The 53,825-nt window shown below is 68.1% G+C and carries 65 protein-coding genes (1 of these 65 only partly in view); 20 read left to right on the top strand and 45 right to left on the bottom strand.

What is annotated here, in order from left to right; all coding sequences use genetic code 11:
* Positions 1-81: 81 nt before the first annotated feature.
* From ACFYNP_RS19730 to ACFYNP_RS19575, 32 genes are all read right to left on the bottom strand, one after another.
* A complete protein-coding gene (locus ACFYNP_RS19730) occupies positions 82-1,104 on the bottom strand; it encodes a DNA-directed RNA polymerase subunit alpha (protein WP_010473911.1) in 1,023 nt (340 codons plus the stop codon).
* Positions 1,105-1,272: 168 nt separating this feature from the next.
* Complete coding sequence (gene rpsK, locus ACFYNP_RS19725) at positions 1,273-1,677, bottom strand: 30S ribosomal protein S11 (RefSeq protein ID WP_003956432.1); 405 nt, start codon at positions 1,675-1,677, stop codon at positions 1,273-1,275.
* 69 nt (positions 1,678-1,746) lie between these two features.
* Positions 1,747-2,127 carry a 30S ribosomal protein S13 gene (rpsM, locus tag ACFYNP_RS19720; protein ID WP_100578132.1) on the bottom strand — a complete coding sequence of 127 codons (381 nt, stop codon included), beginning with the start codon at positions 2,125-2,127 and terminating at the stop codon, positions 1,747-1,749.
* 189 nt (positions 2,128-2,316) lie between these two features.
* Complete coding sequence (gene rpmJ / locus ACFYNP_RS19715) at positions 2,317-2,430, bottom strand: 50S ribosomal protein L36 (RefSeq protein WP_003956441.1); 114 nt, start codon at positions 2,428-2,430, stop codon at positions 2,317-2,319.
* Between the two features lie 60 nt (positions 2,431-2,490).
* Positions 2,491-2,712: a translation initiation factor IF-1 gene (gene infA / locus ACFYNP_RS19710; protein WP_003956442.1), complete on the bottom strand. Its 222-nt coding sequence runs from the start codon at positions 2,710-2,712 to the stop codon at positions 2,491-2,493.
* Between the two features lie 227 nt (positions 2,713-2,939).
* The gene (gene map, locus ACFYNP_RS19705) at positions 2,940-3,785 is read right to left on the bottom strand and encodes a type I methionyl aminopeptidase (RefSeq protein ID WP_388405622.1); all 846 of its coding nucleotides are present in this window, start codon (positions 3,783-3,785) and stop codon (positions 2,940-2,942) included.
* Positions 3,786-4,331: 546 nt separating this feature from the next.
* On the bottom strand, positions 4,332-4,988 hold the full coding sequence (locus ACFYNP_RS19700) for an adenylate kinase (RefSeq protein ID WP_388405619.1): 657 nt from the start codon (positions 4,986-4,988) through the stop codon (positions 4,332-4,334).
* Positions 4,988-6,301: a preprotein translocase subunit SecY gene (gene secY, locus ACFYNP_RS19695; RefSeq protein ID WP_382588731.1), complete on the bottom strand. Its 1,314-nt coding sequence runs from the start codon at positions 6,299-6,301 to the stop codon at positions 4,988-4,990. Before secY ends, ACFYNP_RS19700 begins: the two co-directional genes overlap by 1 nt.
* Before the next feature lie 235 nt (positions 6,302-6,536).
* Positions 6,537-6,992, bottom strand: coding sequence for a 50S ribosomal protein L15 (rplO, locus tag ACFYNP_RS19690; RefSeq protein WP_388405615.1), 456 nt, complete (start codon positions 6,990-6,992; stop codon positions 6,537-6,539).
* Between the two features lies 1 nt (position 6,993).
* On the bottom strand, positions 6,994-7,176 hold the full coding sequence (gene rpmD, locus ACFYNP_RS19685) for a 50S ribosomal protein L30 (RefSeq protein ID WP_077971845.1): 183 nt from the start codon (positions 7,174-7,176) through the stop codon (positions 6,994-6,996).
* Positions 7,176-7,778: a 30S ribosomal protein S5 gene (gene rpsE, locus ACFYNP_RS19680; RefSeq protein ID WP_100578127.1), complete on the bottom strand. Its 603-nt coding sequence runs from the start codon at positions 7,776-7,778 to the stop codon at positions 7,176-7,178. The genes rpmD and rpsE overlap by 1 nt, the downstream gene beginning before the upstream one ends.
* 46 nt (positions 7,779-7,824) lie before the next feature.
* The gene (gene rplR, locus ACFYNP_RS19675; RefSeq protein WP_100578126.1) at positions 7,825-8,208 is read right to left on the bottom strand and encodes a 50S ribosomal protein L18; all 384 of its coding nucleotides are present in this window, start codon (positions 8,206-8,208) and stop codon (positions 7,825-7,827) included.
* 3 nt (positions 8,209-8,211) lie between these two features.
* Positions 8,212-8,751 carry a 50S ribosomal protein L6 gene (gene rplF, locus ACFYNP_RS19670; RefSeq protein ID WP_100578125.1) on the bottom strand — a complete coding sequence of 180 codons (540 nt, stop codon included), beginning with the start codon at positions 8,749-8,751 and terminating at the stop codon, positions 8,212-8,214.
* A gap of 21 nt (positions 8,752-8,772) precedes the next feature.
* Positions 8,773-9,171 carry a 30S ribosomal protein S8 gene (rpsH, locus tag ACFYNP_RS19665; protein ID WP_003966947.1) on the bottom strand — a complete coding sequence of 133 codons (399 nt, stop codon included), beginning with the start codon at positions 9,169-9,171 and terminating at the stop codon, positions 8,773-8,775.
* A gap of 223 nt (positions 9,172-9,394) precedes the next feature.
* A complete protein-coding gene (locus ACFYNP_RS19660; protein ID WP_003948630.1) occupies positions 9,395-9,580 on the bottom strand; it encodes a type Z 30S ribosomal protein S14 in 186 nt (61 codons plus the stop codon).
* A gap of 5 nt (positions 9,581-9,585) precedes the next feature.
* Complete coding sequence (rplE, locus tag ACFYNP_RS19655; protein WP_053727613.1) at positions 9,586-10,143, bottom strand: 50S ribosomal protein L5; 558 nt, start codon at positions 10,141-10,143, stop codon at positions 9,586-9,588.
* On the bottom strand, positions 10,143-10,466 hold the full coding sequence (gene rplX, locus ACFYNP_RS19650) for a 50S ribosomal protein L24 (RefSeq protein WP_053727612.1): 324 nt from the start codon (positions 10,464-10,466) through the stop codon (positions 10,143-10,145). Before rplX ends, rplE begins: the two co-directional genes overlap by 1 nt.
* A gap of 2 nt (positions 10,467-10,468) precedes the next feature.
* The gene (gene rplN, locus ACFYNP_RS19645; RefSeq protein ID WP_053727611.1) at positions 10,469-10,837 is read right to left on the bottom strand and encodes a 50S ribosomal protein L14; all 369 of its coding nucleotides are present in this window, start codon (positions 10,835-10,837) and stop codon (positions 10,469-10,471) included.
* Positions 10,838-10,966: 129 nt separating this feature from the next.
* Positions 10,967-11,251 carry a 30S ribosomal protein S17 gene (gene rpsQ / locus ACFYNP_RS19640; RefSeq protein WP_100578124.1) on the bottom strand — a complete coding sequence of 95 codons (285 nt, stop codon included), beginning with the start codon at positions 11,249-11,251 and terminating at the stop codon, positions 10,967-10,969.
* Positions 11,251-11,475, bottom strand: coding sequence for a 50S ribosomal protein L29 (gene rpmC, locus ACFYNP_RS19635; RefSeq protein ID WP_003966952.1), 225 nt, complete (start codon positions 11,473-11,475; stop codon positions 11,251-11,253). Before rpmC ends, rpsQ begins: the two co-directional genes overlap by 1 nt.
* Positions 11,475-11,894, bottom strand: coding sequence for a 50S ribosomal protein L16 (gene rplP, locus ACFYNP_RS19630; RefSeq protein WP_053727610.1), 420 nt, complete (start codon positions 11,892-11,894; stop codon positions 11,475-11,477). Before rplP ends, rpmC begins: the two co-directional genes overlap by 1 nt.
* 5 nt (positions 11,895-11,899) lie before the next feature.
* Positions 11,900-12,742 (bottom strand): 30S ribosomal protein S3, encoded by an 843-nt coding sequence (gene rpsC, locus ACFYNP_RS19625; RefSeq protein WP_100578123.1) that lies wholly within the window; start codon positions 12,740-12,742, stop codon positions 11,900-11,902.
* Positions 12,742-13,089 carry a 50S ribosomal protein L22 gene (gene rplV / locus ACFYNP_RS19620; protein WP_004571827.1) on the bottom strand — a complete coding sequence of 116 codons (348 nt, stop codon included), beginning with the start codon at positions 13,087-13,089 and terminating at the stop codon, positions 12,742-12,744. Before rplV ends, rpsC begins: the two co-directional genes overlap by 1 nt.
* 43 nt (positions 13,090-13,132) lie before the next feature.
* Positions 13,133-13,414: a 30S ribosomal protein S19 gene (gene rpsS / locus ACFYNP_RS19615; protein ID WP_100578122.1), complete on the bottom strand. Its 282-nt coding sequence runs from the start codon at positions 13,412-13,414 to the stop codon at positions 13,133-13,135.
* Between the two features lie 12 nt (positions 13,415-13,426).
* Positions 13,427-14,263, bottom strand: coding sequence for a 50S ribosomal protein L2 (rplB, locus tag ACFYNP_RS19610; protein WP_161245597.1), 837 nt, complete (start codon positions 14,261-14,263; stop codon positions 13,427-13,429).
* A 39-nt stretch (positions 14,264-14,302) separates the two neighbouring features.
* Positions 14,303-14,617, bottom strand: coding sequence for a 50S ribosomal protein L23 (gene rplW / locus ACFYNP_RS19605; RefSeq protein ID WP_100578120.1), 315 nt, complete (start codon positions 14,615-14,617; stop codon positions 14,303-14,305).
* A complete protein-coding gene (rplD, locus tag ACFYNP_RS19600; protein ID WP_100578119.1) occupies positions 14,617-15,267 on the bottom strand; it encodes a 50S ribosomal protein L4 in 651 nt (216 codons plus the stop codon). Before rplD ends, rplW begins: the two co-directional genes overlap by 1 nt.
* Before the next feature lie 4 nt (positions 15,268-15,271).
* The gene (gene rplC, locus ACFYNP_RS19595; RefSeq protein WP_120721902.1) at positions 15,272-15,916 is read right to left on the bottom strand and encodes a 50S ribosomal protein L3; all 645 of its coding nucleotides are present in this window, start codon (positions 15,914-15,916) and stop codon (positions 15,272-15,274) included.
* Between the two features lie 14 nt (positions 15,917-15,930).
* A complete protein-coding gene (gene rpsJ / locus ACFYNP_RS19590) occupies positions 15,931-16,239 on the bottom strand; it encodes a 30S ribosomal protein S10 (RefSeq protein WP_003948644.1) in 309 nt (102 codons plus the stop codon).
* Positions 16,240-16,619: 380 nt separating this feature from the next.
* Positions 16,620-17,597: a hypothetical protein gene (locus ACFYNP_RS19585; RefSeq protein ID WP_388786749.1), complete on the bottom strand. Its 978-nt coding sequence runs from the start codon at positions 17,595-17,597 to the stop codon at positions 16,620-16,622.
* A 747-nt stretch (positions 17,598-18,344) separates the two neighbouring features.
* Entirely contained in the window at positions 18,345-18,554 is a 210-nt protein-coding gene (locus tag ACFYNP_RS19580; RefSeq protein WP_388786747.1) for a DUF397 domain-containing protein, read from the bottom strand.
* Entirely contained in the window at positions 18,551-19,429 is an 879-nt protein-coding gene (locus tag ACFYNP_RS19575) for a helix-turn-helix transcriptional regulator (RefSeq protein ID WP_388786744.1), read from the bottom strand. Before ACFYNP_RS19575 ends, ACFYNP_RS19580 begins: the two co-directional genes overlap by 4 nt.
* Positions 19,430-19,583: 154 nt before the next feature.
* Here ACFYNP_RS19575 and ACFYNP_RS19570 point away from each other — a divergent pair, with 154 nt between their 5' ends.
* Positions 19,584-20,024: an ATP-binding protein gene (locus ACFYNP_RS19570; RefSeq protein WP_388405597.1), complete on the top strand. Its 441-nt coding sequence runs from the start codon at positions 19,584-19,586 to the stop codon at positions 20,022-20,024.
* A 140-nt stretch (positions 20,025-20,164) separates the two neighbouring features.
* Positions 20,165-22,198, top strand: a complete 2,034-nt coding sequence (locus ACFYNP_RS19565) for a PIG-L family deacetylase (protein WP_388786742.1) — start codon at positions 20,165-20,167, stop codon at positions 22,196-22,198.
* A 102-nt stretch (positions 22,199-22,300) separates the two neighbouring features.
* Here the strand turns inward: ACFYNP_RS19565 and tuf are convergent, their stop codons facing one another.
* The 5 genes from tuf to ACFYNP_RS19540 form a co-directional block, all read right to left on the bottom strand.
* The gene (gene tuf / locus ACFYNP_RS19560) at positions 22,301-23,494 is read right to left on the bottom strand and encodes an elongation factor Tu (RefSeq protein ID WP_100578111.1); all 1,194 of its coding nucleotides are present in this window, start codon (positions 23,492-23,494) and stop codon (positions 22,301-22,303) included.
* 160 nt (positions 23,495-23,654) lie between these two features.
* On the bottom strand, positions 23,655-25,781 hold the full coding sequence (gene fusA / locus ACFYNP_RS19555; RefSeq protein WP_100578110.1) for an elongation factor G: 2,127 nt from the start codon (positions 25,779-25,781) through the stop codon (positions 23,655-23,657).
* A 39-nt stretch (positions 25,782-25,820) separates the two neighbouring features.
* Complete coding sequence (gene rpsG / locus ACFYNP_RS19550; protein WP_053731192.1) at positions 25,821-26,291, bottom strand: 30S ribosomal protein S7; 471 nt, start codon at positions 26,289-26,291, stop codon at positions 25,821-25,823.
* A 2-nt stretch (positions 26,292-26,293) separates the two neighbouring features.
* A complete protein-coding gene (gene rpsL / locus ACFYNP_RS19545) occupies positions 26,294-26,665 on the bottom strand; it encodes a 30S ribosomal protein S12 (RefSeq protein ID WP_003948652.1) in 372 nt (123 codons plus the stop codon).
* A 500-nt stretch (positions 26,666-27,165) separates the two neighbouring features.
* Positions 27,166-27,603, bottom strand: coding sequence for a helix-turn-helix domain-containing protein (locus ACFYNP_RS19540; protein ID WP_388786740.1), 438 nt, complete (start codon positions 27,601-27,603; stop codon positions 27,166-27,168).
* A 384-nt stretch (positions 27,604-27,987) separates the two neighbouring features.
* On the opposite strand from ACFYNP_RS19540, the gene ACFYNP_RS19535 reads away from it, so the two are divergent.
* The 3 genes from ACFYNP_RS19535 to ACFYNP_RS19525 are packed head-to-tail and all read left to right on the top strand — an operon-like array spanning position 27,988 to position 29,290.
* Positions 27,988-28,332 (top strand): WhiB family transcriptional regulator, encoded by a 345-nt coding sequence (locus ACFYNP_RS19535; RefSeq protein ID WP_388405590.1) that lies wholly within the window; start codon positions 27,988-27,990, stop codon positions 28,330-28,332.
* On the top strand, positions 28,329-29,051 hold the full coding sequence (locus tag ACFYNP_RS19530) for a hypothetical protein (protein ID WP_388786737.1): 723 nt from the start codon (positions 28,329-28,331) through the stop codon (positions 29,049-29,051). Before ACFYNP_RS19535 ends, ACFYNP_RS19530 begins: the two co-directional genes overlap by 4 nt.
* Positions 29,048-29,290, top strand: a complete 243-nt coding sequence (locus ACFYNP_RS19525) for a hypothetical protein (RefSeq protein WP_388405587.1) — start codon at positions 29,048-29,050, stop codon at positions 29,288-29,290. The genes ACFYNP_RS19530 and ACFYNP_RS19525 overlap by 4 nt, the downstream gene beginning before the upstream one ends.
* Positions 29,291-29,519: 229 nt before the next feature.
* Here the strand turns inward: ACFYNP_RS19525 and ACFYNP_RS19520 are convergent, their stop codons facing one another.
* Complete coding sequence (locus ACFYNP_RS19520; RefSeq protein ID WP_388405585.1) at positions 29,520-29,819, bottom strand: hypothetical protein; 300 nt, start codon at positions 29,817-29,819, stop codon at positions 29,520-29,522.
* 499 nt (positions 29,820-30,318) lie between these two features.
* Here ACFYNP_RS19520 and ACFYNP_RS19515 point away from each other — a divergent pair, with 499 nt between their 5' ends.
* From ACFYNP_RS19515 to ACFYNP_RS19500, 4 genes are all read left to right on the top strand, one after another.
* Complete coding sequence (locus ACFYNP_RS19515) at positions 30,319-30,726, top strand: hypothetical protein (protein WP_100578103.1); 408 nt, start codon at positions 30,319-30,321, stop codon at positions 30,724-30,726.
* 106 nt (positions 30,727-30,832) lie between these two features.
* The gene (locus tag ACFYNP_RS19510) at positions 30,833-31,408 is read left to right on the top strand and encodes a phage tail protein (protein ID WP_388405583.1); all 576 of its coding nucleotides are present in this window, start codon (positions 30,833-30,835) and stop codon (positions 31,406-31,408) included.
* Between the two features lie 141 nt (positions 31,409-31,549).
* Complete coding sequence (locus ACFYNP_RS19505; protein ID WP_167157654.1) at positions 31,550-31,840, top strand: hypothetical protein; 291 nt, start codon at positions 31,550-31,552, stop codon at positions 31,838-31,840.
* Between the two features lie 176 nt (positions 31,841-32,016).
* On the top strand, positions 32,017-32,259 hold the full coding sequence (locus ACFYNP_RS19500; RefSeq protein WP_388786734.1) for a hypothetical protein: 243 nt from the start codon (positions 32,017-32,019) through the stop codon (positions 32,257-32,259).
* Positions 32,260-32,271: 12 nt separating this feature from the next.
* Here ACFYNP_RS19500 and ACFYNP_RS19495 read toward each other — a convergent pair whose 3' ends face one another.
* Positions 32,272-32,694, bottom strand: a complete 423-nt coding sequence (locus tag ACFYNP_RS19495) for a DUF3592 domain-containing protein (RefSeq protein ID WP_388405577.1) — start codon at positions 32,692-32,694, stop codon at positions 32,272-32,274.
* Between the two features lie 97 nt (positions 32,695-32,791).
* Between ACFYNP_RS19495 and ACFYNP_RS19490 the strand changes: the two genes are divergently transcribed.
* The 11 genes from ACFYNP_RS19490 (at position 32,792) to ACFYNP_RS19440 (ending at position 42,843) form a co-directional block, all read left to right on the top strand.
* Positions 32,792-33,382, top strand: a complete 591-nt coding sequence (locus ACFYNP_RS19490; RefSeq protein ID WP_388786732.1) for a hypothetical protein — start codon at positions 32,792-32,794, stop codon at positions 33,380-33,382.
* 44 nt (positions 33,383-33,426) lie between these two features.
* Positions 33,427-34,491: a phage tail protein gene (locus tag ACFYNP_RS19485; RefSeq protein ID WP_388405573.1), complete on the top strand. Its 1,065-nt coding sequence runs from the start codon at positions 33,427-33,429 to the stop codon at positions 34,489-34,491.
* 39 nt (positions 34,492-34,530) lie between these two features.
* On the top strand, positions 34,531-35,691 hold the full coding sequence (locus ACFYNP_RS19480; RefSeq protein WP_388786726.1) for a hypothetical protein: 1,161 nt from the start codon (positions 34,531-34,533) through the stop codon (positions 35,689-35,691).
* A gap of 26 nt (positions 35,692-35,717) precedes the next feature.
* Complete coding sequence (locus ACFYNP_RS19475) at positions 35,718-36,779, top strand: phage distal tail protein (RefSeq protein ID WP_388786723.1); 1,062 nt, start codon at positions 35,718-35,720, stop codon at positions 36,777-36,779.
* Between the two features lie 43 nt (positions 36,780-36,822).
* Positions 36,823-37,935 carry a hypothetical protein gene (locus ACFYNP_RS19470; protein WP_388405566.1) on the top strand — a complete coding sequence of 371 codons (1,113 nt, stop codon included), beginning with the start codon at positions 36,823-36,825 and terminating at the stop codon, positions 37,933-37,935.
* A complete protein-coding gene (locus ACFYNP_RS19465) occupies positions 37,932-39,062 on the top strand; it encodes a hypothetical protein (protein WP_388786721.1) in 1,131 nt (376 codons plus the stop codon). Before ACFYNP_RS19470 ends, ACFYNP_RS19465 begins: the two co-directional genes overlap by 4 nt.
* A complete protein-coding gene (locus ACFYNP_RS19460; protein WP_388405561.1) occupies positions 39,063-39,776 on the top strand; it encodes a hypothetical protein in 714 nt (237 codons plus the stop codon).
* 53 nt (positions 39,777-39,829) lie between these two features.
* Entirely contained in the window at positions 39,830-41,281 is a 1,452-nt protein-coding gene (locus tag ACFYNP_RS19455; protein ID WP_388786718.1) for a phage tail protein, read from the top strand.
* Between the two features lie 82 nt (positions 41,282-41,363).
* Positions 41,364-42,257, top strand: a complete 894-nt coding sequence (locus tag ACFYNP_RS19450; protein ID WP_388786715.1) for a peptidoglycan-binding protein — start codon at positions 41,364-41,366, stop codon at positions 42,255-42,257.
* Between the two features lie 93 nt (positions 42,258-42,350).
* Entirely contained in the window at positions 42,351-42,593 is a 243-nt protein-coding gene (locus tag ACFYNP_RS19445; RefSeq protein WP_388405554.1) for a hypothetical protein, read from the top strand.
* Positions 42,580-42,843, top strand: coding sequence for a hypothetical protein (locus tag ACFYNP_RS19440; RefSeq protein WP_100578089.1), 264 nt, complete (start codon positions 42,580-42,582; stop codon positions 42,841-42,843). Before ACFYNP_RS19445 ends, ACFYNP_RS19440 begins: the two co-directional genes overlap by 14 nt.
* Positions 42,844-42,917: 74 nt before the next feature.
* Here the strand turns inward: ACFYNP_RS19440 and ACFYNP_RS19435 are convergent, their stop codons facing one another.
* The 6 genes from ACFYNP_RS19435 to rplA form a co-directional block, all read right to left on the bottom strand.
* Complete coding sequence (locus ACFYNP_RS19435; RefSeq protein WP_100578088.1) at positions 42,918-46,817, bottom strand: DNA-directed RNA polymerase subunit beta'; 3,900 nt, start codon at positions 46,815-46,817, stop codon at positions 42,918-42,920.
* Between the two features lie 128 nt (positions 46,818-46,945).
* Positions 46,946-50,431, bottom strand: a complete 3,486-nt coding sequence (gene rpoB, locus ACFYNP_RS19430) for a DNA-directed RNA polymerase subunit beta (RefSeq protein WP_345253808.1) — start codon at positions 50,429-50,431, stop codon at positions 46,946-46,948.
* A gap of 610 nt (positions 50,432-51,041) precedes the next feature.
* Entirely contained in the window at positions 51,042-51,425 is a 384-nt protein-coding gene (gene rplL / locus ACFYNP_RS19425) for a 50S ribosomal protein L7/L12 (RefSeq protein WP_388786711.1), read from the bottom strand.
* A gap of 113 nt (positions 51,426-51,538) precedes the next feature.
* The gene (rplJ, locus tag ACFYNP_RS19420) at positions 51,539-52,069 is read right to left on the bottom strand and encodes a 50S ribosomal protein L10 (RefSeq protein ID WP_189963091.1); all 531 of its coding nucleotides are present in this window, start codon (positions 52,067-52,069) and stop codon (positions 51,539-51,541) included.
* Positions 52,070-52,376: 307 nt separating this feature from the next.
* Complete coding sequence (locus tag ACFYNP_RS19415; RefSeq protein WP_388786709.1) at positions 52,377-53,288, bottom strand: DUF1396 domain-containing protein; 912 nt, start codon at positions 53,286-53,288, stop codon at positions 52,377-52,379.
* A 192-nt stretch (positions 53,289-53,480) separates the two neighbouring features.
* Positions 53,481-53,825, bottom strand: the 3' end of a protein-coding gene (gene rplA / locus ACFYNP_RS19410) for a 50S ribosomal protein L1 (protein WP_161244507.1). It continues 378 nt past the right edge of the window; 345 of the gene's 723 nt are visible here — the last part of the coding sequence; its start codon lies beyond the right edge, outside the window; its stop codon occupies positions 53,481-53,483.

Below are 53,825 nucleotides of genomic sequence, written 5' to 3'. Positions count from 1 at the left end.
GTTACCTGTCGGAGACCCGCGCCCCCAGAGGGGCGCGGGGAACTGCGCGACCGGCCGGAGCCGGTCCGCAGACGAAGACCGTCAGTACTGCTCGGTCTCCACGAAGCCCGCATCCGCGTCGTCGTCCGCGCCGAAGGCGTCGGCCGCGGCGGTCGGGTCGAAGCCGGGAGGCGAGTCCTTCAGGGCGAGGCCCATACCGGCCAGCTTCGCCTTGACCTCGTCGATCGACTTCGCACCGAAGTTGCGGATGTCGAGCAGGTCGGCCTCGGAGCGCGCCACGAGCTCACCCACGGAGTGGATGCCCTCGCGCTTGAGGCAGTTGTACGACCGAACGGTGAGCTCAAGCTCCTCGATCGGCAGCGCCAGGTCGGCGGCGAGGGCGGCGTCCGTCGGGGACGGGCCCATGTCGATGCCCTCGGCGTCGATGTTGAGCTCGCGCGCCAGACCGAACAGCTCGACCAGGGTCTTACCGGCCGACGCCATGGCGTCACGGGGACGCATGGCCTGCTTGGTCTCGACGTCGACGATCAGCTTGTCGAAGTCGGTGCGCTGCTCGACACGGGTCGCCTCGACCTTGTACGTGACCTTGAGCACCGGGGAGTAGATGGAGTCGACCGGGATGCGGCCGATCTCCTGGCCCAGCTGCTTGTTCTGCACGGCGGAGACGTAGCCGCGACCGCGCTCGACGGTCAGCTCCATCTCCAGCTTGCCCTTGCCGTTGAGCGTGGCGAGCACCAGGTCGGGGTTGTGCACCTCGACACCGGCCGGCGGGGCGATGTCAGCAGCGGTGACCAGGCCGGGACCCTGCTTGCGCAGGTACATCACGACCGGCTCGTCGTGCTCCGAGGAGACGACCAGCTGCTTGATGTTGAGGATGAGGTCGGTGACGTCCTCCTTGACGCCCGGCACGGTGGTGAACTCGTGCAGGACACCGTCGATCCGGATGCTGGTGACAGCGGCACCGGGGATCGAGGAGAGGAGCGTACGACGCAGGGAGTTGCCGAGCGTGTAGCCGAAGCCCGGCTCCAGGGGCTCGATGACGAACCGCGAGCGGTACTCGTCAACAACCTCTTCGGTCAGCGAAGGGCGCTGAGCGATAAGCATGTGGAGATCCTTCAGTCATGGGCACCCACTATTTGATGCCCTGCTGGGTACTGCGTACTGCAAGGGTACGGGCGGCACGGCCCGAATGAGCCGTACCGCCCGAGCCTCAAGGCAATCCTTGAAGCAACCTCGCGTCAGACGCGGCGGCGCGGGGAGCGCCGCCCCGGATCAGACGCGGCGGCGCTTCGGGGGACGGCAGCCGTTGTGCGGCGTCGGGGTGACGTCCTGGATCGAGCCGACCTCAAGGCCAGTGGCCTGGAGGGAGCGGATCGCGGTCTCGCGGCCGGAGCCCGGACCCTTGACGAAGACGTCAACCTTGCGCATGCCGTGCTCCTGCGCGCGGCGGGCGGCCGACTCGGCGGCCATCTGCGCGGCGAACGGAGTCGACTTGCGGGAGCCCTTGAAGCCGACGTGGCCGGCGGACGCCCAGGAGATCACGTTGCCCGAGGGGTCCGTGATCGAGACGATGGTGTTGTTGAACGTGCTCTTGATGTGCGCGTGGCCGTGAGCGACGTTCTTCTTTTCCTTGCGGCGCACCTTCTTGGCAGCGCCCTGACGACCCTTGGGGGGCATGTCTTACTCCAGATGGAGGGGAGGTGATCGGTCCTACAGCGAAGACCGCTGAAAAGCGTCCGCTGTGGACTACTTCTTGCCCGGCTTCTTCTTACCGGCGATGGCGCGACGCGGGCCCTTGCGGGTACGAGCGTTCGTGCTGGTGCGCTGACCGTGGACCGGCAGACCACGACGGTGGCGCAGACCCTGGTAGCAGCCGATCTCGACCTTGCGGCGGATGTCGGCGGCAACCTCACGGCGAAGGTCACCCTCGGTGCGGAGGTTGGCGTCCACGTACTCGCGGATCTTGACCAGGTCCTCTTCGGCCAGGTCACGAACGCGGGTGTTCGGGTTCACACCGGTCGAGTCGAGGATCTCCTTGGACCGGGTGCGCCCGATACCGAAGACGTAGGTGAGTGCGATCTCCACACGCTTTTCGCGCGGGATGTCAACACCTGAAACGCGTGCCATTTACTGGCTCCAGTTGTTTTCGGGGGTCTTCCACAGCACCGCTCCCGACCGCCGTACTAGGTACGTTTCGGGTCCCCGGCCCCCGCCGGAGGTGTCACCAGCCGGGGAAACCGGCCAGGTGGATGCTGCGTATGTACGTTTTGCTCGCGTCGCGGGAAGAACTGCGAAATGCAGGTCGGTCGGCGTGCGTCAGCCCTGGCGCTGCTTGTGGCGCAGGTTGTCGCAGATGACCATGACCCGGCCGTGACGGCGGATCACCTTGCACTTGTCGCAGATCTTCTTGACGCTCGGCTTGACCTTCATGGGATGTCAGGTTCTCCGGGTCAGTGCCACCGCCGCCCGTGAGGACGACGTGGGCAAGATCTACTTGTACCGGTAGACGATCCGGCCACGCGTCAGGTCGTAGGGAGAAAGCTCCACCACAACCCGGTCATCCGGGAGGATACGGATGTAGTGCATCCGCATCTTGCCGCTGATGTGCGCGAGGACCTTGTGACCGTTCTGGAGTTCCACCTTGAACATGGCGTTCGGGAGGGACTCGATCACGGTGCCCTCGATTTCGATGGCACCTTGCTTCTTGGCCACGCTTCGCCTTTCGAATCGGCTACCTTGATCGACTCCCGCAGCCGTGTGTGGACACACGGGTACACGAGAGCCGACGCATCAGTCTACGTCAGGGCACTCGAAAAGACGAATCAGATGAGTTTGCCCCAACGAGGAGATCGTTACGCCAGGTGCCGGGGCCACCTATTCCCCCGGCATCCCGGCCCAGCCCCGCCTCAAGACTGAGCGGGGCTCCCCTGGCCCCCTGCTCAGCCCAGCGGATCCGGAGCCGTCGTGACCCCGAGCTCCGCCAGCTTCGCCTTGCCGCAGTCCGGCATCGTCAGGACCAGCGGGCCGTTCTCCGTCAGGGCGACCGAGTGCTCCCAGTGCGAGGACCAGGAACCGTCCGTCGTGATGACGGTCCAGTCGTCCTCCAGGACCTCCGTGCGGGGGGTGCCGAGGGAGACCATCGGCTCGATCGCCAGGCAGAAGCCGGGGATCAGCTTCGGGTTGTGGCGGCCCAGCATGCGGCGCTTGTCGACGTAGTTCAGGAGGTGCGGGTCCATGTGCATCTCGGAGCCGATGCCGTGGCCCCCGTAGTCCTCGACGATGCCGTACTTACCGGTCGAGGGGCGCGGCTGGCGGCGGATGTACGACTCGATCGCGCGCGAGACGTCGATGAGCTTGTTGCCCTTCTTCACCGCGGCGATGCCGGCCCACATCGACTCCTCGGTCACCCGGGAGAGCTCGACCAGCTCGGGCGCGTGCCCGCTGCCGACGAAGGCGGTGTACGCGGCGTCACCGTGCCAGCCGTCGATGATCGCGCCGGCGTCGATGGAGATGATGTCGCCGTCCTTCAGGACGGTCTTGTCGTCCGGGATGCCGTGTACGACGACCTCGTTGACCGAGGTGCAGATCGTGGCGGGGAACCCGCCGTACCCCAGGAAGTTCGACTTCGCGCCGTGCTCGGCGATCACCTTGCGGGCGACCTCGTCCAGGTCCTTCGTCGTGGACCCCGGCACCGCGGCCTCGCGGGTGGCGGCGTGGATCGCGGCGACGACCAGCCCCGCCTCGCGCATCTTCGCGATCTGCTCGGGGGTCTTGATCTCCACCATGTGCGGCTCACGCCTTTCTGGTACGGGTATGGGTCACCCCCAACGATAAGGCTTCCGCACCCGGCCCCGGATGCCCGTGTGCCCGGCCCCCGCCCACAACCCGAACGCGGCCACTCGCACAGCCCCAGCGCTCACAACAGCCCCGGGGCGCCGGGGGGCAACCCCAGCCCGTCCGGCGATTGAGGACGAGCGGCCTCAAGGCGCGAACGGGATCCGTGGCGGAGCCCCCGTGAACCCCGATCTTCGGGTGCGAACCGTGCACAGCTGATCGCGCAGTTCCCCGCGCCCCCAACAACCCCGGGTACGGGGGGCAACCTCAGCCCGTCCGGCGATTGAGGACGAGCGGCCTCAAGGCGCGAGCAGGGTCCGAGGCGGAGCCCCGGGGAACTGGGCGCCTTCCGGTTCTGTGCATATGGGCGGGCGGGTGGGAGAACGGGCGAGCGGGGGCGGGGCGGAGCCCCGGGGAGGGGGTGCGGGGTGGCCGCACGCAGAACGGCCGCGGTGCCCCCACCAGGGGGCACCGCGGCCGTTCAGGAAAGCCGCAGACTACGCCGCTTCGCGGCGCAACGCGTCCATCGCCTTCTGCGTGACCTCGTCCACCTTGCCGAGCGCGCTGATCGTGATGACCAGACCCTGCGCACGGTAGTAGTCGATGATCGGCTCGGTCTCGCTGTGGTAGACCTCAAGGCGCTTGCGCACCGTTTCCTCGGTGTCGTCACCGCGCTGGTACAGCTCACCGCCGCACTGGTCGCAGACGCCGTCCACCTTCGGGGCGTTGTACGCCACGTGGAAGACGTGCGCGCTGTCGTTGCGGCAGATCCGCCGGCCGGCGATCCGCTTGACGACCTCGTCCTCGGGGACTTCGAGGTCGAGCACGGCGTCCAGCTTCACGCCGTCCGCCTTCAGCACCTCGTCCAGCGCCTCGGCCTGCACCACGTTGCGCGGGAAGCCGTCGAGCAGGAAGCCGTTCACGGCGTCCGACTGCTCCATGCGGTCCTTGGCCATCCCGATGGTGACCTCGTCCGGCACCAGGTTGCCGGCGTCCATGTACGCCTTGGCTGCCTTGCCCAGGTCCGTGCCCTGGCTGATGTTGGCACGGAAGAGGTCGCCCGTGGAGATGTGCGGGATCGCCAGGTTCTTGGCAAGGAACGCGGCCTGCGTTCCCTTGCCCGCACCGGGCGGTCCAACGAGGACGATTCGCATCAGCGGAGGAACCCTTCGTAATTGCGCTGCTGAAGCTGGCTCTCGATCTGCTTAACGGTTTCCAGACCCACACCCACGATGATGAGGATGCTCGTCCCGCCGAGCGGGAAGCTCTGGACGCCGCCGAAGATGATCAACGCCATTGTCGGTACGAGCGCGATCAGCCCCAGATACAGCGACCCCGGCCAGGTGATCCGGTTGAGTACGTAGCTCAGGTACTCAGCGGTCGGTCGGCCAGCCCGGATGCCCGGGATGAAGCCACCATACTTCTTCATGTTGTCGGCGACTTCCTCGGGGTTGAACGAGATCGCCACGTAGAAGAAGGCGAAGAACACGATCAGGAGGAAGTAGCTGACGATGTAGTAAGGATGGTCGCCCTTGGTCAAGTTGTCCTTGATCCAGGTCGCCCAGCCGGCCGTCGAGTTGGAGAACTGGACGATCAGCGCCGGGATGTAGAGCAGCGACGAGGCGAAGATGACCGGGATCACACCCGCCTGGTTGACCTTGAGCGGGATGTAGGTCGAGGTCCCGCCGTAGGACCGGCGTCCGATCATGCGCTTCGCGTACTGCACCGGGATGCGTCGCTGGGCCTGTTCGACGAAGACCACGAGCCCGACCATGACCAGGCCGACGAGCACCACCGTGCCGAACTCGATCCAGCCACCGGCCAAGTGGCCCTGCTTCTTGATGGCCCACAGCGAGCTCGGGAAGCTGGCGGCGATCGAGATGAACATCAGGATGGACATGCCGTTGCCGATGCCGCGGTCGGTGATGATCTCACCGAGCCACATGACGCAGGCGGTACCGGCGGTCATCGTGATGACCATCGTGATGGTCGTGAAGATCGACCGGTTCGGGATGATCTCGGTGGCGACCTGGCAGCCGTTGAAGAGGGCGCCGTTGCGGGCGGTGGCCACCAGGCCGGTGCCCTGGAGGATCGCCAGCGCGACGGTCAGGTAACGCGTGTACTGCGTGATCTTCGTCGTACCCGCCTGGCCCTCCTTCTTGAGGGCTTCCAGGCGCGGGATCACCACGGTCAGCAGTTGCAGGATGATGCTCGCGGTGATGTACGGCATGATGCCGAGCGCGAAGATCGTGATCTGCAACAGCGCGCCGCCGCTGAACATGTTCACCAGACTGAACAGGCCGCTGTTCTGCTGGGCCTGGTCGACACAGGTCTGTACGTTCTTGTAGCTCACCCCGGGCATCGGAATGTGCGTACCGAGCCGGTAGACCACGATGATGCCGAGTGTGAAGAGCAGCTTCTTGCGCAGGTCAGGCGTCTTGAACGCCTGGGCGAACGCGGTGAGCACGGTGCCTCCTGCGACCCCCGCGCAAGTGCGTCAGGGTGACGGTCTTGAGGATCGACGAATAAGGATAGAAGTCTAGATCTGCCAAAAATCCGTACTGTAGCCGTCCAGGCACACAGCACGGAACTTAGACAGTGCACGCCACCTTACCGGCGACCGTGCCCCCCTAGGAACGACCAACCGGGGATGCCCCATTTGAGAGGCATCCCCGGTCGGATGTTCAAGCCATCAAGCTGTCTCAGACAAGCTCGGTGACGGAGCCGCCGGCGGCGGCAATCTTCTCCTTGGCGGAGCCGGAGACGGCGTCAACCGTCACCTGCAGCGCCACGGAGATCTCGCCCTGGCCCAGGACCTTGACGAGGCTGTTCTTGCGCACCGCGCCCTTGGCGACCAGGTCGGCCACCGTGACCTCTCCACCCTCGGGGTAGAGAGCGCCGAGCTTGTCCAGGTTGACCACCTGGTACTCGGTGCGGAACGGGTTCTTGAAGCCCTTCAGCTTCGGCAGGCGCATGTGGAGGGGCATCTGGCCACCCTCGAAGCGCTGCGGAACCTGGTAGCGGGCCTTCGTACCCTTGGTACCACGACCTGCGGTCTTACCCTTGGACGCCTCACCACGACCCACACGGGTCTTGGCGGTCTTGGCGCCCGGGGCAGGACGGAGGTTATGGGCCTTCAGCGGGCTGTTCTCACCCATGTCAGTCAACCTCCTCAACCGTCACGAGGTGGCGGACGGTCTGCACCATGCCGCGGAACTCGGGGCGGTCCTCCTTGACAACCGTGTCGTTCAGGCGCTTGAGGCCGAGCGAACGCAGGGTGTCGCGGTGGTTCTGCTTGCTGCCGATGTACGACTTCGTCTGCGTGATCTTGAGACGGGCCATTACGCACCCGCTCCCGCACGAGCACGAAGCAGAGCCGCGGGGGCAACGGCCTCAAGGGGCAGACCGCGGCGGGCCGCGATCTCCTCGGGACGCTGCAGGCCCTTGAGGGCCGCCACGGTCGCGTGCACGATGTTGATCGCGTTGGAGGAGCCGAGCGACTTCGACAGGATGTCGTGCACGCCCGCGCACTCCAGAACGGCGCGCACCGGGCCACCGGCGATAACACCGGTACCGGGAGCAGCCGGCTTCAGGAGCACGACGCCGGCGGCACGCTCGCCCGTGATCGGGTGAGGGATCGTGCCCTGGATGCGCGGAACCTTGAAGAAGTTCTTCTTGGCTTCCTCGACACCCTTGGCGATGGCCGCGGGAACTTCCTTGGCCTTGCCGTAACCGACACCTACGGTGCCGTCACCGTCGCCCACCACGACCAGCGCGGTGAAGCTGAAGCGGCGACCACCCTTGACAACCTTGGCAACGCGGTTGATCGCGACAACGCGCTCAACATAAGCGGTCTTCTCGGCGGCAGCGCCACCGTCGCGACCCTTCCGGTCCCGCCGCTCGCCGCCACCGGCACCGCTTCCGCGGCGCTGGGGTCCAGCCATTGGATTTACCTCTCTCTGTTACGTCCGTTAGTCCCGGAACCGGGGCTTAGAACTTCAGCCCGGCTTCGCGGGCGGCGTCAGCCAGAGCGGCAATGCGCCCGGCGTACCTGTTGCCACCACGGTCGAACACGACGGTCTCGACGCCGGCGGCCTTGGCGCGCTCGGCGACCAGGGCGCCGACCGACTTGGCCTGCGCGGACTTGTCGCCCTCGCCACCACGGATCGACGCGTCCAGAGTCGACGCCGACGCCAGGGTGTGACCCTTGAGGTCGTCGATGACCTGAGCGGTGATACCGCGGTTGGAACGCGTCACGACGAGGCGCGGACGCTCCGCCGTACCGGACACGTGCTTGCGGATGCGGACGTGGCGACGTGCCTTGGCGGCACGCTTGTAAGCGTCGCCCTTGGCGATCTTCACACCGTATGCCATGGCTTACTTACCAGCCTTTCCGACCTTGCGGCGGATGACCTCGCCGGCGTACTTGACACCCTTGGCCTTGTACGGGTCGGGCTTGCGCAGCTTGCGGATGTTGGCGGCGACCTCGCCGACCTTCTGCTTGTCGATGCCCTCGACGCTGAGCTTCGTGGGCGACTCGACCTTGAAGGTGATGCCCTCGGGGGCCTCGACGGTGATCGGGTGGCTGTATCCGAGCGCGAACTCCAGGTTGGAGCCCTTCGCCTGGACGCGGTAACCGACACCGCTGATTTCGAGCGCCTTGGTGTAACCCTGGGTCACGCCGGTGATCATGTTGGCCACCAGCGTGCGGGACAGGCCGTGCAGGGCCTTGTTCTGACGCTCGTCGTTGGGGCGGGTGACGTTCAGAACGCCGTCCTCACCCTTCACGATCTCGATGGGTGCCGCAACAGCGTGCGTGAGGGAACCCTTGGGGCCCTTCACGTGGACCGTACGGCCATCGATGGTGACGTCCACACCGGCGGGAACCTGGATGGGGAGCTTGCCGATTCGCGACATTAGCTTTTCCTCCGTTCCCGACTACCAGACGTAGGCGAGGACTTCCCCACCTACGCCCTTCTTGCCTGCCTGCTGGCCGGTGAGCAGACCGTGCGACGTGGAGATGATCGCCACGCCCAGGCCGCCGAGCACCTTCGGCAGGTTGGTGGACTTCGCGTACACGCGCAGACCGGGCTTCGAGATCCGCTTGATGCCCGCGATGGAGCGCTCACGGTTCGGCCCGAACTTCAGCTCAAGGACGAGGTTCTTGCCGACTTCGGCGTCCTCGACCTTCCAGCCGGTGATGAAGCCCTCCTGCTGGAGGATCTCCGCGATGTGCGACTTGATCTTGCTGTGCGGCATCACGACGGAGTCGTGGTACGCCGAGTTCGCGTTGCGCAGACGAGTCAGCATGTCTGCGATCGGGTCAGTCATGGTCATGAATCGGCCTTCGGCCTCTCTCGCCGCGGTTTCCTGTATGCGCCATCCCTCTCCCCACTCAGTGGCGGGACGGGTGCGGTGCGGGGACCTACGGCGTAGTAAGTCGTTATGGGCGGCGGACGCCCAACCCCACAAGCCTACGGCATGTGGAGGAGGGCACCCGCCGACCAGATACTTACCGAGAGCGTCCGGTAATTCCCAAGTCCCAAGGGACAGAGGGGAATTACCAGGAGCTCTTGGTCACGCCCGGCAGCTCGCCACGGTGAGCCATCTCACGAAGGCACACACGGCACAGGCCGAACTTGCGGTACACGGAGTGGGGGCGACCGCAGCGCTGGCAGCGGGTGTAGCCGCGCACACCGAACTTGGGCTTGCGGGCAGCCTTCGCGATAAGAGCCTTCTTCGCCATCTCGCTTACGCCTCCTTGAAGGGGAAGCCGAGGTGACGGAGGAGCGCGCGGCCCTCGTCGTCGTTGGTCGCCGTGGTGACCACGGTGATGTCCATACCCCGGGTACGGTCGATCTTGTCCTGGTCGATCTCGTGGAACATGACCTGCTCGGTGAGACCGAAGGTGTAGTTGCCACGGCCGTCGAACTGCTTCGGCGACAGACCACGGAAGTCACGGATACGCGGCAGCGCGAGCGACAGCGTACGGTCCAGGAACTCCCACATGCGGTCACCGCGGAGGGTGACGTGGCAGCCGATCGGCTGCCCCTCGCGCAGCTTGAACTGCGCGATCGACTTGCGGGCCTTGGTGACGGCCGGCTTCTGGCCGGTGATCGTGGTGAGGTCGCGAACCGCGCCGTCCATCAGCTTGGAGTCGCGGGCGGCGTCGCCCACACCCATGTTGACCACGATCTTCACGAGGCCGGGAACCTGCATGACGTTCTCGTACGAGAACTCCTCACGCAGCTTGCCCGCGATCTCCTCGCGGTACTTCGTCTTGAGACGCGGAGTGGTGGTGGTAGCCATCAGATGTCCTCACCCGTCCGCTTGGCAACGCGGATCTTGTTGCCCTCGTCGTCGAAGCGGAAACCGACGCGGGTAACGACCTTGTTGCCGTCCTTCTCCACGACGAGCTGAACGTTGCTCACGTGGATCGGGGCCTCGGTCGTCACAATGCCACCGGTCTGCGAACCGCGAGCGGTCTGGCCGGCCTTGGTGTGCTTCTTGACCCGGTTGACACCCTCGACCAGGACGCGGTCCTCGCGGGGGAAGGCCGCGATGACCTTGCCCTGCTTGCCCTTGTCCTTACCGGTGATGACCTGAACCAGGTCGCCCTTCTTGATCTTCATGCTTACAGCACCTCCGGCGCGAGCGAGATGATCTTCATGAACTTCTTCTCGCGCAGCTCCCGGCCCACCGGGCCGAAGATGCGGGTGCCGCGGGGGTCGCCATCGTTCTTGAGGATGACGGCCGCGTTCTCGTCGAAGCGGATGTACGAGCCGTCCTGACGACGACGCTCCTTGACGGTGCGCACGACGACAGCCTTGACGACGTCGCCCTTCTTCACGTTGCCACCGGGGATCGCGTCCTTGACGGTGGCGACGATGACGTCACCGATACCCGCGTAGCGGCGACCGGAGCCACCGAGCACACGGATGCAAAGGATTTCCTTCGCACCAGTGTTGTCGGCGACACGCAGTCGCGACTCCTGCTGGATCACGTCTATCTCCTGATCGTCTGCCGGTTCCCGGCCGGGGCTTGATGAGTCAAGCCCCGACCGAGCCTGGCGGAACTGACCTGAGCGGGAAGCTCAGGCTGTCTTCCATCGGAATTCCCTTGCGGGAATTACCTACTTGGCCTTCTCAAGGATCTCGACGATGCGCCAGCGCTTGCTCGCCGACAGCGGACGCGTCTCCATGATGAGGACGCGGTCGCCGACACCGGCAGCGTTCTGCTCGTCGTGCGCCTTGAGCTTGTTCGTACGGCGGATGACCTTGCCGTACAGCGCGTGCTTCACACGGTCCTCGACAGCGACGACGACGGTCTTGTCCATCTTGTCGCTGACGACCAGACCCTCGCGGGTCTTGCGGAAACCGCGCGCTTCAGTCGTCTCAGTCACATTCTTCTCGCTCATCAGGCGCTCTCCACCGTCTCGATGCCCAGCTCGCGCTCGCGCATCAGGGTGTAGATCCGGGCGATGTCCTTACGGACGGACTTGAGCCGGCCGTGGTTTTCGAGCTGGCCCGTCGCCGCCTGGAAGCGGAGGTTGAACAGCTCTTCCTTGGCTTCGCGGAGCTTGTTGAGCAGCTCCTCGTCACCCAGCTCGCGCAGTTCGGACGCCTTGGTTCCGGCCGACATCACGCCTCACCTGCCTCGCGCCGGACGATGCGGCACTTCATCGGGAGCTTGTGAGCGGCTCGGGTGAGCGCCTCACGAGCAATCTTCTCGTTCGGGTAGGACAGCTCGAACATCACCCGGCCCGGGTGAACGTTCGCGACCCACCACTCCGGAGAACCCTTACCGGAACCCATGCGGGTCTCGGCAGGCTTCTTCGTCAGGGGGCGGTCCGGGTAGATGTTGATCCAGACCTTGCCGCCACGCTTGATGTGGCGGGTCATCGCGATACGAGCCGCCTCGATCTGGCGGTTGGTCACGTACGCCGGCGTGAGGGCCTGAATGCCGTACTCGCCGAACGCAACCGTCGTACCACCCTTGGCCATACCGCGGCGCTTGGGGTGGTGCTGCTTGCGGTGCTTGACCCTACGGGGGATCAGCATTTCGGTCAGGCCTCCGTTCCGGTGCTCTCAGCCGGAGCGGCAGCGGCGGGAGCCTCGGCCTGGGGGGCCTCGGCAGCCGGCGCAGCCTGCTGCGGCTTGCGGCCGCGACCGCCACGCTCGCCGCCACGTCCGCCACGGCCACCGGCCGGACGGTCGTTGGCGCCACCACGGGCCGGGCGGTTACCCGCACGGGCCGCTGCGTTCTCGGCGCGAACCTCGGCGATGTTCTTGACATCGCCCTTGTAGATCCAGACCTTCACGCCGATGCGGCCGAAGGTCGTCTTGGCCTCGAAGAAGCCGTAGTCGATGTTCGCGCGCAGGGTGTGCAGCGGCACACGGCCTTCGCGGTAGAACTCCGAGCGGGACATCTCGGCGCCGCCGAGACGGCCACCACACTGGATCTTGATGCCCTTGGCGCCGGCCTTCATGGTGCCCTGCATGCTCTTGCGCATGGCACGACGGAAGGAGACGCGGGAGGAGAGCTGCTCGGCGACGGCCTGAGCAACCAGCTGAGCGTCCATCTCGGGGTTCTTGACCTCAAGGATGTTCAGCTGGACCTGCTTGCCCGTGAGCTTTTCGAGGTCGCCGCGGATGCGGTCGGCCTCGGCGCCACGGCGGCCGATGACGATGCCGGGACGCGCGGTGTGGATGTCCACCCGCACGCGGTCACGGGTGCGCTCGATCTCAACCTTCGAGATGCCGGCGCGCTCCATGCCGGACGTCATCATCCGACGGATGGCGACGTCTTCCTTGACGTAGTCCTTGTACAGCTTGTCGGCGTACCAACGGGACTTGAAGTCCGTGGTAATGCCGAGTCGGAACCCGTGCGGGTTTACCTTCTGGCCCATTACCGGGTTCCTTCCTTGCTGCTGACGACCACGGTGATGTGGCTGGTCCGCTTACGGATCCGGTAGGCACGGCCCTGAGCACGCGGACGGAACCGCTTCAGGGTCGGGCCCTCGTCCACGTACGCCTCGCTGATGACCAGCGAAGAGGCGTCGGTGTGGTCGTAGTTGTGCGCGGCGTTGGCAATGGCGCTGTCCAGCACCTTGCCGACCGGCACGCTCGCGGCCTGCGGGGCGAAACGCAGGACCGCCTGAGCCTCCGTGGCATCCATGCCACGGATAAGGTCCACCACGCGGCGGGCCTTCATGGGCGTGACGCGGATGTACCGCGCCTGGGCCCTGGCTTCCATGGTTGTCCCTTCGGTGTAAGTCATAGTCGTTACCCACCCCGCGTTAGCGGCGCTTCGACTTCCGGTCGTCCTTGACGTGGCCGCGGAAGGTGCGAGTCGGCGAGAACTCGCCGAGCTTGTGGCCGACCATCGACTCGGAGACAAACACCGGGACGTGGGTCTTGCCGTTGTGCACCGCGATCGTGTGGCCGAGCATGGCCGGGATGATCATCGAGCGACGGGACCAGGTCTTGATGACGTTCTTGGTTCCAGCTTCGTTCTGAGCGTCCACCTTCTTTACGAGGTGGCCGTCAACGAAGGGTCCCTTCTTGAGACTGCGCGGCATCTAAACCCGCTCCTAGCGCTTCTTGTTCGTCTTGCGGCGGCGGACGATGTACTTGCTCGATGCCTTCTTCGGCGAGCGAGTACGACCCTCCTTCTGACCCCACGGGGAGACCGGGTGGCGACCACCACTGGTCTTGCCCTCACCACCACCGTGCGGGTGGTCAACCGGGTTCATCGCGACACCGCGGACGGACGGGCGAACGCCCTTCCAGCGCATACGGCCGGCCTTGCCCCAGTTGATGTTCGACTGCTCGGCGTTGCCGACCTCACCGACGGTGGCGCGGCAGCGGGCGTCGACCAGGCGAATTTCGCCGGACGGCATACGAAGGTGGGCCATCGTGCCCTCCTTCGCCAGCAGCTGCACCGAAGCACCCGCGGAGCGGGCGAACTTCGCACCGCCGCCGGGACGCAGCTCGATGGCGTGGATGGTCGTACCGACCGGGATGTTGCGCAGCGCCAGGTTGTTGCCCGGCTTGATGTCGGCCCCGGGGCCGTTCTCAATGCGGTCACCCTGGCTCAGGCCACGGGGCGCAATGATGTAGCGCTTCTCGCCGTCCGCGTAGTGCAGAAGCGCGATGCGCGCGGTGCGGTTCGGGTCGTACTCGATGTGAGCGACCTTGGCCGGCACGCCGTCCTTGTCGTGACGACGGAAGTCGATCACGCGGTAGGCACGCTTGTGGCCACCGCCCTGGTGACGGACGGTCACACGACCGGTGTTGTTACGGCCGCCCTTGCTGTGCAGGGGGCGGACCAGCGACTTCTCCGGCGTGGACCGCGTGATCTCGACGAAGTCGGCGACGCTGGAGCCACGACGGCCCGGAGTCGTCGGCTTGTACTTGCGGATACCCATTTCTCAGTCCTCGTCCGATATTCGGACCAGGGCGCTCCGTTAGGAGGCCTGGCCGAAGATGTCGATACGGTCGCCCTCAGCAAGGGTCACGATGGCGCGCTTGGTGTCGGCGCGCTTGCCGAAACCGGTCTTCGTGCGCTTGCGCTTGCCCTGGCGGTTGATCGTGTTGACCCCGGTGACCTTGACCGAGAAGACCGCTTCCACGGCCTGCTTGATCTGGGTCTTGTTGGAGCCCGGCTTGACGACGAACGTGTACTTGTTCTCGTCGAGCAGCGCGTAGCTCTTCTCGGACACAACCGGCTTGACAAGAATGTCGCGCGGGTCCGTGAAGGTCTTGCTGGTGATCTCGGCCATCAGGCCTCGCTCCCCTCGTTGTCATCGGCCTTGGGGCCAGACACGAAGGACTCGAAAGCGGCCTGGGTGAAGACCACGTCGTCGGAGACGATCACGTCGTACGTGTTCAGCTGGCCCGGCTCCAGGATGTGGACCTGGGGCAGGTTGCGGGCGGACAGCCACGCGGCCTCGTCGGCGCGCTCGACGACCAGGAGCAGGTTGGCGCGCTCCGAGATCTTGCCGAACAGCGTCTTGGCGGCCTTGGTGGAAGCCGTGCCCTCGACCACGCCGGTGACGACGTGGATGCGGGAGTGGCGCGCCCGGTCGGAGAGGGCACCGCGCAGGGCGGCGGCCTTCATCTTCTTCGGGGTGCGCTGCGAGTAGTCACGCGGCTGCGGGCCGTGGACGACGCCACCGCCGGCGAACTGCGGCGCACGGGTCGAACCCTGGCGCGCGCGGCCGGTGCCCTTCTGGCGGTACGGCTTGCGGCCACCACCACGGACTTCGCCGCGAGTCTTGGTCTTGTGCGTGCCCTGACGGGCAGCAGCCAGCTGCGCGACAACGACCTGGTGGATCAGCGGAACGCTGGTCTTCGCGTCGAAGATCTCCGCGGGGAGCTCGACGGTACCGGCCTTGTCGCCTGCCGGCGAAAGGATGTCAATGGTGCTCATTACCTCAAGCCCCCTTGGCCGCGGTACGGACCAGGACGAGGCCGCCGTTCGGACCGGGGACCGCGCCCTTGATGAGGAGCAGACCCTTCTCCGCGTCAACCGCGTGGATGGTCAGGTTCTGGGTGGTGACACGCTCGTTGCCCATGCGGCCCGCCATGCGGACGCCCTTGAACACGCGGCCAGGGGTGGCGCAGCCACCGATGGAACCGGGCGAGCGGTGCTTGCGCTGGACGCCGTGTCCGGCGCCGAGGCCCTTGAAGTTGTGACGCTTCATGACACCGGCGAAGCCCTTGCCCTTGCTCTTGCCCGTGACGTCAACCTTGACGCCGGACTCGAACACCTCGGCAGTGATCTCCTGGCCCAGCGTGTACTCGCTGGCGTCAGGGGTGCGGAGCTCCACCAGGTGGCGGCGGGGAGTCACGTCGGCCTTGGCGAAGTGACCCTTGAGGGGCTTGTTCACCTTGCGCGGGTCAATCTCGCCGAAGGCGATCTGGACCGACTCGTAACCGTCGACGTCGTTCGTGCGGACCTGCGTCACGACACACGGCCCGGCCTTGATGACGGTGACCGGGACAACCCGGTTGTTCTCGTCCCAGACCTGGGTCATGCCGAGCTTCTCGCCCAGGACGCCCTTGATGTTCTTGCTCATCTCGGCCCGTCCCTTCAGAGCTTGATCTCGATGTCGACACCGGCCGGCAGGTCGAGGCGCATCAGCGAGTCAACCGTCTTCGGCGTGGGGTCGAGAATGTCGATGAGGCGCTTGTGCGTGCGCATCTCGAAGTGCTCGCGAGAGTCCTTGTACTTGTGCGGCGACTTGATGACGCAGTACACGTTCTTCTCAGTGGGCAGCGGCACCGGGCCTGCGACCGACGCACCAGTGCGGGTCACCGTCTCGACGATCTTCTTCGCCGAGGAGTCGATGACCTCGTGGTCGTAGGCCTTGAGCCGGATGCGGATCTTCTGTCCCGCCATGGCTACCTAGTAGTCCTTTGTCTCGTAACGCTCTGGAACCCGGGGGCTCTACCGACTCTGTCTCCGACCCACGCGGTCGGGCGTGTCGCACTCCCTCTACGCAGAAATCCCATACGGGATTTCCCAACCAAGGGGATGCGGGCCACAGGACCTCGCGGACGGGGGCAGAACACCCACCGGACGCCTGGCTGGAGCCCCGCTGACACTTCCCGGAAGATTCCCGTACGTCCGCCCCTGATCAGGGACGACGAGTACGATGGGACTCGCTTCCGGTCCTCCCGGCGGGAGGCGCGCAGCATCGGCACTCAACCGAGCAACCCCGACAGTCTGCCACACCGGGACAGGGCCTGGCCAATCGCAGCCGGGAAGCGTACCCCACGTCACATGCGCTCACGCATTCGGCACGCGGTCGTGCGGTGCGGGCAGCCGGCAGACGGGTCCCACTCCCTGCCGTCCAGGTTCATTCGGGGCCCGACGCCGACGTCCGCCACGATCTGCGCCACGCTGTGATCTTCGGGATTGAGCCCCCGCAGCGCCGCCGCGCCCTGCCTGCGCACGACCCATCCCACCGCTTCGAAGTACGCCTGCCCCCGGGCTACGGTCCGAGTGGCTGCGTCGTGGCCAGCCACCTTGGCGGACCAGGTGTGATGGAGAAAGGCCCGTCCGCGATGGTCATTCACGGGCGTCAGCCCCTCACCCGGGATCTGAGCATGCGGGGCGCGGAGGGCCTCGTGCATGCGACTGGAGTGAGCCAGTACCCGGCGCTGGGCAGTGGAGTCGGCCAAGGGGGCATGGAGAGACGCGGCGTGCGCGGCAGGCGTGGCCGATCCCCCCGCGGCGGCGAAGCACGGTGACGTGACCGTGATGGCGGCCAACCCTTCGCCCTTGGCCCGATCGAGAACGCCTGCGGTCGCGTCCATCCAGAAGTCGTCGTTCTTCGTTCGCAGGTAGACCGCGGGAAAGGGGTCGGACCAGTCGGGCGCACCGGCCGACGGCTGATATGCGTATCCCCGTTTCCGCCAGGCCTCGTCGGCCTGCTTCACGAGGCTTTTCGCCGCGGTTCCCGGCACACCGGTCAGCTGATACCCGAGCCGGACCTGGACGCGATCGTCCTCGGTGTGGTCGTCATGAGCCAGGCACGGACCCACGGACGCCGGCCTGACGACCTTCAGAATCGGCCGCGGTGTCATACCGTCCACCGCTTGATGAAGGATCTCCTCCGCACGCGCGATCGCCTGCTGATCGTCCATGCTGACCTGCCCCGGTGTCGTTCCGTCGTTCCGCTCCGTCCCGCATCCCGTCAGGATGAGGGCGACCGCCGCCAGCACGACGACCCAGCGCGCTCCTCGCAGATTCAAGGCTTTCCTCCGCTGATCCGAGCCGGCCTTCCGCAGAAGGTCCTGCAATCCGTCACAGCGGTCGCCCAGCGCGTGCGGGTACTGCTGCCAGCACGGCCACGGCGCTGCCGGCGGCATTCCATACGGACGAGTCGGACCGCAGCCCCGCACCGTCGTTGCCGCCGCCGGCGCTCGCAAGCCGCATGGAGGACCGCTCCGCTGCCGCCGCCTTCAACTGCGCCCACTCCGCCGCGGAGGACGCCATCTCCCAAATCCCCCATGCCGGTTCATGCCCCGGCAAGCCTAGGGAACCTCTCGCGCCGCAACGTGAGTACCCCTACTCATTCGTCACGGGTACTTGGGCGCACCGCGTCGAAGGCCCAGGCCCGGCTTCCCAACGCTGCGGCGTGCTACCGCAACAGCGCCACAGCCCAGCGCCCCGACGGGCCGGGTCGCGGTGAACCACGTCGCAGTGAACCAGCCGAACAGGTCGGTCCGACCGCGCTGCTGCTCCTAGACATGGGCGCCGAGGGCCGCCGACGGCGACGGCACCGCCGGCCGGCTTCACCACCGGGGCGAACCCGGACGTCGAGGAACACTTCAGCGACGGCCTCTCCCCCCCCCCAGCCGGACGCCGTCTTCTGATCGCCTACGCCAACACACCCCCGCGCTCAGCATCAACCGGCCATGGGATCAGCGCAGTTGGGGGTCCAGCTCGCCAACGTTTACGTCACGAGGTGATGAAGGCAGTGGACTCACGCGCTCGCGTCAGCCGCCCGCCGCGTACGACACGAAGTCCGCCCACGCCTCGCGGGCGACAGCGAACTGGGGACCGTCCGCGTTCTTGGAGTCACGGACGTGCACGGCGTCGAGCGCGATCGCGAGCTCGACGCACTCATTGCTGTTGCTGCTGTCGCTGTAGCTGCTCTTGAACCACCGCAGCGCCGAGCCGTCCTCAGCAGAGTTCTTGCGCATCATGTCGCTCCCAGCACTTGCTCGATGAACGCCAGCGACTCCTCCGGCGAGAGAGCCTGAGCTCGGATGATGCCACACCGCAGTTCCATGATCCGGAGATGCTTCAACTCGGAGACGGGACGGCTTCCGAAATCTCCCTCGGCTCGGCCAACTGCCGTGCCATCAGCGAACTTCAGCACCTGGATCTCCCCTCCCATGCCCGCATGGACCGCGCGGTCGATCGGCATCACCTGGATCTCCACGCTCCGCATTCGACCGAGCTCCAGGAGATGCTCCAGTTGGCGACGCAACACCATCTTGCCCCCGATCGGACGCCTGAGCGTCGCCTCTTCCTGGACGAAGCAGAGTTCGGGGGCGGGATCGCGCTCGAAGATCGACTTGCGGGCCGTCCGTGCACCCATCAGCCGCTCCACGTGGTCCTGCGAGTGCGCCGGTCGCCGCATCTCGAAGAGTGCCCGCATGTAGTCCGGTGTCTGCAACAGGCCGTGCAGGTTATGGGTGCCGTACGCGGTCAATTCGACTGCCTGCGCCTCCATCCGCGCCAGATCCCGAACCTTCTTCGGATACCTGACCTTCGCCACGTCCTCCTTCATCGCCGCGATGAGCCCACCCGCACCCAAGGCCTCGTCCGCCTTGTCCAGATACTCGGGCTGAGGGATCCGCTTGCCTCCCTCGATCTTGTAGACCATGTCCTCGCCGTACCCCACCGCCTCCCCGAACTCCGCGGCCCGCATCCCTTTCGCCTCGCGTCGCAGCTTCAGCTGGCGCCCCACCGTCGCGACGACCGCCACACCCCAGTCGTCGTCCGGGTCCACCTCCCACCCCGGCTCGTCCGCCTCGCTCCTGAGCCGGCCCGCGTCGCCGTCCACCTGCCGCATCCCGCACCCCTCCGTCGTCCGTCCACGCCGCATCGCCCTTACCCGTACCGCCCGTGCCGACAGCCACGACACCGCCGGACAAACTCCGGACAGTCACCGTACGGACCCGCCGAGTCACTGTTCACGGTAGGCGCGCACCACCACGCTCGGTCACGTGAACCTGGAAAACTCCACCCAACCCCTCGCCCCTGCACGGGAGTTCAGCGTCCTGCTGACCTCTACGCCGCGTGGCGCCCACCTGGCCCGCTTCCTCGCCGCGGAGTGGCTGCGCACCTGGGGCCTGCTACCCGGCGTCATCGACACCGCCGAACACCTCGTCGCCGAGCTCGCCGCGAACGCCGTCACGCACGGCCGGCTCCCCGGGCGGGACTTCCGGCTTGTTCTCCGCGCCACCGCCGACGTGCTCCGCATCGAGGTGACGGACACCCGCGGTGACGATCTCCCCCGGTGCGAGCCCCCGTCCCCGGACGCCGTGTCGGGGCGCGGCCTGATCCTCGTGGAGGCGTTCGCCGACCGCTGGGGCGTCGACATCGGACCCGTCCCCCGCAAGACCGTCTGGACCGAACTCGACCTTCTTCCAGCGGAAGCACGGTAGGGAAGCACGGTAGAGAAGCACGGTCAATCGGATGCCCCGGCCCCTCTGGCACGCAACCCCGCCCCCCGCTCCCCCATCTCACTGGGCGCGCGATCCCGCCGGATCGCGGAGACCGGGCGAGCGATGGAGACAGGGCGGACGTGGGCGACACAACAGAATCGGCCGGGCCGGGGCGAAGGGCCGTACTGGGGGGCGCCGCCGCCGCGGGGCTCGCCGTGGGTCTCGCGGGGTGTTCCGTGCCCCGCACGGGCCGGGGGCGCGGGGCGGGCGCGGGCGATCCGCTCGGGGCGCCCGGCAGGCCCCTGCTGCTACAGATCCTCGCCCACCCGGACGACGACCTGTACTTCATGAACCCGGACACCCAGCACACCCTGGACTCCGGGGTCCCGCTGGTCAGCGTCTACGTCACCGGCGGTGAGGCCAACGGCGACAACCGGGTCGTCAGTGACACCGGGCCGCACGTCTACGACAAGGCCGCCTACTCCTCCGCCCGGCACCAGGGGCTGCGGCAGGCGTACGCCACCCTGCTCGGGCTCGACAAGTACGCCCCGTGGGAGAAGTCCGTCGCCGAGCTGCGCGGCGGGCACCGCGCCGAGGTCAACCGGCTCCAACACCGGCGCCGCAGCGTGGAGTTGGTGTTCCTCAACACCGCGATGCACACCCCGCTCGGGGGGAGGATGGGCCTGCCGAGCCTCTGGGAGGACCATCACCTCCAGCTGCCCGTCGTCATCGCCGAAGGGTCCCCGCTCACCCGGGCCAAGGCGTACACGTACGACGACATGGTCGATGTGCTCGCCGGGATCCTCGACGACTACGCGCCCACCCTCGTCCAGACCCTCGACCCCGACCCGGACATCCAGCACAGCTCGCCGGTGAACCGTTCGCACGACTCCGAGCAGCCGGGATACTCCGACCACGCCGACCACACCGCCGCCGCCTCCTTCGCCTGGGCCGCGCTGATCCGGCACGCCGAACGCGGCAGCGCCTTCCTCGCCACCGCCTACCGGGCGTACTACAACCGGCACTGGCCGAAGAACCTGCCGGCGCGAGTGCTCGCGGAGAAGGCCGCGCACCTCGTGCCGTACGGCGGGGACAAGACGTGGGACTGCGGGAACGCCGGTGGGTGCGGGGACTACAACGTCGGGGGGAACCGGCCGCTCACCAACTGGAAGGGGTGGGTGCGCTCCACCCACTACCGCCACCCCGGCCCCCGGCTGCTCGTCTCCGGCGACGGCGCCCATGCCTACGGCGTGCTCGGGCTGCGGGCGGTGCGGTGGAGCCGGAACCCCGACGACAGCTGGGGCGCGCCCGAGGACCTGGGCGGCTCGCCGCTCGCCCCCGTGCTCGGCGGTGCCGCCCTGGCCGACGGGCGGCAGGTGCTCTTCGGGCTGCGTTTCGCCTCGCTCCAGGGGCGGGCCGGCGCCAACACCCGCGAGATCGTGACCCTCGAACAGGGCACTCCCGGGGGGAGGTTCGGGGCGTGGAAGGGGCTCGGGAACCCCGAGCGGGGGGACGACCGCGGGCGCCGGATCGGGCCGCCCACCGCGGTCGCCGCGCCGGACGGCCGTGTCCACCTCTTCGTGCGCAACGCCGGGCGCGGCGTCAGCTGCCGCGTCCGGGAGGCGGACGGCACCTGGGCGCCGTGGCGCGATCTGGGCGGGGAGTCCGTACAGGAGGGGCTGAGCGCCGTCGTCGACGGTCGCGGGCGCGTCCACGTCTTCGCGGCCGGCGCCGACACCGTGCACCACTGGACCCAGAGCGCCCCCGGCCACCCGCTCGCCCCCGTGCCGACCCGGCTGCCGCTCGCCGTGGACGCGGTGGCCCCGGTCGCGCAGGGCGACACCGTACAGCTGCTCTACCGCTCCTCCGCCGACCCCAGGAAGGCCCGCCAGGACCCCGGCTCCGCCGCGTCGCCGCGCCTCACCTCCGTGCACGCGGACGGCAGCGCGGCGAAGCCGGTCGCCCTCGACGGGTACGGGCCGGTCTGCGCGGCGGGCGCCCATGTGCTGGGCACGGACGAGCAGGGGCAGGTCCAACTCGCGGGCGCGGGGCGGGTGTTGAAGCGGCCCCGGGGCGTGGTCCCGGTCGGCACGCCCACGCTGTACGTCCGCGCAGGACACCCGCTGGCGCTGGGGCTCGGCGTGGACGCGACCCCCTGGTCCTGGCGGCCCTGACGCCGGACGGAGCCCCGTGGAGACGGCGAAGAGCCCCGCACCTCGAAAGGTGCGGGGCTCTTCTGACAGCTCAGCGAGCTACCAGGTCAGACGGTCAAGTACTTACTTGACGATCTTGACGACCTGGCCGGCGCCCACGGTCCGGCCACCCTCACGGATGGCGAACTTGAGGCCCTCCTCCATGGCGACGGGCTGGATCAGCGCGACGTTCATGGCGGTGTTGTCGCCCGGCATGACCATCTCGGTGCCCTCGGGGAGGGTAACGACGCCGGTCACGTCCGTGGTACGGAAGTAGAACTGCGGGCGGTAGTTGTTGAAGAACGGCGTGTGACGGCCACCCTCGTCCTTGGACAGGATGTACGCCTGGGCCTCGAACTCGGTGTGCGGCGTGACCGAACCGGGCTTGATGATGACCTGGCCGCGCTCGACGTCCTCGCGCTTGATGCCACGAAGCAGCAGACCGACGTTCTCACCGGCCTGGCCCTCGTCGAGCAGCTTGCGGAACATCTCGATGCCGGTGACCGTGGTGGTGGTCTTCTCGGTCTTGATACCGACGATGTCGACGGTCTCGTTGACCTTCAGGACACCACGCTCGATACGACCGGTGACGACGGTGCCACGACCGGTGATCGTGAAGACGTCCTCGATCGGCATCAGGAACGGCTTGTCGACGTCACGCTCGGGCTGCGGGATCGCCTCGTCGACGGCGGCCATCAGGTTCAGGACCGACTGGCCCCACTCCTTGTCGCCCTCAAGCGCCTTGAGCGCCGAGACCTTGACGACCGGCAGGTCGTCACCCGGGAACTCGTACTCGGAGAGGAGCTCACGGACCTCAAGCTCGACGAGCTCCAGGATCTCCTCGTCGTCCACCATGTCGGCCTTGTTCAGCGCGACGACGATGTACGGAACGCCGACCTGGCGGGCCAGGAGCACGTGCTCCTTGGTCTGCGGCATCGGGCCGTCGGTGGCGGCAACCACGAGGATCGCGCCGTCCATCTGCGCGGCACCCGTGATCATGTTCTTGATGTAGTCCGCGTGACCGGGGCAGTCGACGTGGGCGTAGTGACGCGACTCGGTCTGGTACTCGACGTGCGCGATCGAGATCGTGATACCGCGCTGGCGCTCCTCAGGAGCCTTGTCGATCTGGTCGAAGGCCGAGGCCTCGTTCAGGTCCGGGTACGCGTCGTGCAGCACCTTGGTAATGGCGGCCGTGAGGGTCGTCTTACCGTGGTCAATGTGACCGATGGTGCCGATGTTGACGTGCGGCTTAGTCCGCTCGAACTTTGCCTTCGCCACTGGGGTCCTCCTGCGGAGTGGTTCTGGTACGCCTTACTCATCGGCGCCAGGTGATCTTTGCTGGGATGCCGGGGCCCGGGGCATTCACCGTAAACCTGATGGTTTACGCCGAATGCCCCAGTGGCTCCGGTGACAAGCCTAAAGCGTGAACTCGGAAGAGTTACTCGCCCTTGGCCTTCGCGATGATCTCCTCGGCGACGTTCCGCGGAACCTCGGCGTAGGAGTCGAACTGCATCGAGTAGCTTGCGCGACCCGAGGTCTTGCTGCGGAGGTCGCCGACGTAGCCGAACATCTCCGAGAGGGGCACGAGGCCCTTCACGACGCGGGCGCCGCTGCGCTCCTCCATGGCCTGGATCTGGCCACGGCGGGAGTTGATGTCACCGATGACTTCACCCATGTAGTCCTCGGGCGTGGTGACCTCGACGGACATCATCGGCTCAAGGAGCACGGGCGAAGCCTTGCGCGCGGCCTCCTTGAAGGCCTGCGAACCGGCGATCTTGAACGCGAGCTCGGAGGAGTCGACCTCGTGGTAGCCACCGTCGAGAAGAATGACGCGGACGCCGGTCATCTCGTAGCCGGCCAGGATGCCGAACTGCATGGCCTCCTGCGCACCCGCGTCCACCGACGGGATGTACTCCCGGGGGATGCGGCCACCGGTGACCTTGTTCACGAACTCGTACGACGCCTCGCCGCCCTCGATGGGCTCGATCGCGATCTGCACCTTGGCGAACTGACCGGTACCACCGGTCTGCTTCTTGTGGGTGTAGTCCACGCGCTCGACGACCTTGCGGATCGTCTCGCGGTACGCGACCTGCGGCTTGCCGACGTTCGCCTCGACCTTGAACTCGCGACGCATACGGTCGACGAGAACGTCGAGGTGAAGCTCGCCCATACCACCGATGATGGTCTGGCCGGTCTCCTCGTCCGAGTGCACCTGGAAGGAGGGGTCCTCCTCCGCGAGACGCTGGATGGCGACACCCAGCTTCTCCTGGTCACCCTTGGACTTGGGCTCGATGGCGACCTGGATCACCGGCGCCGGGAAGTCCATGGACTCCAGGATCACCGGGGCCTTGTCGTCGCACAGCGTCTCACCGGTGGTGGTCTGCTTCAGGCCCATGACGGCGACGATGTCACCGGCGCCCACCGACTCGATCTCCTCACGCTTGTTCGCGTGCATGCGGTAGATCTTGCCGATGCGCTCCTTCTTGCCCTTGATGGGGTTCAGCACCGCGGTGCCGGCCTCAAGGCGTCCGGAGTAGATCCGGATGAAGGTGAGCTTGCCCAGGTGCGGGTCGCTCGCGATCTTGAACGCCAGCGCCGAGAGGGGCTCCTCGTCGGACGGCTTGCGCTTGACCACGACCTCCGGGTCCTTGACGTCGTGGCCCTCGATGGCCTCGACGTCCAGGGGGGAAGGCAGGTAGCGGACGACGGCGTCGAGCAGGGGCTGAACGCCCTTGTTCTTGAACGCGGTGCCACAGAACACGGGGGTGACGGTGGTGTCGCCGCCCTTGCCGGACGCGATGGTGATGCGACGCACCGCGGCGTACAGCTGCTCCTCGGTGGGCTCGACGCCCTCCAGGAAGAGCTCCATGATCTGGTCGTCGTTCTCCGCGACGGTCTCGACCAGCTTGCCGCGCCACTCTTCAGCGGCCTCGGTGTGCGTGGCCGGGATGTCGACGACGTCGTACATCTCGCCCTTGGTCGCTTCCGCGGACCACACGAGGGCCTTCATGCGGACCAGGTCCACAACGCCCTCGAAGTTGGCCTCGGAACCGATCGGCAGCTGCATCACGATCGGGGTCGCGCCGAGGCGGTCCACGATCATGTCCACGCAGCGGTGGAACTCAGCGCCGGTGCGGTCGAGCTTGTTGACGAAGCAGATACGCGGAACGCCGTAACGGTCGGCCTGACGCCAGACCGTCTCGGACTGCGGCTCCACACCGGCGACACCGTCGAACACGGTGACCGCACCGTCGAGGACGCGGAGCGAACGCTCCACCTCGACCGTGAAGTCCACGTGGCCCGGGGTGTCGATGATGTTGATGGTGTGGTCGACGTCCTCAAGCGGCCAGTGGCAGGTCGTCGCGGCGGACGTAATCGTGATGCCGCGCTCCTGCTCCTGCTCCATCCAGTCCATCGTGGCAGCGCCGTCGTGGACCTCACCGATCTTGTACGAGACGCCGGTGTAGAACAGGATCCGCTCGGTGGTGGTCGTCTTGCCCGCGTCGATGTGAGCCATGATCCCGATGTTGCGGACCTTGGCCAGGTCAAGTGAAGTGGTAGCCATATCGGCTCAGTCTTCTCTCGGTCTCGATGTGGGTAGCGACTACCAGCGGTAGTGCGCGAAGGCCTTGTTGGACTCGGCCATCTTGTGGGTGTCCTCACGCTTCTTGACCGCAGCGCCGAGGCCGTTGGAGGCGTCGAGCAGCTCGTTCATGAGGCGTTCGGTCATGGTCTTCTCACGGCGGGCGCGGGAGTAACCCACGAGCCAGCGCAGCGCGAGGGTCGACTGGCGGCCGGGCTTGACCTCAACCGGGACCTGGTAGGTCGCGCCACCGACACGGCGGGACTTGACCTCAAGGGACGGCTTGACGTTCTCCAGCGCGCGCTTCAGCGTGATGACCGGGTCGTTGCCGGTCTTCTCGCGAAGACCCTCCATGGCACCGTAGACAATGCGCTCGGCGGTGGAGCGCTTGCCGTCCAGGAGGATCTTGTTGATCAGCGAGGTGACAAGAGGAGAGCTGTAGACCGGGTCGATGATGACCGGGCGCTTCGGGGCGGGGCCCTTACGAGGCATTCTTACTTCTCCTTCTTGGCGCCGTAGCGGCTGCGGGCCTGCTTGCGGTTCTTGACACCCTGGGTGTCGAGCGAACCGCGGATGATCTTGTAACGAACACCCGGCAGGTCCTTCACACGGCCACCGCGCACGAGCACGATCGAGTGCTCCTGCAGGTTGTGCCCCTCACCCGGGATGTAGGCCGTGACCTCGATGCCGGAGGTCAGACGCACACGCGCGACCTTACGGAGCGCCGAGTTCGGCTTCTTCGGGGTGGTCGTGAACACACGCGTGCAGACGCCACGGCGCTGGGGCGAACCCTCAAGCGCGGGCGTCTTGTTCTTCTCGACCTTGTCCTGCCGGCCCTTCCGGACCAGCTGCTGGATCGTAGGCACTACTTCTCCGGTTTCTGTGTGCCGTAGTAAAACTAACCTGAAACACGTCTCCGACCCACGCGGTCGGGTGTGTCGAATACTGCATGCTCCCGCCCGAGGGCAGGAGAAGCGCAGATTGCGGCGGCCGGTCTAGGAGCTCGCGCTGCGGACGTAGGCACGCAGCGGAGCCCAGGCACACCCCAGGCACAAGGTCTGAGCGTACCTACCTCATCGACTTGGGTCAAAACAAATGCCGTCCACGCCGACACGCCGGTGAACGGCCCGGCGACCGCCCGCCCGGATCCCGGGCCCGCCCCGCACCGGCCCGGGGTGGGCCCCGAGGTCAGCCCGTGGGGCAGTACGGGGTCGACCCGGGGTCGGCCCCCGCGTCGGCTCCGCGTCAGCCCCTCGTCGGCCCTGCGTCGGCTCCGCGTCAGCCCCTCGCCGGCCCCGGGCCCCGGTACCGGGGCCCGGTCCCGGGGTCCGTCCCGAGGTCTCCCGGGGTCGACGAGGCGCCTCATTCAGCTACTGGCCGAGGCGTCGCGCCGCCTGGGGTGCACGCCCTCGGGGCGGGCCCCGCTCACCGCGATGATCATCTCCGCCATCTCGACGAACTGCCGGCGGTGGCTGTCCGGGATGCCGAGCAGTTCGGCCGCCTCGGCCGGTGTGACCCGGCCGCGCCCGGCGCCCCCGACGGCCCCGTCCGGCACCGGCAGGTCGTCGGCCGTGACCCGGCCCGACTCGATCAGCATGTCCCGAAGGCCGACCCCCAGGACCCGCGCGAGAGCACGCATGGTCTCCAGGTCGGGCAGGCTCTGCCGCTGCAACAGCCGGGTCACCGCGGCCCGGTGCACGCCCGCGTCCTCGGCGAGCCGGGACCGGCCGCCGCCCCGCGGACTGTCGATGTCATATCCGCGCTCGCGCATCAGGTCCTCGACCCAGCCCGCAAACCGCTCCATATCCGAGCTTTTTTCGCCCATAGCACGCTCCCTCCGCAACCATCCCGACCCTACCGTCCGTTCGCGCGCGCAATAACCAGCATGGTGCGCGAGCCCGCAACTAGCCACCCCGACAGGCAAAATCGCGGTGTGGGCGGGGTGAAGGGATGGCATAGGAGTCACGGATGGTCGGATCGGCGCGACGAGGAGCAAGGTTTGTTGCGCACTCGCACGCAATATCGGTAACGTTGATTGCGCAACCGCAACAAGAGGGTGTTCGCACCCCACCCGCCGCATTCCCCGCGCTCTTCGCCTCCTCGCGCTCCCCGTGGTCCTCGTGGTCCCCGTGGCCCCCACACTGCCCGCACTGCCCGCACTCGCGCTTCCCGAGAGGGATCCCATCCCATGCCCGCACCCGCGCTCGTCCGCGCACCCCTGTCCCGGGGAGCCCACCCCGCCGCCCGGCGCTCCCAGGACTGGCGCACCCACGCCGCCTGCATCGGCCTGCCCGACCGCGCGGTCTTCGCCCGCGAGCCCGAGGCCGCCCGGCCCGCCCTGCGCGCCTGCGGCATCTGCCCCGTCCGTCGCGCCTGTCTGGAGGCCGTCGCGCCGCGCACCAGCTGGTTCGACGGCGTCAGCGGCGGGCGGCTGTGGCGCAACGGCCAGGAAGTTCCCGTCGCCGCCCCCGCCCCCGTCGCCGCCACCGTCCCCGCCCGGTCCCGTACCGGCCGTCTTCAGGAGCAGTCATGAGTCACCGTCCCGCCCCCGCCGCCGTCTGGCTGGGCATCCTGCTCCGCCAGTTCCCCGAGCTGCACGAGGAGCTCGCCCCCAGCCGCGGGGCCCGTCCGATCGGCGGCGGGCAGCCGGGCCGGCCCGCCGCTCCGGCCGCGCCGATCCGCCTCTTCGTCTCCGACACCATCCGCGACATCACGGACGGCGTGGTCGAGCTGGAGGAGGCGGTGTGCGAGAAGCTCCGCCTGCCGCGTCCGCCGCGCGGCACGGTGCCCGACCGGCTGGGCCGGCTCGTCGCCCTGCTCGACCGGATCGCCGAGCGGCCGGTCCTCGCCGAGCACGTACGGGGTGAGGCCCGCCGGATGGCCCGCCGCTGCTCGCTGGCGCTCGGCGATGCCGAGAGCCCGGTCCGCGTCGGTGGCCGCTGCCCCCACTGCGACTCCGTGTCCCTGCGCGTCTTCCCGCACCGCGAGACCGTTCTGTGCGTCAACCCGGGCTGCCGCTGCGCGACTTCGGACTGCGGCTGCCGCACGGACGCGGCACACCGGCACGCCTGGGCCCGCACCGAATGGCAGGACCTGGCGGAGACGGCGGCCGGCGACCTGGCGGAGCTGACGTCCGCTCAGGACGCGGTGCGGCCGGGCCCCGAGGGGCTCGACGGGCTCGACGGGCTCGATGGGCTCGATGGGCTCGATGGGCTCGATGGGCTCGACTCGAAGGGGGCGGGCGCCCGATGAGTACGACGCGTACGGTCCGGCCGGCCGGTGCGACACCGCTCTACCCGCCGACCACCGCCCTCATCACCACGGCGATGGCGGCCGAGGAGGCGGCGGTCGCCCCGGGCACCATCCGCAAGTGGGTCCAGCTCGGGCACATCGCACCGGCGGGCCGCAGCGGCCGCTCCCACCTCTTCCACCTGGCGGACGTCTTCGCCGCCGAGCGCGCGACCCGGCGAGCGCACGAGCTCCGCGCCTGACGTTCCTCTATAGGTCTCTACAGGTCTCTAGTCTCTATAGGTCTCAATAGGTACGGCGGCCTCTATAGGTCTCAATAGGTACGGCGGCCCTGCCGGGCGCCTCCATATGCGCGTCCCTGCCCGGGATTCCTTTACATACGGCTCTCCCCGGGCCCCCTCCGCTCCCCGTACGAACAGTGCCCCGCGGCCGATGTGGCCGCGGGGCACTGTTGCGTACGCGTTCGGACGGCTACCGCACCCGGGGGCGCGGGGCGCCGCGGCCGGCCGGGCCTCGGACGTCCCACGCCGGCACCTGGTAGACCTGCGCGCCGGCCGGGCTGTCGTCCCCCAGGGTGGCCATCGCCTCCTGCCACCCGGTGACGAACCCGTTGAGCTCCGCGTCTCCGATGGCCCGCTCCGCCACCTTGCCGACGACCGCGGTGAGCGCCTGGGCGACCTCGGGCGTGAAGGATCCGGAGGTGGCCGAGTCGGCGGCCACTTCCACGGTGGCGATCACCACGTCCGAGACGCGCTCGCTGTACACGCTCACCAGGCGACTCCCCCGCACCCCACGACCTGCTCGCTCATGCCACCCCCAGGTGCTCTTCGTCGGCTCATACGCCCTTCCGTGCCGCTCCCGGCCATCTGCCATGAGATGCCCCGGAGCGCGCGACAACCACAAACCTAACCCGTGGAACTGACACTGTGTTCCCTAAGGCCCGCGCCTCTCGCCCCCATGGGCCGACTGCTCGACCACGCTCCCGACCCCCTACACGTAATTGCGCGCCAGAAACTTCAAGTTGCGCGCCCGCGCGATCTCGTTCACAATAAGTGCAGCGGCGGAGCTGCGCCTTCAACCGGGCGTCGGCGTCCGCCGCTTCGCGTTGAGCGCTCCGACGGGGCGTACGGGCCGAACGGCAGCCCGCCCTCCCGCCCTCCGCACTGCCCCGCACGGCCCGCACCCCCGCCGGCCGCTCGACGCGCCCCCTCCCCTTCGGCTCACCAAGTCTTCGATCCTTCGAGCCTTAAGCCTTCGAAAGGAGGCCCTGTTGAGCGAGGCCCTGCTTACGTTCCCCGATGTGGAGCGCCTGATCGTCGACCACCTCAAGTACCGGCCGGAGCTGGCCGGGGTGACGGTCGACAACCGTCCGCCGGCCGGCTTCGACGGTACGCAGCAGGTGGTGCTGGTCTCCCGGACCGGCGGCGCCTGGGTCGACGATCTCCATCTCGACACCCCGCTCGTCGAGTTGGAGGTGTACGGCCCGACCAAGACGGCGGCACACACCGTGTCCCTCTCGGTCCGCGCCGCGCTCCTCCAGCTCCGCGGCACCACCTACGGCACGGCGGTCGTGACCGATGCCGTCGAGACCGAGGCCGTGCGCTGGCTGCCGGACTACAACCGGCCGGCCGGCAACCGCTACCTCACCACGGTGCGCCTGTCGCTCCGCCCGTCCTGACCGTCCCTCCCCACCGAGGCCCTGCCGAAATCGGCGGGGCCTTTCGCATGTCCCGAACGGGCCATGCCCAAAACGGGCCAAGTCCCGCACCAACAAGGAGAATCACATGTCCGGAATGAACCCGAGCGAGATCCGCGTGGCCGGCACCGGCCGCATCTTCCTCGCCAAGGTCGGCACCGACGCCCCCGCGGACACCACCACCGATTGGGGCGCCGCCTGGCACGACCTGGGTTACACCAGCACCGACGGCGTGAAGTTCGGTCGTAAGGGCAAGACCGCCAACATCGACACCTGGCAGTCCCTGACCCCGGCCCGCACGATCTACACCGAGCGCGAGCTCACCCTGAAGTTCGGCATGCTCCAGCTCAACGAGGACACGCTGCCGTTCTTCTTCGGCGGCGGCGAGGTCCGGGAGGTCGCCCCGAACTCGGACCTCTACAAGTACGAGATCCACAGCGACCAGGGCGAGGACGAGCGCGCGCTCGGCGTCGAGTTCTCCGACGGCGCCGAGGTCCGCTACCGCTTCGTGGTCCCGCGCGGCCTGGTGACCGTCTCCGACGACGTCGACCTCAACCGCAAGGGCGCCGTGAAGCTGGGCGTCACCTTCACCGCGATGGCCGCGAAGGCGGATGCCCCGCTGGCGACGTGGCTGATGAAGGACAAGTCCTTCGGCACGAAGTAGCCGACCCGGGGCGGGAGTTGACGCGCTTCGGCCGTGTCGGCCCCGCCCCGCTCCCCGCACCACCTGAATCGGCGCCGCCCCGCCCTCCCCTCCCCGGGGCGGCGCCCCCCTTTTCTTCTTCCTACCTGAGGAGCAGCACCCATGTCCGGATTCGACGTCAACGCGGCCCGCGCCCAGCGCCTGGAGGCCCACGGGGCCGCCTGGTCCTTCCAGCTGGACGGCGACACCTTCGAACTCCCCACCGAGATCGGCCACCGCACGGCACGCGCCCTGCGCGAACTCGACGACAGCGATGTCGACGGGCTGCTCGGACTGCTGCTCGGCGAGGCGCAGTTCAAGAAGTTCCTGGAGCACGACATCACGATGCAGGACATCGCCGCGATCCTGGAGGCGTACGGCAAGGAGACCGGGCTCGGCCTGGGGGAAGACTGAGCCTCGACGCGTTCGTCGAAGAACACGCCGAGGCTCTCGAAGCCGACCTGCTGCGCCACTACGCCGTCGACCTCCTCGACTGGCACCGGGGCACGCTGACGTCCCGCCGCCTCGCCGTCCTGGTCAAGCACCTGCCGCGGGACAGCGCGGTCAACCGCGACCTGCACGGCGAGGCGGTGGAGTGGGACTCCTCCACCCACCTCCTCGCCGCCGCGGTGGACCACCTCGCGGTGGCCAACTGGATGACGGCGACGATCAATTCGGGCGAGGACGCGGATCCGCTGGACTATCCGGAGGCGGTACCGCGGCCGGACGGATCACAGGCTGACACCTCGATGAATGACGAATCCGGCACCATCGGCTCTCCCCCGGCCGACTCGCTGCCCGCTCCCGCCGATCTGGCCCGGTTCTTCGCCTGAACTCGCGCTTGCTCACCATTGGATCTGGGTGACCAGGTAAACCCAGCAAATCTGCGGCAACAGAAATAGTAGTTCGAGATAGAAGAGCACCCCGGACAGGATCCTCCCCTTAGCGTGATCTTCTACCTTCTCCGCCAGCACCGCCCGCGCAGGCCGAACCGGATCATAGTAGAGCTCGATCACATCACCCTTTTGGGTGCGTGGCATGTGGACCGGGTCCGTGTGGTGCTCGCGCTCAACTCCGTCTGGGGTCGCATAGGAGATTCGCAGAGTCTGCGCGTCTGGGCTCCAGGAAACGTATTCACACATTCCATCTACGCGGACGCCAGTCCGCAGTAGTTTCCTGTTCCGCAATTGCGGAATCACGTCAAGTAAGACAAAAAGAGCGAGTGGAATCATGAGCATCCCACTCACGATTATGACGAAAAATATCACGGCACTACTCCGCGCTAGTTGCTCCTGCACACATTGGCGTGATTGTACATGACCCCAGAAGTGAGTGACCAGAGAAGCGAACGGAAGGGATCAATCGATGTCCGATGAACCCATTTTTGGCAATTCAAACCTCGCGAAAAACATCACCGAATTGTCGCGCCTCTGGTTTAGCCAGAAGGACGGCGATACGGTAAAGCAGAAGATAAACGGCCTGAGCGTTGGCCTCGACTACACGAAGGTCGCCCTTGCCGGAGTTGCCCTCGGCGTCACTCCCGTCAAAATAGATTGGACCGGAGTCAAAGTCGACGAGAAAGGAGTCAGCATCCTCGGGGTGACCCGAAAAGAATGGCCGTGGATCAGAGCTGATACAGATTTTTGGAAGAAAGCGAAGGATAAGCTCCAGGGCAAAAAAGAAAAAGCCAGAGGTCAGGCGAAAAAGGAAGAGGCGAAGCGTGAGGCGGCGCAGGAGGTTCAGGCAGCGACAGAAAATCTGCGCAAAGATGTAGGTAGAGCCCATAGGCGCATCGACAGACTCGAACGAAGCGCCCATAGCCAACGCGGCAGGGTCAACGCTGTGGCGGGGGGGTCCAATGTCGCCACAGGAAATCCCAAGAACATCAAGGGCGCAGCACAGCAAATCAAGGAGCTGGAGGGGCGCCTCAATAGTCTTGCGGCCGCCCTGGGGTAGACGGTGTGAGAAGTTTCTGCCATTCTCAGAAATTGGAATGAACCATGTCCCTAGTCCAATCCCTGACCCGAGCCTCCGGCTCGCTAAAAGGGTTCAAGACAGGAATCGACGGCGCCGGCCGCTCCGCCGGATCGCTCGGTAAGCAGGCCGGGGCGGCCAACACCAATGTCGGGCGGATCAAGGGGGCCGCTCAGCAGTCCGCCAAGGAGCTCAAGGGGATGAAGACCGCCGCCGACCAGGCGGCGAAGTCCGTCGGGAAGGTCGGCAAGGACGCCGGGGCCGGCGGGGTTTCCATGGGGAAGCTGCAGGGCGGGCTCAAGAAGGCCGACGGGGGGTTCAAGGGGCTCACCAAGTCCATGAAGGGCAACGTCATCGGGATGCTGCTCGAACTCTTCGCGCCGCTCATCGAGAAGGTCGTCGCCATGGCGACCAAGTCGAAGGCGATGCAGAAGATCATGAAGGTCGCCTTCGACGTCATCGGCAAGGTCGTCGACACCGTCATGAAGGCGATCGGCCCGCTGATGAAGAGCACCGGAAAGATCATCTCGTCCGTCTGGAACGGGATCAAGGGCGCGATCCTGCCCATCGCCCTGTGGATCGCCAGCTTCATCCCCGGCGCGTTCGACACCGTCAGGGACGCCCTGTCCGGCGCCTGGGGCGGGCTCTCCCGCTTCGCGGGCGGGGTGTTCGACGGGATCCTGTCGGCGGTGAAGTCCCCGCTCAACCTGGTCATCGGGCTCATCAACTCCGCCATCGGCGCCCTCAACGGCATCCATGTCTCGATCCCCGGCTGGGTCCCCCTCGTCGGCGGCAAGACCTTCGGCGTGAACATCCCGCGCATCCCCATGCTGGCGGAGGGCGGCATCGTCGCACCGCGCAGCGGAGGCGTGCCGGCGATCGTGGCCGAGGCGGGCGAGTCGGAGGCGGTGCTGCCGCTGTCCCGGCTCGACCGGCTGCTGAGCCGCACCGCCACCCGCGCCGCCTCCGTCCCGGCCGGGCTCAACGGATACGGCGACGGGTTCCACATCGAGAACTACTACGCCACCCAGAGCACCGACCCCCAGGACACCGCCCGCGCCCTGCTCTTCCTCGCCAAGGCACGCGGATGAGCGGGGACACGGCCCCACGTCCCCGAAGGGAGGACCGCCATGGCCGCGGCCCAGCCCAATCCGCTCGCCAACTCCGCCGGCGCCTTCCGTAACCTCGGCGGATCGGCGGGACAGGCCGCCCGGGCCGCCGGGAGCGCCACGGCCGGCATCACCGGCGCGGCCCGTGCTGTCGACCGGATCAGGGCCTCCACCGCCCAGGCCGGCAAGGACATCAAGCAGTTCGCGACCGGTGCCGACGCGGCCGGCCGGGCCGCGCAGGCGCTCGGGCGGGCGGCACCCGGCGCGCACACCGGCGTCCTGAAGGTGAAGACCGGCGCCCAGGGCGCCACCCGCGAACTCAAGAACCTCAAGCGGAACTCCGACCTTTCCGCCAAGTCCATCGGCATCGCGGGCAAGGGGTCGACCGCGCTCGGCAAGGCCGCCACGCTCTTCGGCGGCAATCTGAAGATCGCCGGCGCGGTGATGACGGCGGTGAACCTGGTCATGAAGGCCAACCCGTGGGTCCTGGTCGCCACCCTGCTCGCCCCGTTCGCCGAGCAGCTCATCGAGTTCGCCCTGAACTCGGAGCTCGGGCAGCAGCTCATGGAGACGGTGTTCGCCACCGTCGGCGGGCTCATCGAGACCGCCCTGACGTATGTGGCTCCGGTCGTCACCGGCTATCTGACCGTCGTCCTCGGGTTCTGGAAGGGCCTCGCGAACGTCCTCAGGCCGGCCCTGAAGTGGGTCACCACCTCCCTTCCGGGGGCGTTCCGTACCGTCAACGCCGCGATGGAGCGGGCGCTGCGCGGCATGGGCGGCTTCCTGGAGAGCGGCTTCCAGATGGCCGTCGGCGTCATCAAGGGGCCGATCAACGGGCTGATCGCCTTCGCCAACTGGGTCATCGACGGGCTCAACAGCCTCAGCTTCAACTTCTTCGGCAAGCACTTCGGTGTCGATCTCAACAGGATTCCGATGCTCGCGGCGGGCGGCATCGTCGCGCCCCGCACCGGCGGCGTCCCGGTGATCCTCGCCGAGGCGGGCGAGGCCGAGGTCGTCCTGCCGCTGTCCAGGCTCGAAGCGCTGCTCGCCCGCACCGCCGGGGCGGCCCGCGCCGCCAGGACCGGCCACCGCACCCCCCGCATCGAGCACTACCACGAGCCGGAGGGCCGCGGCTCGTACGGCATCGCCGAGGAACTGCTCTTCCTGGCGCACACGACGTAACCCCAGAAGGTGAGGGCCAACCACCCATGCCCCCAACACAGTTGACCACCACGACCGAACCCCCCGGCTCACTGATCACCCGCGACGGGCAGATCCAGTGGGCCGGACTTCTTTTCGGGCCCGGCACGGACTACGAGATCGCCGACAGCGGGCTCACCGGCTGGGCCGATCTGCCCGGCCTCGACAGCGGCGACGTGCTGCGCCCCGACCAGCACGGCGCCTGGCCCGGCGCCCAGTGGTCGCAGGCCCGTACCGTCACCGCCTCCGTCTGGCTGCTGCCCGACCAGCGCGAACAGGCGGCCGCCGTGGCACAGCGGTTCCGGGCGGCGACCTCGGTGCACTCCGGCGAACAGTGGCTGACGGTGCGGCTGCACGGCGAGACGTTGGCCGTGCGGGCCCGGATCAGCCAGCGGTCCATCCCGCACGACCGCATGTACGTCACCCAGGGCGCCGCCAAGGCCGCCCTGCAATGGGTCTGCGCCGACCCGCGGCGCTTCTCCCTCGACGTGCTGTCCGCCCGCACCGGGCTGCCGCTGCCCGAGACGGGTCTGACCTGGGAGCGGCCGCCCGCCCAGGTGCCCGACCCCAACCAGCCCCCGCCGAAGCCCGACGAGGAGACCCGGCCGGGCAGCGGTACGGCACCGGTCCTCGCGCCCGTCGCGGGGCCGGGGACACCCGACCCCGCCCCCGGTCTCGCCTGGCCGCTCGGCTGGGGCACGGCCCGCTCCACCGGTCTCGTCACCGCGTACAACAGCGGCGACGCACCCGCCAACCCGGTGATCGAGTTCCGCGGCCCGGTCCGCAAGCCGTCCCTGACCCGGCTCAGCGACGGCCTGCGGCTGGAGTACGACATCGCGCTCGCCGCCTCCGACGTGCTCACCGTCGACACCGGCGCGGGCACCGTGCTGCTCAACGGCACCGCCTCGCGCATCCACACGGCCTCGGCCTGGTCCACGCCCGAGCAGCTCTTCCAACTGGAGCCGGGCCAGAGCACGTTCGCCTTCCGCTGCGAGGCCGGCTCGGCCGCCCCGGCCCCCCAGGGGCCCCAGCCGTCGGCGGCGGTCACCTGGCGCAACGCGCACTGGTAGTCGGCCCCACCCGTCAACTCCCTTACACCACCTAGGAGATCGCATGAACATCGGCAGTGCCTGGCTGCTCAACAGCACCGACGGCAGCGGCGGCCAGACCCGGCTCGACACCCGGCTCGCCCCGATCGGCACGATGGCTCCGGACGGGCCGCTCGCCTCCCGCGGCGGCGTGATCCCCGGCTCCCCCGAGGGCCAGTACCTCATGGCCGGCCTGTACGTCTTCGGCGACAAGGCGGGCATGAGCGCGCTGGTCGCCCCCGGCCGGGCCGTCGTCCAGGGCCGCCCCGGCGCGGGCGCCTACCCCGTCTACATCTCCGAGTACACGAGCCTCACCTTCCTGGACGGCGACCCGGGCCTGCCCCGCGTCGACCTCGTCGTGGTGCGGGTGTACGACGACGCGGGCACGACCGCGGCCGTCCTCGAAGTCGTCCAGGGCGAGTACGCCGCCTCCCCCGTGGCACCCCGGGTGCCGGAGGCGGCCCTGGCGCTCGCCGAGGTCAGGGTGCCGGCCGGCGCCTCGGCCGGCAGCGGCGGCATCGACTGGACGACCGCCGTGAAGGACCTGCGCCGGCCCACCGCCTCGGTCGGCGGCATCATCCCCGCCGGCGGCGGCGCCTACCGCGGCTCCTACCCCGGCCAGTACCGCGACAACGGCGGCAGCCTGGAGCGCTGGAACGGCACGGAGTGGCGGCCCTACCCCGAGCCGCGGGCGACCTGGCAGGACTACACGCCGGCCTGGGGCCAGGCGACCGCCGGCGCCCCGGTGCCGAAGCTCGGCAACGGCTCGCTGTGGGGCCGCTACCTCAAGGACGGCCCGGTGGTGCACTTCCAGGCGGCGGTCACCATCGGCTCCACCAGCAACTGGGGCGGCCCCAACAAGAACGGCAACTGGTACCTGTCGCTGCCGGTCCGCCCGGCCGGCCCGCGCGGTCTGACCGTCAACTTCCGCGCCCGCACCGGCGGCGACCCCGGCGGCTACTTCTACGGCGGCGCCGAGACCAGCACCGCGTACCACCCCAACGGCGTGGCCCGGAACTGGTCCACCATCCAGGCCAACGGCAAGCCCACCGGCGTCTGGGTCGACGCCGACGACCCGATGACCCCGGTGCCCGGCAGCTGGTACGAGGTGTGGGGCACCTACGAGGTCGCCCCGTGAACCGCGTGACGCCGACGGGCGAGGTCACCTACCGCGCCCTGTTCTGCGATCTGCGCACCGACCGGGTCATCGACGCGCTGCCGCTCACCGAGGTGGAGTTCGACGACTTCATCGGCAAGCCCGGCCAGCTGCGCGCCACCGTGCCGCTGCCCGACGCGGCGCTCGCGGCCCGGGCCCGCGAGGCGCTCCGGCCCGGCCGCACCGCGGTCTGGCTGGAGCGCGGTGCCGACATCTGGTGGGGCGGCATCCTGTGGACCTGCACCCCGGCCGGCGACGAGCGCGGCCGGCTCGACGTGCAGATCCAGGCGGGCACCTTCGACTCCTACCTCGATCACCGCGTCCTCTCCGGCGACCTGTCCTTCCCGGCCCCCGGCACCGACCAGTTCGAGATCGTGCGCGCGCTCGTACGGCACGTCCAGGAGCAGCCCGGCGGCGACATCGGGATCGTCCTGGACGACGAGCTCTCGGGCGTGCTCGGCAGCCACGCCTACGCCCGTACCGACCTGGCGCGGGTGCGGGAGATCATCGACGCGCTCGCCGCCCTCCAGTACGGATTCGAGTGGCGCGTCCAGTGCTACCGCGACTCCGGGACGGGCGCCCGGGTCAAGAAGCTCCAGCTGGGCCACCCCCGGATCAGCACCGGTTCCGTGCCGATCGTGCTGGACCGGCCCGGTCCCGTGATCACCTACAGCCTGCCGACGGATTCGACCGTGCAGGCCAATGTGTGGCTGGCCCGCGGCGAGACCGCGAACAACAACAGTGCCGCGGCCTCGCTGCCCCAGATGTCGAGCCCGGCCGTCGCCGCCGAGGACCTGGACGCGGGCTGGCCCCGCCTCGAAGGCTCCTCGGACCACAGCGGCGTGTCCGACCAGGCCGTTCTGGACGGCCTGGCCAGGGCCGAACTGGCGCGCGCCCGGCGGCCGCAGGTCATCCCCGAGGTCACCATCCGCGTGGACGGCCGCATCACCCCCGCCCTCATCGGCGCCTCGGTGCTGCTGCGCATCCGCGACGGCTGGCACCAGGGCGGCACCGACCGGCGCTACCGGGTCGTCGGCCTCACCGTGACGCCGCCCGGGCGCGGCAAGGGCGAGACCGCGAAGCTCTATCTGGAACCGGAGGACGCCTAGATGGCCGCCATCCCCACCGATCTCCTGGACCGCATCCGCGCCCTGGAACGCCAGGTCCGCGCGCTGATGGGCAGCGCCAACACCCGGCCCGCCATGGACCGGATCAGCGGCGGCAACGTCGTCATCAGCGACGGCGGGCAGCTCGCGGTGCGCAACCGCGACGAGCAGAAGGGCGCCGAACTCCTCTACATCGGGCAGGTCTCACCGGCCCGGCCCGGCGGCGAGGAGCAGCAGGGCTTCTTCGTGCGGCGCGACGACGGTTCCAAGGCGCTCACCGTGCACGCCGACGCCCCCGATCTCCAGCCCAACCAGTCGGTGAAGGTCTTCGACCGCAAGGGCAACGCGCTCTTCGCCGACGACCTGGGCGGCGAGGGTCTGGCCCGCCCCTACATCCCGTATCCGCTGCCCACCCCCGAGGACACCGGCCACTGGGAGTCCACCTCGGCCACCGAGTGGACCACCCTCTACAACGGCAATGCGATCGCCCAGCACCCGAGCCTGTACTGCCTGGTCGCGGCGACGCGGGGCGGCGAGGTGCGGCTGCTCGTCAACGGCGTCCAGGTGGGGCCGAGCGCCGCCGGGACGCTGGAGTTCACCGCGCCGATCGGCGCCCCCTACGACAGCCCGGTGACCTTCCTCGTGCAGGCCAGGGCCGTCGAGCCCGGCGCCACGGTCCGCTGTTCGCCCCGCGCGCTGTACGGCGTCAAGTCCTGACCAACGCCAGCCCCAACTCCCTTTCCCTGAGCCCCAGTTCGAGGAGTTCCTCCGTGTTGCCCTCCACGATTCCCACGGTGACCGTCACCGCGCACTACCTCACCCCGGCCGGCCTCCCGCTGAGCGGCACGGTCACCTTCAGCGCGCCCACCCTGCTCACCCACACCGCGAGCGATGTCATCCTCGGCGGCCCCATCGTCGCCCCGCTGGACGCGGACGGCCGGATCAGCACGGTCCTGCCGGCCACCGACAGCCCGGGTATGAACCCGGTCAACTGGCAGTACACCGTCACCGAACAGCTCTCCGGGCTGCCGGCCAACCGCACGTACAACATCGTCCTGCCGGCCTCCCAGCCGCTGATCGACCTGGCCGACCTGGCGCCCGCCGACCCGCAGGCACCGCAGTACGTCGCGGTCCCGGGCCCGCCCGGACCGGCCGGTGCGGCTGGTCCGGCCGGTCCGGCGGGCGCCCCGGGCGTCGTACGGTCCGTGAACGGCAAGAACACCGCGGACGTCGTGCTCGCCGCCGCCGACGTCAAGGCGGTGGCCTCCGCCGCCGTCGGCGTCGCCGGCGGGGTGGCCTCCCTCGACGCGGCCGGGCGCGTGCCCGTGGCACAGCTGCCGCCGGGCACGGTCGACCCGGTGTCGTCCGTCAACGGAAAGAAGGGCGTGGTCGTGCTGAGCGCGGCCGACGTCAACGCGCTCGACCAGGCGGCCGGCGATCTGCGGTACGTGCGCCCCGAGGGCATCCCCGTCCAGTCCGTCAACGACCGCACCGGCAAGGTCGTCCTGGACGCCGCCGCGGTGGGCGCAGCGCCGCTCGGCTCGACGGTCCTGCTGAGCGGGGCGCAGAGCGTCGACGGCGCCAAGACCTTCACCTCGGCGCCCTCGTCCGGCGCGGCCCCCACCGCCGCGGCCCATCTGACGCGCCGGGACTACGTGGACGCCGTCGCCACCCCCGGCAGCTGGGCCCCCGGCGACCTCGGCTTCAAGGCCTGGGGCTTCGACCCGGCGGGGACCTCGGGCACCCGCTCGCAGTACTGCGGCGCGGGCTCCGTCTATCTGATGGGCATCCGCCTCAACACCCCGGCCACCATCGGCAACATCGCCTTCTACTGCACCGGCTATGTGGGCGGCACCCTCAGCGAGGCGACGTACGCGGGCCTCTACGACGCGAACGGGAACCGGGTCGGGGTGACCGGCTCGCTCAAGGACGTCATCAAGGACGGCGCCACCGCGATCTGCCCGCTCACCAAGGCCTACGACGCCGCCGCCGGCAGCTACTGGGTGGCGCTCCTGATCAACGGCCCCACCGAGCCCGGCAAGGGCCCCGCGTTCGCGATGGGCGCCGGAGCGGGCGACCGCCCGGCCGGCTCCGCCCGGATGCCGGGCGCCTTCGCCCGCTACGGCCGGCTGCCCGCGACGGGCCAGGCCACCCTGCCGACCAGCTTCGCCCCCAAGACCATCGTCAACGACACCAACTCCCTCTGGGCCGCCGTCGCCTGACCCGCCCCGCCCCGCCCCCTCCGAAAGCCCCCCGCGCCCCCGGCCCGGGGGGCTTTCGTCCACCCCCATCGATGGGAAGCCCATGTCAACTCCCCTGTCCGCGGCGGCCTTTGTGGCCGCGCTGCGCGCCGAAGGCGTCTCCGTCGTCGAGGCCGACGGCTGGCGCGACCACAACCGCAACCACAAGGGCGCCTGGGGCCCGGTCAACGGTGTGATCGTCCACCACACCGTGAGCAGTGGCACCGACGCCTCCGTCCGCCTGTGCTACGACGGCTACGACGAGCTGCCCGGCCCGCTGTGCCACGGCGTCATCGCCAAGGACGGCACCGTCCACCTGGTCGGCAACGGCCGGGCCAACCACGCGGGCGGCGGCGACCCGGCGGTCCTGAACGCCGTGATCGCCGAGAACTACGGCGACCGGCCGCCGGCCACCCACCAGCACGAGGGCAGCTCCGGCGCGGTCGACGGGAACGCCCGTTTCTACGGCTTCGAGTGCGTCAACCTCGGTGACGGCGCCGACCCCTGGCCCGACGCCCAGCTCGACGCGATCGAGCGGGTCTCGGCGGCGCTGTGCCGGGCCCACGGCTGGTCCGCGAAGAGCGTGATCGGCCACCTGGAGTGGTCGGACTGGAAGAGCGACCCGCGCGGCTTCGCCATGGCGGAGCTGCGCTCGCGCATCGCCGCCCGGCTCACCGGAAAGCCGGCCGCACGTCCCGTCCCGCAGCGCTACCAGCCGTTCCCCGGCGCCGGATTCTTCACGGTGGGCCGCGATTCGCCGGTCGTCACCGCGATGGGCCGCCGGCTCGTGGCCGAGGGCTGCTCGGCGTACGCGGAAGGCCCGGGGCCGCGCTGGACCGACACCGACCGTGCCTCGTACGCCGAGTGGCAGCGCCGGCTCGGCTTCGACGGCACCGACGCCGACGGTGTGCCGGGCCGCACCTCCTGGGACGCCCTGAAGGTCCCGTTCACCGCCTGACCTCCCGCCGCACGGCCCCGGGAGCGGTACGCCGCTGCCGGGGCCGCTCCCCCGTACCGAAGAAATCCCCCGTACCGAAGAAAGAAGCCCCTCATGTCCGAAGCCGCCAAGAGCGCCCTGCGCACCGTCCTCCAGACGGCCGTCGGCCTCGCCCTCGCGCTGCCCGCCGTCGTGGACGCCTCCGGCGTCCCTGCCAGCCTCCCCTGGGTCGCCGGGGCCCTGGCCGTGGCCGGCGGGCTCGCCCGGGTCATGGCACTGCCCGCCGTCCAGCGCCTGCTGCCCGGCTGGCTGCGCACCGGGACCCAGCCCGTGGGTGCCGCCGATGACCGAGCCTGACCGGAGCGACCCGGTGCCGGTCGCCCTGGAGCTGGAGCGGCTGCGCGGCACCCTGGAGGCCGGGTTCGCCCGGGTCGACGGGGCGCTGGCCCTGCTCGTACAGCGCAGCGACCAGACCGACCGCCAGCTCGCCGACCACGAGAGCCGCCTGGACGCCCTGGAGCGGACCCGCTGGCCGGTGGCGAGCATCGCCGCGCTCACCGCGGTGACCGGCACCGCGCTCGGGCTGTGGCAGCTGGCCGCCCGCTGAGCGGCCGGAAAACCCGAAGGGCGCCCACCCCGCCGAAGCGGAACGGGCGCCCTTCAGTACGTCAGACGTACGCCTTACTGGTTGTACGGACCGTAGTCGTAGTCCTCCAGCGGAACGGCCTGGCCGGAGCCGGTGCCGAACGGCGAGTAGTCGATGTCGTCGTAGCCGACGGCCGAGTACATCGCGGCCTTGGCCTCTTCGGTGGGCTCGACCCGGATGTTGCGGTAGCGGGACAGACCCGTACCGGCCGGGATGAGCTTACCGATGATGACGTTCTCCTTGAGGCCGATGAGGCTGTCGGACTTGGCGTTGATCGCCGCATCCGTCAGGACTCGGGTCGTCTCCTGGAAGGAGGCGGCCGACAGCCAGGATTCCGTCGCCAGCGAGGCCTTGGTGATACCCATCAGCTGCGGACGGCCGGAGGCCGGGTGGCCGCCTTCCGTGACCACACGACGGTTCTCGGTCTCGAACTTCGAGCGCTCGACGAGCTCGCCCGGCAGCAGCTCCGCGTCGCCGGACTCGATGATCGTCACGCGGCGCAGCATCTGCCGGATGATGATCTCGATGTGCTTGTCGTGGATCGACACGCCCTGCGAGTTGTAGACCTTCTGGACTTCGCCGACCAGGTGGACCTGGACCGCACGCTGACCGAGGATCCGCAGCACGTCGTGCGGGTTGGTGGCACCGACGGTGAGCTTCTGGCCCACCTCGACCGCGTCGCCCTCGCCGACCAGCAGACGGGCACGCTTGGAGATCGGGAACGCCGTCTCCTCGCTGCCGTCGTCCGGGGTGACGACGATCTTCTTGGTCTTCTCGGTCTCCTCGATCCGGACGCGGCCCTTGGCCTCCGAGATCGGCGCGACACCCTTGGGCGTACGGGCCTCGAAGAGCTCGACGACACGCGGCAGACCCTGCGTGATGTCGTCACCGGCCACACCACCGGTGTGGAAGGTACGCATCGTCAGCTGGGTGCCGGGCTCACCGATGGACTGGGCGGCGATGATGCCGACCGCCTCACCGATGTCGACCAGCTTGCCGGTGGCGAGCGAGCGTCCGTAGCAGAAGGCACAGGTGCCGACCGCGGACTCACAGGTCAGGACCGAGCGGGTCTTGACCTCCTCGACACCCGCACCCACGAGGGCGTCGATGAGCACGTCACCGAGGTCCACGTTGGCCGGCGCGATGACCTTGCCGTCGACGACGACGTCCTCGGCGAGCATGCGGGCGTAGACGGAGGTCTCGACGTCCTCGGTCTTGCGCAGCACGCCGTCGGCGCCCCGCTCCGCGATCTTGAGCTTGAGGCCGCGGTCGGTGCCGCAGTCCTCCTCGCGGATGATGACGTCCTGCGAGACGTCCACCAGACGACGGGTCAGGTAACCCGAGTCGGCGGTACGCAGGGCGGTGTCGGCGAGACCCTTACGGGCACCGTGGGTCGAGATGAAGTACTCAAGCACGGTCAGGCCCTCGCGGAACGAGGCCTTGATCGGACGCGGGATGGTCTCGTTCTTCGCGTTCGACACCAGACCACGCATACCGGCGATCTGACGCATCTGCATCATGTTTCCTCGGGCACCCGAGTCAACCATCATGAAGATGGGGTTCGTCTTGGGGAAGTTCGCGTTCATCGCCTCGGCAACCTCGTTGGTCGCCTTGGTCCAGATCGCGATGAGCTCCTGCGTGCGCTCGTCCTTGGTGATCAGACCGCGCTCGTACTGCTTCTGGACCTTCTCGTCCTGCGCCTCGTAGCCCGCGACGATCGCCTTCTTGGCCTCGGGGACCACGACGTCGGAGATGGCCACGGTGACACCGGAACGGGTCGCCCAGAAGAAGCCGGCCGCCTTCAGGTTGTCGAGCGTCGCCGCCACGATGACCTTGGGGTAGCGCTCGGCGAGGTCGTTGACGATCTCGGAGAGCTGCTTCTTGCCCACCGAGTAGTCGACGAACGGGTAGTCCTCGGGCAGCAGCTCGTTGAAGAGCGCACGGCCCAGGGACGTCCGCAGACGGAACGAGTCGCCCTGCTGCCAGGTCGTCTCGCCGTCCTCGTCGAGCGGCGGGGTCCAGCCGCGCGGCGGGACGGTGCCGATCGGGAAGCGGATGTCGACCTTCGCCTGGAGCGAGAGCTCCCGGGCGTCGAACGCCATGATCGCCTCGGCGGTCGAGTTGAAGGAGCGGCCCGCGCCCTTCACCTCGCGCTCCTCTTCGTCCGTGGTGAGGAAGAAGAGGCCGAGCACCATGTCCTGGGTCGGCATGGTGACGGGACGACCGTCGGCCGGCTTCAGGATGTTGTTCGAGGACAGCATCAGGATGCGGGCCTCGGCCTGCGCCTCCGCGGAGAGCGGCAGGTGGACGGCCATCTGGTCACCGTCGAAGTCCGCGTTGAACGCGGTGCAGACGAGCGGGTGGATCTGGATGGCCTTGCCCTCGACCAGCTGGGGCTCGAAGGCCTGGATGCCGAGGCGGTGCAGCGTGGGCGCACGGTTCAGCAGAACCGGGTGCTCGGCGATGACCTCTTCGAGGACGTCGTACACGACCGTGCGGCCGCGCTCGACCATCCGCTTGGCGCTCTTGATGTTCTGCGCGTGGTTCAGGTCGACCAGGCGCTTCATCACGAACGGCTTGAAGAGCTCCAGTGCCATGGCCTTGGGCAGACCGCACTGGTGCAGCTTCAGCTGCGGACCGACGACGATGACGGAACGCGCGGAGTAGTCCACGCGCTTGCCGAGCAGGTTCTGACGGAATCGACCCTGCTTGCCCTTGAGCATGTCGGACAGCGACTTCAGCGGACGGTTGCCGGGGCCCGTGACCGGGCGACCACGACGGCCGTTGTCGAAGAGCGCGTCGACGGCCTCCTGAAGCATGCGCTTCTCGTTGTTCACGATGATCTCGGGGGCGCCGAGGTCAAGGAGTCGCTTGAGGCGGTTGTTGCGGTTGATCACGCGGCGGTACAGGTCGTTCAGGTCGGAGGTCGCGAAGCGGCCACCGTCCAGCTGCACCATCGGACGCAGGTCCGGCGGGATGACCGGCACGCAGTCGAGCACCATGCCCTTGGGGCTGTTGCTGGTCTGCAGGAACGCGGAGACGACCTTGAGGCGCTTGAGCGCACGGGTCTTCTTCTGGCCCTTGCCGGTGCGGATGATCTCGCGGAGGCGCTCGGCCTCCTCGTCGAGGTCGAAGGTCTCCAGGCGCTTCTGCAGGGCAGCGGCACCCATCGAGCCGTCGAAGTACGTGCCGAAACGGTCACGCAGCTCGCGGTAGAGCAGCTCGTCGCCCTCAAGGTCCTGGACCTTGAGGTTCTTGAAGCGGCTCCACACCTCGTCGAGACGGTCGATCTCGCGCTGCGAACGGTCACGCAGCTGCTTCATCTCGCGCTCGGCACCCTCGCGCACCTTGCGGCGCACGTCGGCCTTGGCACCCTCGGCCTCAAGCTCGGCGAGGTCCGTCTCAAGCTTCTTGGCGCGGGCTTCGAGGTCCGAGTCGCGACGGTTCTCGATCTGCTGACGCTCGACGGAGACGTGCGCCTCCAGCGACGGCAGGTCGCGCGTACGGCGCTCCTCGTCCACGAACGTGATCATGTACGCGGCGAAGTAGATGACCTTCTCAAGGTCCTTCGGCGCGAGGTCGAGCAGGTAGCCAAGGCGCGACGGAACGCCCTTGAAGTACCAGATGTGGGTCACGGGAGCGGCAAGCTCGATGTGGCCCATCCGCTCGCGGCGCACCTTGGCACGCGTGACCTCTACGCCACAGCGCTCACAGATGATGCCCTTGAAGCGGACACGCTTGTACTTGCCGCAGTAGCACTCCCAGTCCCGGGTAGGACCGAAGATCTTCTCGCAGAAGAGTCCGTCCTTCTCGGGCTTGAGGGTGCGGTAGTTGATGGTCTCCGGCTTCTTGACCTCACCGTGGGACCACTGACGAATGTCGTCAGCGGTGGCGAGGCCGATCCGCAGCTCGTCGAAGAAGTTGACGTCGAGCACTTGTCGTCAATCCCTCTTTCGGGGTCGATTCTTCAAGATGGTCTGAGGGGGGTCCGGATGGGGGTCCCTCCCAGGCCCTGAGGGCCCAGGGGGAGGCGGGGGCTCTTGGCGAGCCCCCACCAGACCCGTCAGACCTCTTCGACGCTGCTCGGCTCGCGCCGGGACAGGTCGATACCGAGCTCCTCCGCAGCGCGGAAGACGTCCTCGTCCGTGTCGCGCATCTCGATGGACATGCCGTCCGAGGACAGCACCTCCACGTTGAGGCAGAGCGACTGCATTTCCTTGATGAGCACCTTGAAGGACTCGGGAATGCCGGGCTCGGGAATGTTCTCGCCCTTGACGATGGCCTCGTAGACCTTCACACGGCCGGTCACGTCGTCGGACTTGATGGTCAGCAGCTCCTGGAGTGCGTACGCGGCGCCATAAGCCTCCAGCGCCCACACCTCCATCTCACCGAAGCGCTGGCCACCGAACTGGGCCTTACCACCCAGCGGCTGCTGGGTGATCATCGAGTACGGACCGGTCGAGCGCGCGTGCAGCTTGTCGTCGACCAGGTGGTGCAGCTTCAGGATGTACATGTACCCGACCGAGATCGGGTCCGGGAACGGCTCGCCGGAGCGGCCGTCGAACAGGTTCGCCTTGCCCGAGGGCTGGACGAGCCGGTCCCCGTCGCGGTTCGGGATCGTGGCCTGGAAGAGGCCGGTGATCTCGTCCTCGCGGGCACCGTCGAAGACCGGGGTGGCGACGTTGGTACCGGCGGCGACCTGGTCGGCGCCGATGACCTGGAGACGCTGGGCCCAGTCGTCGGCCAGACCGGAGACGTCCCAGCCGCGGCTGGCGAGCCAGCCGAGGTGGATCTCCAGCACCTGTCCCGGGTTCATTCGGGACGGCACACCGAGCGGGTTGAGGATGATGTCGACCGGAGTCCCGTCCTCAAGGAACGGCATGTCCTCGATCGGAAGGATCTTCGAGATGACGCCCTTGTTGCCGTGACGGCCGGCCAGCTTGTCGCCGTCCGTGATCTTGCGCTTCTGCGCCACGTAGACCCGAACCAGCTGGTTCACGCCCGGCGGCAGCTCGTCGCCCTCTTCACGGTCGAAGACGCGGACGCCGATGACCTTGCCGGTCTCGCCGTGCGGCACCTTCAGCGAGGTGTCACGCACCTCGCGGGCCTTCTCACCGAAGATCGCGCGCAGCAGGCGCTCCTCCGGCGTCAGCTCGGTCTCACCCTTGGGCGTGACCTTGCCGACGAGGATGTCGCCGGCGACGACCTCGGCACCGATACGGATGATGCCGCGCTCGTCGAGGTCGGCGAGGACCTCCTCGGAGACGTTCGGGATGTCCCGGGTGATCTCCTCCGGGCCGAGCTTGGTGTCACGGGCGTCGACCTCGTGCTCCTCGATGTGGATCGAGGAGAGGACGTCGTCCTGCACGAGGCGCTGCGACAGGATGATCGCGTCCTCGTAGTTGTGACCCTCCCACGGCATGAACGCCACGAGCAGGTTCTTGCCCAGCGCCATCTCACCCTGCTGGGTGGCGGGACCGTCGGCCAAGACCTGGCCCTCGATCACGCGGGCGCCCTCGTCCACGACAACCTTCTGGTTGACCGAGGTGCCCTGGTTGGAGCGGGAGAACTTGGCGATCCGGTACGTGGTGTACGTGCCGTCGTCGTTGGCGACGGTGATGTAGTCCGCGGAGACCTCCTGGACGACACCCGCCTTCTCCGCCTTGATGACGTCACCGGCGTCGACCGCGCAGCGGTACTCCATGCCGGTGCCGACGAGCGGCGCCTCGGACGTGATCAGCGGCACGGCCTGACGCATCATGTTCGCGCCCATGAGGGCACGGTTGGCGTCGTCGTGCTCAAGGAACGGGATCATGGCGGTCGCGACCGACACCATCTGTCGCGGCGAGACGTCCATGTAGTCGACCTCGGTGCCGGGCACGTAGTCGACCTCGCCACCACGGCGGCGAACGAGGACGCGCGGCTCGGTGAACCGCATCTCGTCGCTGAGCGCGGCGTTGGCCTGCGCGATGACGAAGCGGTCCTCCTCGTCGGCGGTGACGTAGTCGACCTCGTCGGTGACCTGGCCGTCGACGACCTTGCGGTACGGCGTCTCGATGAAGCCGAACGCGTTGACGCGGCCGTACGAGGCGAGCGAACCGATCAGGCCGATGTTCGGGCCTTCGGGCGTCTCGATCGGGCACATGCGGCCGTAGTGGGACGGGTGCACGTCACGGACCTCGAAGCCGGCCCGCTCACGGGAGAGACCACCCGGGCCAAGCGCCGACAGACGGCGCTTGTGGGTGAGACCCGACAGCGGGTTGTTCTGGTCCATGAACTGCGACAGCTGGCTGGTGCCGAAGAACTCCTTGATGGAGGCGACGACCGGCCGGATGTTGATCAGGGTCTGCGGCGTGATCGCCTCGACGTCCTGGGTCGTCATGCGCTCACGCACGACGCGCTCCATACGAGCCAGACCCGTACGGACCTGGTTCTGGATGAGCTCGCCGACGTTGCGCAGACGACGGTTGCCGAAGTGGTCGATGTCGTCGGTCTCGACGACGATGTTCCGACCCGACTCGCCGACCGTCTCGGTCTCACCGGCGTGCAGCTTGACCAGGTACTTGATGGTCGCGATGACGTCGTCGGTGGTGAGCACGCCGGCGTCCAGCGGCTCGTCCGCGCCGAGCTTCTTGTTCACCTTGTAGCGGCCGACCTTGGCGAGGTCGTAACGCTTCGGGTTGAAGTAGAGGTTCTCAAGCAGCGTCTGAGCGGCCTCGCGCGTCGGCGGCTCGCCCGGACGCAGCTTGCGGTAGATGTCGAGCAGCGCGTCGTCCTGGCCCTGGGTGTGGTCCTTCTCCAGGGTGGCACGCATGGACTCGTACTCGCCGAACTCCTCCAGGATCTGCTCGGTGGTCCAACCGAGAGCCTTGAGGAGGACGGTGACGGACTGCTTGCGCTTGCGGTCGATGCGGACACCGACCATGTCGCGCTTGTCGATCTCCATCTCCAGCCAGGCACCCCGGGACGGGATGATCTTGGCCGTGAAGATGTCCTTGTCGGACGTCTTGTCGATGTTGGAGTCGAAGTAGACACCCGGCGAGCGGACCAGCTGCGACACGACGACACGCTCGGTGCCGTTGATGACGAAGGTGCCCTTGTTGGTCATGAGCGGGAAGTCGCCCATGAAGACCGTCTGGGACTTGATCTCGCCGGTCTCGTTGTTGGTGAACTCGGCGGTGACGAAGAGCGGGGCCGCGAACGTGAAGTCGCGCTCCTTGCACTCGTCGATCGAGTTCTTCGGCGGCTCGAAGCGGTGGTCGCGGAAGGTCAGGGACATCGACCCGGAGAAGTCCTCGATCGGGGAGATCTCTTCGAAGATCTCCTCCAGACCGGACTTGGTGGGGACGTCCTGCCCACTCTCAAGAGCGGCCTCGACCCGAGACTTCCAAGCGGCATTGCCGAGCAGCCAGTCAAAGCTCTCGGTCTGCAGCGCAAGAAGGTTCGGAACCTCAAGCGGCTCCTTGATCTTTGCAAAAGAGATGCGCAGCGGGGCGGTGCTGGCGCCGTTGTTCGTATTGGCGGTCGAGGCGTTGCGCGAGGCGGCCAAGAGGGGGTCCTTCCGAGGGCTCGGACTCACTACGCGCGTACCGGTCCCACGTGGGCACAGAGAGAGACGTTTCCGATTCGGCCGGGAAGGCCAGTTCAGGGCGGTTCAATCCGAGGTGCTCAAGCGAGGGCATGCCCCTGGTGACGGGCAGGGGACAGCTAACAGGCAGCGCAAAGGGACAGTGTAGCCACTCGGCACACTGATGTCCAGGGCGGATTTTCAGAGACCCGCATTGCTCTTCTCAAGTACCTCGGTACCTCGGTCAGCCGTGCGCCGCGCAGACGCAGATTAGTACTGCCCTCTTCGCCGTCGATCCATGCCTCGGATCCGGATCGTTGTGACGACGCGTCCTGAGAATTGCGCGCTGCGTGCGGTTCGTCAAGACCCCTCCGCTCCCCGGAGATCGCCGCGGGAGCCGTTACGGGGCTACGCCTGCGTCCTCGCCGAGCAGACGGCGAAGATCACCATACTCCCCGAGCGACCCCGTGCAAGGCGCACGGCGCGGGTACGCCGAAGGGCGACCACCCGGATGGGTGATCGCCCTTGACGGTGCCCAGCGGCGCGCGGGCGCGCCTGCCGGACGGTGCGGGCCCGTGGGACCCGCGAGGTGTTACTTGACCTCGACGGAAGCGCCGGCGCCCTTGAGGGACTCGGCAGCCTTCTCGGCGGCCTCCTTGGCGACCTTCTCCAGGACGGGCTTCGGAGCGCCGTCGACGAGGTCCTTGGCCTCCTTCAGACCCAGGGAGGTCAGCTCGCGCACGACCTTGATGACCTGGATCTTCTTGTCGCCGGCACCGGTGAGGATGACGTCGAACTCGTCCTGCTCCTCGGCGACCTCGGCGGCGGGGCCACCCTGGGCCGGACCGGCAACGGCGACGGCCGCGGCGGCGGTGACGTCGAACTTCTCCTCGAAGGCCTTCACGAACTCGGAGAGCTCGATGAGGGTCATGTCCTCGAACTGAGCGAGCAGGTCTTCCTGGCTGAGCTTCGCCATGATGGGCGATCCTTCCACTAATTCGGCGGGTGCCGGATGTACATGTAGGCGGGCGTACGTTCGGCCCGCTGCGACCGTCGCCCTAGCGGGCGGCGATCATTGCGCGAGCCGAGTTACTCGGCACCGCCCTGCTCGGCGAGCTTGACGCGAAGCGCTTCCGCAGTGCGGACGAACTTCGACGGCAGCGCCTGGAAGAGCGAGGCAGCCTGCGACTGCTTGCCCTTGAACGCGCCGGCCAGCTTGCTGAGCAGAACCTCGCGGGACTCAAGGTCCGCAAGCTTCTTGATCTCATCGGCGGACAGCGCCTTGCCATCAAGGACACCGCCCTTGATGATCAGGTTCGGGTTCTCCTTGGCGAAGTCACGAAGACCCTTCGCCGACTCCACCGGGTCACCGGTGATGAAGGCAACCGCCGTCGGACCGTTGAACTGGTCGTCGAGCGAAGTGATCCCGGCCTCGTTGGCCGCAATCTTGGTCAGCGTGTTCTTCACCACGGCGTACTGGGCGTTCTCACCGAGCGAACGACGCAGCGTCTTGAGCTGCGCCACGGTGAGACCCCGGTACTCGGTCAGCACGGCGGCGTTCGAGCTGCGGAACTGGTCCGCGAGCTCGGCTACCGCGGCAGCCTTGTCGGGCCTTGCCATAGAGCGTCGGCCTCCTTCCGGGTGATGAGGACCGCTCAGAAGGGGCTGAACAAAACGAAACGCCCCGGCGCAGGCGCACGGGGCGTAGCTCAACCAGCTGCACTCAGAAGAGGAACATCCGGGAACTTTCCACGGTCACCTGCGCGGGTCGTCCGCATTCAGCGGATCCTTCGGCCACCGCCCCCTCGAATGAAGGCACGGCAACGACCAGCGGTCTTTGGCTTCTGGGAGAGCGTACGTTACGTCGTCCGTGTCAAGCAAATCCGTCCGTACGGACCCGGCGCCCGACGCCCGGAGCCGTCCGCTGTCAGGCGGCGCCGGCCCCGGCGGTGGCGCCCGCGGTGGCTCCGGCGGTGGCGCCCTTCATCATCTCGGCGAGGTCGGCGACCTGGTCCGCCGGCGGCGCCTGCACGGTGACCGGCTTGTTGTAGTCCAGGAACTTGACGGTCATGTCCAGCGGGCCCTTGACGCTCGCGCCCTGCGTCCGGAACTGCTTGGTGTGGTCCTGCCCGTCGATCCACATGTCCATCTGGAGCGTGCTGATGCCCCACTGCTCGTACTGCTTCAGAGACTTCTCCCCGCGCTCCTTGGCGGCGGCGTCCTTGCCCTGGAGGCTGTCGCGCAGCTGGTCGAGGGTGATCGTGCCCGCGTAGTGCGTGGCCTTCACGCCGTCGACGGTCTCCTCGCCGATCTTCTTGAGGTCCTTGGCGGCCGTCAGGCTGCCGGACTCCTCGGCCGGGTTCTTGTCCGCCTGGTTGCCGAGGGCGCCCAGCGGGTTGCCGCCGGCCTTGTTGCCCAGGGCGGACAGGTCGAACTTGATCCAGGACTTGCCGTCCACCGCCTCACCGCCGCTCATGTACATGGCGTTGTTGACGAGGCGGATCTCGAACTCGCCGGTCTCGCCGCCGGCGCCCCCCTTGGCCTTCATCTGCATCGCCAGCGGCTTCATGGACATCGACGCGGTCGCATCGATGACGCCGGCCTCCGGCGTCTTCCCGCTGATCGTGTACGAGAGCGACGTCAGCTTGCTGTTCTTGGCGGCCGCGCGCTTCACCGCCGCCGCGAACGTCGCCTCGGCGGGCTTCCCGGCAGCCTGGTCCTCGGCGCCCTCGGCGGACTTGCTCGCGGCCGGCTTGCCGTCGCCGGAACAGGCCGCCAGGCCGGTGACCAGAACACCGGCCAGAACGGCGGCAGCGGCGTTGCGGTGGATGTGACGCATGTGGATCCCCCCAGGATCTACTGATGCCGCATATCGTAATGATTCGGCAAACTTCATAGATCGTAACCGCTGTCGCTGATACAAGCACACGAAAAAACCGGCCCCCGCCCCTCCGAAGAGGTGCGGGGGCCGGTCTCGGTACGCGGCGTACGTCTCCGTACGCGAACCCGCGACTGCCGGTGATCCTGGGGATCAGACGGCGGCCGGGTCCTCCTCGACGAGGAGGTTGCGGGTGCGGTTCGAGTCGAGCGCGATACCGGGGCCCATCGTGGTGGTGATGGTCGCCTTCTTGATGTACCGGCCCTTGGCGGCGGACGGCTTCAGACGGAGGATCTCCTCCAGAGCCGCACCGTAGTTCTCCACCAGCTTGGCGTCGTCGAAGGACACCTTGCCGATGATGAAGTGCAGGTTCGAGTGCTTGTCGACGCGGAACTCGATCTTGCCGCCCTTGATGTCCTCGACGGCCTTGGCGACGTCGGGGGTGACCGTGCCGGTCTTCGGGTTCGGCATCAGACCACGGGGACCGAGCACGCGGCC

The sequence above is a fragment of the Streptomyces sp. NPDC006691 genome (genome assembly GCF_042869955.1).
In the GTDB taxonomy this organism is placed as follows: Bacteria; Actinomycetota; Actinomycetes; order Streptomycetales; family Streptomycetaceae; genus Streptomyces.
This window is presented reverse-complemented; position numbering and strand designations above follow the sequence as displayed.

Excerpts from the sequence above, each read along its gene's own strand:
- ACFYNP_RS19730 (WP_010473911.1), bottom strand. The coding sequence starts at position 1,104 with ATGCTTATCGCTCAGCGCCCTTCGCTGACCGAAGAGGTTGTTGACGAG.
- rpsK (WP_003956432.1), bottom strand. The coding sequence starts at position 1,677 with ATGCCCCCCAAGGGTCGTCAGGGCGCTGCCAAGAAGGTGCGCCGCAAG.
- rpsM (WP_100578132.1), bottom strand. The coding sequence starts at position 2,127 with ATGGCACGCGTTTCAGGTGTTGACATCCCGCGCGAAAAGCGTGTGGAG.
- rpmJ (WP_003956441.1), bottom strand. The coding sequence starts at position 2,430 with ATGAAGGTCAAGCCGAGCGTCAAGAAGATCTGCGACAAGTGCAAGGTG.
- map (WP_388405622.1), bottom strand. The coding sequence starts at position 3,785 with ATGGTGGAGATCAAGACCCCCGAGCAGATCGCGAAGATGCGCGAGGCG.
- ACFYNP_RS19700 (WP_388405619.1), bottom strand. The coding sequence starts at position 4,988 with ATGCGAATCGTCCTCGTTGGACCGCCCGGTGCGGGCAAGGGAACGCAG.
- rplO (WP_388405615.1), bottom strand. The coding sequence starts at position 6,992 with ATGGGTGAGAACAGCCCGCTGAAGGCCCATAACCTCCGTCCTGCCCCG.
- rpmD (WP_077971845.1), bottom strand. The coding sequence starts at position 7,176 with ATGGCCCGTCTCAAGATCACGCAGACGAAGTCGTACATCGGCAGCAAG.
- rpsE (WP_100578127.1), bottom strand. The coding sequence starts at position 7,778 with ATGGCTGGACCCCAGCGCCGCGGAAGCGGTGCCGGTGGCGGCGAGCGG.
- rplR (WP_100578126.1), bottom strand. The coding sequence starts at position 8,208 with ATGGCATACGGTGTGAAGATCGCCAAGGGCGACGCTTACAAGCGTGCC.
- rplF (WP_100578125.1), bottom strand. The coding sequence starts at position 8,751 with ATGTCGCGAATCGGCAAGCTCCCCATCCAGGTTCCCGCCGGTGTGGAC.
- rpsH (WP_003966947.1), bottom strand. The coding sequence starts at position 9,171 with ATGACCATGACTGACCCGATCGCAGACATGCTGACTCGTCTGCGCAAC.
- ACFYNP_RS19660 (WP_003948630.1), bottom strand. The coding sequence starts at position 9,580 with ATGGCGAAGAAGGCTCTTATCGCGAAGGCTGCCCGCAAGCCCAAGTTC.
- rplE (WP_053727613.1), bottom strand. The coding sequence starts at position 10,143 with ATGGCTACCACCACCACTCCGCGTCTCAAGACGAAGTACCGCGAGGAG.
- rplX (WP_053727612.1), bottom strand. The coding sequence starts at position 10,466 with ATGAAGATCAAGAAGGGCGACCTGGTTCAGGTCATCACCGGTAAGGAC.
- rpsQ (WP_100578124.1), bottom strand. The coding sequence starts at position 11,251 with ATGAGCGAGAAGAATGTGACTGAGACGACTGAAGCGCGCGGTTTCCGC.
- rpmC (WP_003966952.1), bottom strand. The coding sequence starts at position 11,475 with ATGTCGGCCGGAACCAAGGCGTCCGAACTGCGCGAGCTGGGTGACGAG.
- rplP (WP_053727610.1), bottom strand. The coding sequence starts at position 11,894 with ATGCTGATCCCCCGTAGGGTCAAGCACCGCAAGCAGCACCACCCCAAG.
- rpsC (WP_100578123.1), bottom strand. The coding sequence starts at position 12,742 with ATGGGCCAGAAGGTAAACCCGCACGGGTTCCGACTCGGCATTACCACG.
- rplV (WP_004571827.1), bottom strand. The coding sequence starts at position 13,089 with ATGGAAGCCAGGGCCCAGGCGCGGTACATCCGCGTCACGCCCATGAAG.
- rpsS (WP_100578122.1), bottom strand. The coding sequence starts at position 13,414 with ATGCCGCGCAGTCTCAAGAAGGGACCCTTCGTTGACGGCCACCTCGTA.
- rplB (WP_161245597.1), bottom strand. The coding sequence starts at position 14,263 with ATGGGTATCCGCAAGTACAAGCCGACGACTCCGGGCCGTCGTGGCTCC.
- rplW (WP_100578120.1), bottom strand. The coding sequence starts at position 14,617 with ATGGCCGAGATCACCAGCAAGACCTTCACGGACCCGCGCGACATTCTT.
- rplD (WP_100578119.1), bottom strand. The coding sequence starts at position 15,267 with ATGAGCACCATTGACATCCTTTCGCCGGCAGGCGACAAGGCCGGTACC.
- rplC (WP_120721902.1), bottom strand. The coding sequence starts at position 15,916 with ATGAGCAAGAACATCAAGGGCGTCCTGGGCGAGAAGCTCGGCATGACC.
- rpsJ (WP_003948644.1), bottom strand. The coding sequence starts at position 16,239 with ATGGCGGGACAGAAGATCCGCATCCGGCTCAAGGCCTACGACCACGAG.
- ACFYNP_RS19580 (WP_388786747.1), bottom strand. The coding sequence starts at position 18,554 with ATGATGCGCAAGAACTCTGCTGAGGACGGCTCGGCGCTGCGGTGGTTC.
- ACFYNP_RS19575 (WP_388786744.1), bottom strand. The coding sequence starts at position 19,429 with ATGCGGCAGGTGGACGGCGACGCGGGCCGGCTCAGGAGCGAGGCGGAC.
- fusA (WP_100578110.1), bottom strand. The coding sequence starts at position 25,781 with ATGGCTACCACTTCACTTGACCTGGCCAAGGTCCGCAACATCGGGATC.
- rpsG (WP_053731192.1), bottom strand. The coding sequence starts at position 26,291 with ATGCCTCGTAAGGGCCCCGCCCCGAAGCGCCCGGTCATCATCGACCCG.
- ACFYNP_RS19540 (WP_388786740.1), bottom strand. The coding sequence starts at position 27,603 with ATGGAGCGGTTTGCGGGCTGGGTCGAGGACCTGATGCGCGAGCGCGGA.
- ACFYNP_RS19535 (WP_388405590.1), top strand. The coding sequence starts at position 27,988 with ATGCCCGCACCCGCGCTCGTCCGCGCACCCCTGTCCCGGGGAGCCCAC.
- ACFYNP_RS19530 (WP_388786737.1), top strand. The coding sequence starts at position 28,329 with ATGAGTCACCGTCCCGCCCCCGCCGCCGTCTGGCTGGGCATCCTGCTC.
- ACFYNP_RS19525 (WP_388405587.1), top strand. The coding sequence starts at position 29,048 with ATGAGTACGACGCGTACGGTCCGGCCGGCCGGTGCGACACCGCTCTAC.
- ACFYNP_RS19510 (WP_388405583.1), top strand. The coding sequence starts at position 30,833 with ATGTCCGGAATGAACCCGAGCGAGATCCGCGTGGCCGGCACCGGCCGC.
- ACFYNP_RS19505 (WP_167157654.1), top strand. The coding sequence starts at position 31,550 with ATGTCCGGATTCGACGTCAACGCGGCCCGCGCCCAGCGCCTGGAGGCC.
- ACFYNP_RS19490 (WP_388786732.1), top strand. The coding sequence starts at position 32,792 with ATGTCCGATGAACCCATTTTTGGCAATTCAAACCTCGCGAAAAACATC.
- ACFYNP_RS19485 (WP_388405573.1), top strand. The coding sequence starts at position 33,427 with ATGTCCCTAGTCCAATCCCTGACCCGAGCCTCCGGCTCGCTAAAAGGG.
- ACFYNP_RS19480 (WP_388786726.1), top strand. The coding sequence starts at position 34,531 with ATGGCCGCGGCCCAGCCCAATCCGCTCGCCAACTCCGCCGGCGCCTTC.
- ACFYNP_RS19475 (WP_388786723.1), top strand. The coding sequence starts at position 35,718 with ATGCCCCCAACACAGTTGACCACCACGACCGAACCCCCCGGCTCACTG.
- ACFYNP_RS19470 (WP_388405566.1), top strand. The coding sequence starts at position 36,823 with ATGAACATCGGCAGTGCCTGGCTGCTCAACAGCACCGACGGCAGCGGC.
- ACFYNP_RS19460 (WP_388405561.1), top strand. The coding sequence starts at position 39,063 with ATGGCCGCCATCCCCACCGATCTCCTGGACCGCATCCGCGCCCTGGAA.
- ACFYNP_RS19450 (WP_388786715.1), top strand. The coding sequence starts at position 41,364 with ATGTCAACTCCCCTGTCCGCGGCGGCCTTTGTGGCCGCGCTGCGCGCC.
- ACFYNP_RS19445 (WP_388405554.1), top strand. The coding sequence starts at position 42,351 with ATGTCCGAAGCCGCCAAGAGCGCCCTGCGCACCGTCCTCCAGACGGCC.
- ACFYNP_RS19440 (WP_100578089.1), top strand. The coding sequence starts at position 42,580 with ATGACCGAGCCTGACCGGAGCGACCCGGTGCCGGTCGCCCTGGAGCTG.
- rplL (WP_388786711.1), bottom strand. The coding sequence starts at position 51,425 with ATGGCGAAGCTCAGCCAGGAAGACCTGCTCGCTCAGTTCGAGGACATG.
- rplJ (WP_189963091.1), bottom strand. The coding sequence starts at position 52,069 with ATGGCAAGGCCCGACAAGGCTGCCGCGGTAGCCGAGCTCGCGGACCAG.
- ACFYNP_RS19415 (WP_388786709.1), bottom strand. The coding sequence starts at position 53,288 with ATGCGTCACATCCACCGCAACGCCGCTGCCGCCGTTCTGGCCGGTGTT.